Source organism: Enterococcus sp., assembly GCF_032555305.1.
GTDB lineage: Bacteria > Bacillota > Bacilli > Lactobacillales > Enterococcaceae > Enterococcus_A.
Map to the genome: position 1 here is coordinate 1 of NZ_JAWGOQ010000026.1, position 57,671 is coordinate 57,671.

The window sequence follows — 57,671 nt, forward strand, 5'->3', positions numbered from 1 at the left end:
CCGATCCGAGGAGGCTCATTGTCAAGGGCAATCGGAGCAATAACACCAAGAGATTCACAACACCTTATAATTTTTGTCAAAAAAAGTGTTGCCATTCCACCTTGTCCATTTTGATCTAATACTGCATAATTGAATGAGGGGTGATGAACTTGAAGACACGTCAAAGCTTTCCTATCGCAGCAATTATGTGTATTGCGATATCTGCTTGCGGCATGATTACTGGAATCACCATTATGAATAACTTGAAGAACAATCAGAAATGCTGTAAAGAATCTAAATAAGGAGTCTTTTTTTTTGTTTTTTCCAAAAGCGAAGCAGATTCCGATGCAAGTTGATATATATAAACCTTCATAATTAACGTATAATTTTCTTAAAGGAGAGGATTCTATGAGTTACTTCATTGGATGTTTTTTTCTATTGTTAAGTGTCTGGCAGTTTATCATGTTTAAGCGCGCATTTACCAATCTGAAGCAAAAGGGCAACAAGGGGACTTCGCCGTTTATTATGTTTAGTCTGTGGAGTGGTCTCGTTCTTGCGATCATATTTCTGGGTGTCGCCATCTCTTGTTTCTTTTGATTATTCGAGCTTTTAAAAGGAGATTACCTATGGCTTTAGTGCATGAATTTGGAATCATCGATACGTTCAGTGCTGCTTCTTTCGAGGACTATTCACCTGAAAAGTATCAGTGTATTTCCGTCAACGATACTCATATTCAAGCGTTACTTCGATCGTTGTCGCTAGTAAAAACCTATTTCCATTCGTTGGATCGTCCCGAGTTTGGTTTGGCTTATTATGGCACGACCATCATTTCTCCTGAATCATTCGCTGCCTTATTAGAGGTTGTTTTATCTGCGAAAAAGATAAATCAGCAGGAGGATATCATCGAGCTAAGCCAGCTGATCCTTCAAGCCAAAAGAGAAAATTAATTCATGATCCATTATGGTGTATAAGCAGAGCGTCTGTTTTTTCCGTGCTTCATTCAGTATTCCTTCTAACACTTTTGTCACACTTACTATTTCTTAATACTATTTCTCTATAATTTGAGAAAATTAGGAGGTAACATGTATGGAGAAGTATACGATTTCCGCTCTGTTTTTCATTGCCAGTATTTTTCTATTTGCGGCTTCAACGTTGATTGGTTCCTATATTGACCCTAATGGAATATTAGTCGAACCTGCATTCTTTTGCATTCCACTTGGCTACTTGTCACTCTTTATTTCCTTCATTACTGCTGTTTACAGCTTTACCAAAGGGAAGGTCTTAAAAAAATATTCGAAATAAGCAGCCGCAGGGCTGTTTTTTTTGTCTCTGCTTCACTATTTTCCCCACTCCTTGATCCAAATGATCAGCCGTTAAATTCCCCAAAACCACACTACGATTCAGACGATTCTTAAGAACAGATTATGCAAATATTTAAAAAAAAATAAAAAGATTGACCAACAAAAATAGCCAAAAAAGCGCTATCATGAATTTGTAAATTTAGAACAGCTATTAAATAAGAATTCAAATGAAGACACTTGCAAAAGGAGAGAAACTTATGACAGTCAAACCGATTTCTACAAGACAAATCTTTTTTATGCGCAAAGAATCCCTTGAAAAAAGAATGACCCTCTTTTTCGAAGAGAGTCAGAATGCCGATTATTTGATTGAGTGCGCCGTAGCGATCCTTGTTCGCCACGCGTTGACGATTGATTCCTTTGCGGAAATATGCAAATCACTGATTCGTACGATTTACCTAACTGCGAAGCCAAGCGAGACCTTGCGCCGCTTTAGTCCTTATTTTGAACATTATTTTGAAAATCATGAATGGCATAAGACCGTCGTCCCTAGATTGTTCATGAATCGAAAAGAGTATTTTCGTTTAAGCAAATCTCTTTCCTTCAATACGAAATGCCTATTATCCCCCACCATCTCTACCGATCCCTACAACGCGATCAAGACGATCTTTCGTGACGGCAGCGGAAAAAAATACACATGGACGCTTAAAAATGTTGATATTAAGAGATCCGATGAAGAGATTCGCACACTGCTGAAAATATTAACGACCTTGACCATCTTCAAAAAGGGCGAAGTCCGTGCTTTTGCCAAGTTCGTGAAATTTAATTCCTTCGACATCACTCCAAAATCAGAATTTATTGAACCAGATGAAATAGTAGAGAAGAAGCCGGCTAAAAAAGCGGCGCAAAAGAAGAAAAATACGCAAGCAACTAATGCTAAGACGAACGCTGCCGCTAAGACGAAACAGGTGAAGTCAGTCAAAAACACCAATCAAAAAGCCATGATGCAAGATACTCTCAATCAAAATTTTATCCCGTATGATAACAGACAACCGTCCACTAAAGCTCGAGAAAACGCAGACAGCACTCTGGCACCCGCACCAGATATACTGTCGGAAAAATCTAGTGGACAACAGGTGGGAAAAACGACGAAAAAAACAGAACCAACTTCTCCCCCACCTGAATCAAGCAACACCAAAAATCCAAACGCTGCTGATTCAACGCCAAACCAGTCACTGCTGCAAAGATTCAGGGAGATGATAAGGCAATGATCTTTCGCTTAGATTATCGCCAAAAGGTTCATTGATCGCGTGTTTCTTTCGACAAGTAAAAGGACATTTCCTGATAAGTTGAATTCTCAAAAAAGGCACTGCTGCACTGCTTATTTGGCATGCCTGCAGATACGGCAGAGTATCTAGTACGAAATTGATGGCACAAAGGAGAGATACTAATCATGGCAAAAACAACCATCACAAAAGAATTCCTGATAAATAAGCTACATGCATTCGTCGAAGAACATGGTCGAACACCGTCATGTACAGAGTTTGGTCATTATTATTATGTAAGAAAATACTTCGGATCTTACATCACATTCGTCGTTGATCAAGGATTTCCTGCTGTACCACATGGAAATGTGGGACTTTCTGCAAAGGAGTTAGAGGAAAAACTCAAAGCATTTGTCGAGACAAACAAACGGATACCATTTGGAAAAGAGTTTGGACATTATGTTCAAATCAGAAAATTGTATGGGACCTTTGGCAAATTTCTTGAATCATGTGGGTATGAGCCTATTAATCATAACCATAGAGGTCCAAGTTTGATTGGAAAAAGATTTAGCCGTTTAGTCGTGATCTCGGAAGGCAAGAAGGTTCGCCGAGCAACTTCATGGAATTGTCAGTGTGATTGCGGGAATCTGAAAAACAATGTGCCTCGTGCTCGTTTGATTACTAATCGTACGTCTAGCTGTGGTTGTCTTAAAAAAGAGAATGGCCATCTTGCTGACTATCATGTTGACGATACTTATCTGAAGGTACTGAACCATACACTCAAAAATACGAATAAATCAGGCGTTCGTGGTGTCTATTATAATAAAAAAAAACATAAATATATCGCTCAAATCGGGTTTAAAAGAGAGACCGTTTATCTCGGCAGCTTTGACACCCTTTCAGAAGCTGCAGCTGCACGCAAAGTCGCTGAAGAAAAGTATTTCGATCCGATTCTGGAAAAATATAAGGATAGACTTTCAAAAGACTAGTTGAGCTGGTCTTTTTGTTGTGGATTAGCCTCATCATGAGAGACTCACTGGCTTTTGATTGGTGAAGTCAACTTAAAATCTACTACTCATTCTATTTGATAGCCTCGGTTACCGAATCTTTTGAACAGATTCTTCACTCTCTTTCCCCCAGCTTTGTCATGCCTTCAATGTCGATAAATTTTCTTGACCTTACTCTCTCCTACAGCGTTGTTATGGACTAGCGGTTCTGCTATACTGCTAATAATTTCTTGATTCGACTATTGCCAATAAGGTGAAGCGATAACATAGGGTTCTTTCGGAGGATAAAACATGAATTCAACAGTTACTTTCTATGTTGCTTGACATGGGGAAACATTACTTAACCATTTACATAAAGCACAAGGTTGGGTAGATTCTCCATTAACTGAAAGAGGAATCCAAACAGCCTCACAATTAGGACTGCAACTGAAAAATGTCCACTTTTCGTCTGCATTTTCCAGTGATGCATCCAGAGCTTTACAGACTGGGCAAACCATATTAACTGCACAGGGGCAAAATGAACTGCAAGTTGTTCCTGATAAAAGGCTCCGTGAGTGGTGTTTGGGCTGCTGGGAAGCAGAAAATAATGATACGTTTATTTCCAGTATGATGAATGAATTACAAATACAAAATGATTTTTCAGAGCTTAATTTCCGACTGCCAGAAGTTCATGAGATTATTTATAAATCCGACACAACAGGTATGGTTGACCCGTTTCAGATGATTATGGATAGACTGGAAAGTTTTCTCAAAGAGACAGTTAATACTGTTAGTCACTTGAATAATCCAAACGTCCTGATCGTCACTCATGCGTTTACTATTAAAACATTGCTGTATTTGATTTCAAAAGAAATGTTGCGAATACAACCTAAAATCAAAAATGTCGATATTATTCGTATTAAATGGGATGGTAAACGCTTTTCAATCCATACATGATAAACGAATGAAGATAAGATCTGGAAACGTGAACTATATCGAAAAGGAGATTACATAGAAACAGAAATGCCGTTATGCTCGTTTTCGATTATCCGCTCTTATATAGATTGAAATTATCTCCACTACTAGGAGTTTCCATCTGTTTGAAAGCCGTAACTATCTTTGATTTTTTTGTATTACCATAATGTTTAGCAACTTTTTCAACTGTTGTTGACAGATACTTTTCAACTATTGGCTGAGTTAAGTGACTTTTTTCATTCATTTATAAACTATCCAGTCAAATCTGTTATTCTATTAAAGAGACGCCAAATTCTAATGTCTAAGTTTCCATTTAGTAATTTTGTTCCATTTTTATATTCATTCTTTCTAAGCGGACTCGCAAAACGATCAATGAGAGAGAAAAATATTGATTTTAAATAGACAATTTTTACGATGCAAGTTTCTTGCTTCTTTTTTAGGAGTGGCTATATTATTTTTTAATCATCATTTGTTTTAAAACCACTTTCTTTATTTTCAATATTATTTATGAATTTTATGAACTTTATATTCATTTTATTCTTATTAAATGATAAAATATATTTATTAAAAAGAAGGAGTTGTCTCTTATGAAAAGAATGTTTAGTTTTTTGTTTATTAGTTCTCTATTTCTTATTTTTCTAACACCGAATGAAGTTTCTGCTTCAACAGATGGCGCTGGACAAATCAATAATACTAGTTTGTACAGTTATATTGCAGGCGTCAGACCTTTCGCTATCCCTCTTAATGAGGAGTTCACGTTAAAAAATGGAGAATCTCATTATACAGAATTGCAATATGTCATTCATCCTAGAAAATATACTAAAGTTAAAAGAGAAGTGACAACTGTATCAGATGTTACAAATATCCGCTTCGGCTACGAAGAATTTCATACTGCTACTCTGGATGGTTATCGAGTCCCTGATACTCTAACATCTTGGGGTCAATTCTATTCCTCAGGCTTTTTAAAAGGATCTTCTAATATGAGAATTGTCGGAGATAAAACCGAAGTGCATACTTATGGTTTAAAGATTACTAACTATGAAGCCGGTCCTGTTACTTACAAGCAAATGATAGATTTTGAAGAACAAAAATAATAATTATTTTTGTTCTTATCCGATATTTATCTACAAAAATCTAGTCTTGAAGAGCAACTCAAAGTTGCTCTTTTTTACATAATTGCAGTCCTTGATGGGCTGAGTTAGCTTATTATATTTTTTTGATTAGTGACTTGATTTTTACTCCAACATCTTTATCATTAATGCAAATAAAAGTAAGGAGTGAATCATCTTAATGCCTTAATTGCCGATGTAAACAACTTGGTAAGTGCCTAATCATTCGGTACCTACAACTTAAAACCACCTCCACGTATACTTGATCTTTCAAAAGATTGGAGGTGGTTCTTTGAAAGCCACAAATGACATCGTTCCTATTCAAATCCACGATCAATCTAGAGCAGCTCGTGATCAGAAAAAGAATAGTACCGCAAAATCGGCCCTGCGTATACGGCGAAAGGACGGTTCTGAAGTCCTGATCTATAATGGCGTGAACAGCTACATCCTTTCGTCTATTCTCAAGAAGTTGATGTGAAGTGCTTCTTGATTTTACTAAAGTAGAAAAAATTTTTATCGTGACAGGAAAGACCGATCTGCGGAAAGGAATTGACGGCCTCGCAAGGATCATCCAACAAGACTATGCGTTGGATGTCTACGAGGATGCCCTTTTCCTTTTTTGCAGCAATCGATGTGATCGGTTTAAACTGCTCTACTGGAATAAAGATGTTTTTTTCCTGGGCTATAAGCGCATTGAAAACGGGCGACTTCAATGGCCAAGAAAAAAGGAGGAAGTTCGCCAACTTTCCGTCCAGTAGATCCATTGGCTGCTTGAAGGACTAAGTATTCACCAACCAAAAGCAATCAAGGCTGGAACAAAAGGGTTCTTTTAAACAGAGAAAAACGGTGAAATCATTGATTTCATGCGGTTTTACTCTGTTTTCCAGTGTGCTTAAATGGTATAATAATAACAGTAGTTGCAATAAAAATGGCGGTGAAATTCTTGTCCTTACAAACCAATTCTACTTCTAACAATAACGTTGAGGTTGATGTAAATAATATTCTGCTTCAACTCCTTGAATCTCAAACAGAAACGATTAAGGAGCTTCAGCGAGCGAATCAAGCATTGAACCAAGAGGTTCACCTGCTCAATGAGAAATTGGGTTATTTTACGGACCGCTTTTTTGGTCATTCTAAAGAAACCATCGATTCGCAAGTGACGGGGCAACTCAACCTCTTTTCTTAGGAAGGTGAAGAAAGAGAGGCACCTTCAACAACGGAACGTGTACAAGAAACCTCGGTTAAAGGACACAAAAGAAAAATCGGTCAAAAAGCAGAGAAGATCGCCCATCTTCCTTTAAAAGAGGTACATCATGAATTGCCTATGGATTAACGGATTTGTGAGCAATACGGTACTCAGATGACAGACATTGGCTCAACGAAAATTCACGAGGAGGTTCTTTTTTATCAAGCCATGTTAGATCGACTTGTTCATTTACAACATACGTATTGTTGTAAATAATGCGAAGAAGCAGATGTTTCTTCTTACAAGAAATCACCTGTTCCAAAACCAGTCATCTCCAATAGCTTAGGATCAAACAGTGTGATTGCGGAAACGATCCGATTGAATTTTGGTCAAAAATCTCCTGCCAATTGGCAGGAAAGCTATTGGCAAGAAACATTGGGCCTGGATATCTCTCGTGACAACATCACCAACTGGCATATCAAAATCTGTCATAACGCGTTGGATAGTTTAGCTCAACGATGCAGCTAAAACAAGAAGAGATCCTTCACGCCGATGAAACACGTTATCGCGTCATTGAAAAAGATAAAAAGGAAACGTATTATTGGTTATTCAGCACAGGAAAACACAGCCCACATCTCATCGTGTATTATCATCACGCAGAAACGAGTGCAGGAGAAGTACCAAAACAATTTCTATCGGATTTCAAAGGCTATCTGCATTGTGATGGCTACGCAGGCTATCATGCGGTTGAAGAAGTCACACTTGTCAATTGTTTGGGTCATGCGCGCCGAAATTTCTTTGAAGCCATTCCAAAAAAATAATAAAAGTGAGACGCTTCCTGCATGGGTCGCCGTGAAAATGATGGATATCTGGTTCCAATGGGAACAAGAATGGGCCTCCCTATCCGCTGAAGAGCGGTTGAAAAAAGCGGACCTATTTAAAACCACTGTTCATCAACTTTTACAAATGGCTGGGGTCATTTACGGCCGTACCGAAATCCAAGCTAGATACGGCGGTCAATTATGTCTTAAAACGACGTGCTGGATTTGAAAAGGTCTTCGAAGATGGCTGCTTGGAGCTTAGTAATAACTTAGCCTTATCCTCAACTTTTTATTATCCTTAACCATAAAGCAAATCACTGATATGATAAAGTTTTTTGAATAAAAGTTGAGGATAATGCACGCTATCCTTAATTTCGGATAACGTGCAGAACGAGCCATTAAAGAATTGGTAATCGGTCGAAAAAACTGGTTGTTCTCAAAAAGTGAAAAAGGTGCGCAAGCAACGGGGATCATTCTGAGTATTTTACGCACAGCCATAGAAAATGGCTTAGACCCAAGAAAATACCTGATCTACTTATTTGAACACATCCCCAATCTGCCAAGTTTAACAAAACCTGCGCTAGCAGCTTATTTGCCTTGGAATCAGGAAGTTCAAAGAAATTGTCAGACCAACTATTAATAGAAAAAGGAAGCCCACCCATCATCCTCAAGTATACAGGATGATGGGTAGGCTTTTAATACGCCTTACTATCTGACGTTTACGGAAGTTCAAAGAAAGTGCCAAACCAACTATTAATAGAACAAGCAGGCCCATCAATCATCCTCAAGTATATAGGATGATTGATGAGCTTTTAAATACGCCTTACTATTTGACGCTTACTGATAAGCAAACTTCAACTAAGTTTTCTATACCTTGAAAAACCTATCGTCTTCGTTAAGTAGACGATAGGTTTAAAAATTAATTCTTTATCAAATTGATGTTTCTTCGTGTCTTGAAGATTACATTCAATTAAACTTCAAAGCGTACACGACGGTAGCGAACGATTGCTGCTCCCATCAAGCCAAGACCAACTACGATAAAGGCAATGATACCCATACCACCTGTTGATGGTAATGTGCCGCCTTTAGATTTGTTCATGATTTGTAGCGGTTGTGCATTTTCGTAAGAGCCATTAGAGATTGTGAAATCAACGTCATCTGTTAATTTTGAGAATCCGTTTGGTGCTTTTGTTTCTCGTAACATGTAGTCGCCGTATTCCAAACCAGTTACTTCAAAGTTACCATCATCATCAGAGATGAACTTAGTAGCATTTGCGTAATCTTCATTTGGTCCAACTGCAGTCCAAGTTTTGCTATCTGGACCTTCAACTAAGTAGTATTCAACACCGTTCACTTCTCTGATAACTACGAATTCAGCTCCTTTTAATCCGTTTGTTTCGCCATCTTCGTGTTTGAAGAATTTCTTACCACCAGTTTTGACTGGATTCGGTGGTGTAACTTCCTTCGTATCTGAATCGCCATCATGGTCGATTGTTACAGTGAGTTTGTTATTGATGTCTCTATCTACTGGTGTTTCATCTGTGAATGATACCGAGTAGAAGATTTCAATTGTTTGACCAGCATATTGACTCAAGTATTGTGCTGTTGCAGGACCAGCTGCACCAGTCAAATTCATCGAAACATCGAATCCAGCATAGCCAGAGAATGGTGCTGCTGTATTTGTGTAAGTGTCTGTTGCATTAGCTAAGAAAGTTGCTGGAGTAACATCTGTGCCACCAATTGCAATCCGATCAATTCCTTCGAATTTCACGCCGACTTGGTCAACCGCATCGGAGAAGTCTAATCTGCTGTAACGAGGAACGCCGTTTACAACATCACCGATTTGACTAGGAATTTGGAATGCTGCACGGTAATAAATTTTTTGTCCAACTTCAAAGTCGTAAGCTCCTTGTGATGGTTGTGGCAATGGATTACCATCTTCATCAACTAATTCTTTCTCAGGATCTTCGCCTTCTACTTTGTTCTTAGGATACAAATGAATGTGTGATAGATCTTGTCCGTTGCTGTTCTTCAATGGAAGCATCAAGATCAAATTGTATGAACCAATCTCTACGCCTGGTGAAGCATGTTCTTCAAAGAAGTATACTTTGTATGTTCCGTCTGCATTCTTGGTAGGTAGGTTGCTAAAGTCTGCATTCCCGTCTTGATCTGTTGTTTGATCAGCACCTTCTCTAACTGCATTTGGCGCATCAGTCGGAAACTCAAAATCTTCCATCAATTGTTTAGCAATTGCATTGAATTGAGCATCTGTTTCGTTACCAGTTAAACGTGAATTTAATTCTGCATAGAAGTCTTCTGAAATATCCCAAGCAGTAAAGGTAATGCCTGGCAAGCCTTCATAGCGATCAAATGCGCTCATTTCTTCCCCGGTATTTTCTAAACTGCTATTTGGAAATTCATCCATTTTCTTCTTGTGGATCGTTACATCAACTGCATCAATTGCGTGCGCTTTTTCTCCTCCACCTAGCACCCCTGCTAGTAATGGAATCAAGCAAAGCAATGTCGTCAGCAATGCTACCCATTTCTTCTTATTTTTCATAATTTTTTTCCCCCTTGTTTTTGTGCAATCCAACTAAACCAACAATCATCAGCAACAACCCTAGAAAACAATAATTACGTATCAACTCATTTGTCGAAGGAAGCTCCTTTCCTGAGTAACTTGGTCCCTCCCCTCCACTTGGCGTTCCAATTGTCTTCGGTAAGTCTTTCCTTGGTCCTGAGCTATCTGTTATCGGCGGTTCTGTCGATTTAGTTGTAGTAGTAGTTGTCGTCGTGTCTGTTGTATCCGTCGTCGATGACGTTGTATCAGTCGGTGGCGGCGGCTTCGGAATTGTGTCGTATTTGCAATTGAAAAGGAAACTAGTATATTCCCTTGTCGAATCGCTTTCTAACATTTGTGGTAAATAGACGACGATTGGCAACATATAATGTTCCTTTGTTTCCCCCGAAGAAAGGATCAAATAGGCTGCGTCACGCTCATTTTGATAACGAGGCAGAGTGAAGGAAGCTTTCCCCGTGGCATCCAATGAAATTGGTGTTGGGTTAATCTTCGTCAAGTTTTCATCCTGAACGAATTTCGCCGAGTTTTCTTTGGTACCATAGGTGTTCAAGATAAATTCCTTGTCTTCTTTCTCGTTACCCGACCGTTTCAATCGCCATTCTGTCAAATCATAGACATCCAATGTGATGTTCTCGGTTCCTTCATAAATCTTATCTCCCGGCCGTGTGTCAATCATTACTTCCACTAGACTTTCCTCTGCAAAAGCAGTAACCCCCATGTTACAAATCCCCAGAATGAGTCCCAAGAGAAGAATCATTTTTTTCATTACGATCCCCTCCTCTTCGTGTGAAGCCAGTAGAGGCTGCCTAGCAGACCTCCTGCTGTGGAGATAACACCAATAGCTACTTTGAAGAACATTGCTGTACCCGATCCGCCCGTACTAGGCATCGGACCTGCTCCGCGCTTCCTGTTTGTGACAGTTAATTGAATAAGATTCGGATTTCCCAGACTCCAAGAACTGCTGACACTTGAATTCGACTGAATCGTGACTTGGCCATCTCGTAAGATCGTGATTCTTAACGTCCCGCTCATTCCTTGATACCCGTTTGGAACGACCGTTTCAGATAGGCTGTATTCCCCCGGACGTAAGCCCGTGAATTCAAAGTTTGGTCCTCCAGCCCTCGTTTGGTCATAGCTAGTACCTACTAATCTGAAGCTCGCTCCCCGAAGCTCATTGCCATCTTGATCGACCTTCTTGATCTTCAGAACGAAATCCCTCAGCTTATTGGTCACTTTGTATGGCGAAGATTTTCCATCCAGTGTAATAGTCAAGGCTGTCCCCGCCGAGTTCTCCACTGCTCGAAGCTCGATATCTGCCATCTTTTCATACCCTTCTGGCACATAAGACTCTTCAACGATGAAGTCTCCCATCGGAATATCCTCAATTATTACTTGACCATTCGTATCTGGTTCAAGGTCTGTCGCCAGTACCTTGCCATCCGATTTACGTGTCACAGTAAATTTCGGTTTGTCTTTGCTAAATGGTGTCTTGCCATCATCTTTGTACTTGCAAATTATCGCCTTGCCGGTCAATAACTTGTTCGTAAGCTTGATGCCTTCTTTAGGCTTCGTTGCAGCCGTGAAGCTCGTTCCGTAGTTGTAGGTCGGCTTGGCATACCCTGTAGTACGTAATTCCTCAACCACACGATAGACCGTATTTCCACCTTCGACATTTTGGAATACCCCTTTCCAATTATCGATCGGTGTTAAGGTTAAGGTCTCGACATTCTCCCAAGTCGTTCCTACTCTCTTCTGCAACGTCACTCTCACATAGCTCGTTCGAAGTCCCCAATAATTCTCTGTTCCTTTATAGCTGTCCGACCAGACCTTCTCGACTGGAATCTCTAAGTCTTTCGCTAACTTGTTGATTACTTGATAAGGTGACTTCTGCCCATTCAGTGTGATGTCCAAGCTCGTTCCTGATCCGTTATCCACCGCTTTAAGATCGATGTCGGTCATCTTGGCATAGCCAGCTGGTACATATGACTCTTCCACGATGAAATCACCCAGCGGAATATCAGGAATCGTGACTTGACCGCTTGAATTCGGTTCAAGGTCTGTCGCCAGCACCTTGCCATCCGATTTGCGTCTCACTGAGAACTTCGGTTTATCCCCACTAAATGGCGTCTTGCCATCTTCTTTGTACTTACAAATAATCGCTTTCCCCGTCAGCAATTTATTTGTGATTTGAACTCCTTTGCTCGGTACTGTCTTCGCGGTAAATTCATCTACATTCATCTCAGGCTTCGCGTACCCTGTCGTCCTCGAAACCTCAGCGACCCTGTATATCGTACTGCCGCCTTCTGCTGTGAATGTATTTTTCCAATTATTCGCCGCACTTAACGTTTTCGTTTCAACATCTACCCATGAATTCCCACTTTTTCTTTGTAAAACTACTTTGACACTGTTTGCTCGAAGTCCCCAATAGTCTTCCGTATTCTTAAACGAATCCGACCATTTCTTCTCTACTGGAATCTCGAACTTGTTCGCTTTTCCCTTAACGGACGGCACACCAAATTCAATTAAGTCAGTCGTTCGTTCGGGCGTCGGCGCTAGTGTCGTTTTCCCATTTGTTTGATACCAAGTATTCCCTTCGTAATCCTTGTGATCCGTTTTTAAGCGAACCTTGTAATCTACTTGAATTTCTTGATTGCCATACAAATTAATATTGTTGACTTTTACTTTTCTCGAATCCGAATTATCAACGACTGCCATCTTGCCCGATTCAATCGCTGGTACACCAGATTTCTTGATTTCCTTCACAGTTGGCGTTCCAACCAGATCAAACATCTCTCCGATTGGATCATCGATTTCTCCTTTATCGACAGTTTGAATAACTGACGTAAACCAATCATCAAAGGAAATATCAAACTCACCAGTCGTAGAGGCATTAAAGAATTGATAATCCTTCTCTCCATCGCCAGTCGCATTCGTCTTTTTCGACGCTGCTTTATAAAGCCCGCGAACCAATTCGTCGGTCGTGTGACCTTCCATGTTTCGGGTCTTTTTCACGTTGATCGCGATGGTATTGATCTCTGTCCCTTTTTCCTTAATATAAGCCGCCGATGAATTAAGTGGCGTCAGGTGACTGTATAGACAGTGACCACTTACCGGTAACCTATGACCCTTTGGAATCTTAGTCGTTAAGTAGCTTCCACCAATCGATGGGTCAGATATAGGATCTTGTAGAGGGTTCCCCTTATCCATGTTCGTGGCATAATAAGAGATAATACGAACACCATCATAGTAAATACTCGATTCGGTGACCCCTTCTGCCGGATCAAGACTCATGTTAGGTGCGCCATCGGTCAACAGGAAAATAACCTTTCGCCGATTCGCTCCAGTGGAATTCTCCAGCATGGTCTGTGCATCTCTGATGGCTTTTTGGGTATACGTGTTTCCATCTGGTGTGAGCTTATTGTAGGTATTGACCAAATTTTGCCAATTTGCCTCATTGCTAGACATTCCTACAGTCGCATTTGGATAGCTACTCTCTTCTCCTGATGAATACACAATCCCGCCGATCCGTAAGCTATCGGTTTCCGGTCCAGCAGCTTTAAACTTATCAATCAGTCTTTGTAACGACTTCACTGATAACGCTTTTCTTGACATGCCGCCAATGTTTCCGTTTGCGTCCTTCATCGAAGCAGAATTATCCAGCACAAAGCAGACATCCACTCCAGGCTTCGCAATCGTGCTACCGCGAACATTCAACCGAATGTTAAACTCATTTTCATTCGATGTTTCGCTCGCGTATTTACGTAACGAGATGTTCGGTTTCGTCTTTTCAACCCCATAATTGATATAGGATTTCGTATAATTATCGGATGATACATCCCATTGAGTGACGCCATCCCAACCGCTTTCTCTCTCATAGCCACCTTGATGATTTCGAACATTCGATTGTCCAGTCGGTGTCCAATAGCACGTAGGATACTTCCCGTTGTTCGTCGTATACACGGGAGCTTTATTGGTATATTTCGCTGGATCCATCTTCAGCAGCTGTTTTCTTGAAGCTGTTTCTTTGATAATGGACGTATTCTTTTCTGATCCAAAATTCGCATCGGCAACCGTATAAACCACATCAGTGCCGGGTGGTTTCTTTGACTCATCAAAGCTTGTACTCTTTTTTGTGTCCTTCACTTTAAGAACGAAGGGTTCCTTGACATCTAAAATGTTTTCTTGTGTCTTGGGATCTCCTTTATCAGAAAGTGTCTGCTCGTCTAACTGAACATCCAAATTAAGTTTTTTAACTGAATCCGGTAATTCAAAAACGAGCTGCCCTTCCATGGATGACGAAAAGTTCTTCTCGATCAGCCATCCATCTTTTTTGACCATGTTCTCAACAGAAGGATAAGTAATCACTTTTCCTTTCTCATCTGTTACTTTCAACTTGAGACGGTGCTCTTTATCACTCTCTTCGCTTTGCCTGCTAAACGTTATTCGCCAACGGATGGCGTCATCTTGTGCTTCATAATCATAGGAAACTTGTAGATACTTCTCATCGATCAATTCCGTACCCGTTGTTGCAGCATGCGCGGTTCTTAGTGATGGCAGTGTTTCCGTAATAAAAGAAAATAATAGAACAACCAACATGAGTAAGTGTTTCTTTTTCATCTCATGATTTCCTCCTTTCACTCTTTTTTTCACCCACTCTCCCTTCCGCGTAACAATATGATAGCTTATATTATTTTTCTACGCCTAATGTGTTTTTTTGCAATATTCCGTTATTCAACTTGGACATTTTTACGTTGTTTTCTACATTTTTATATCATTCAATGTTATTCCATCCATTTTTTTAAAATCAAATAAAGAATAATAAAGTTTGAATGTCGCAAAAATTATTTGCCTTTTGAATTTTTCATCAAAAGTACACAAAAAAGACCCCAGAAACAGATATTTCTGGGGTCACTATGAATTTAATGAGGTAAAAATGAGCATTATCTATTTTTTCTGTCTTATTAATCTGGAGTTTATTACTTATTTATTCAATGAAAAAGCAAATGTGAAGATTTAGAATGAAGTGGCTTCGAGAAATGAAATTTGATCAATTTGTAGAGTGGAGGTTCGGTGTTTGATCCGAGTTTCTACTATACTATTATGATAGCTTTTGATCAGGAGGTTTACGATGGGATTTCAACTATCGGTCTATCGTTAGTCAGCTCATTATTATAGAAGCTATTTTCGTGAAAAGCCTTTTTTAAGTTCTTCGCAATCTCGAAACAACTATACGAATTTTTCATCCGCTTATTTGAAGAAACATGTTCCACCAATCATATTTATCAAGAAACATAACATTTAAGATCGTTCGTTTCATCTCACTACTTAAAAACAATTGATTCCATAAACTTCTGAACCTTTAAACTTTTATGCTCTCCACACGAAAAAAAGATGAGGCAAATTTCTCGCCTCACCTTCCTTTTAATTCTGAGTGACCTGTCAGTTTGAATTATGCTGCGTGTTGTTGTTTGCGATAGCGACTAACTGCAAATCCCATCAATGATCCACCGATAATTAGGAAGATCGCGATACCGATACCACCAGTAGATGGTAGGAAGCCGCCTCTAGAAACGTTCTCAATTCCTTGGCGTAATCCCACTTCTACATCATATCCATTCTGTTCAACAACGAAGTCAACAGGATCGCCTTTCACATATCCATTAGGCGCTTTAGTTTCCACCAACTTATATTCGTCAAACTTAAGACCCTTAATTTCAAAAGAGCCATCGTCGGAAGATGTAATTCTGATTGCATTTTTATACTTGTCATCTACATAGTTTTCCCAAGTATAATCATCTGCAGTTCCTGCTAAATACTTAGTACCAGTTTTATTTGTAATAACAAATTCTGCACCTTTTAAGACTTGTGATCTCTCACCAGCTTCGTGTTTTATGAATTTCTTACCTCCAGTAATAATTTTTGGTGGTAATACTTCAGGTACTTCAGGTTTTATTTCATCTACACCGTTTTGTTGCAAGTCTACATAAAAGCTATTTCCTATTTCTGCATCAATTGGCGTATCTTTTGTAAATTGTACAGTATAGATAATCTCAACAGTTTTCCCTGCATAGTCTGACAAATATTGAGCCGTAAGTTTAGAATTTGCTGAAGCCCCACCTTGTTTATTATCTAACTTATACGCAATCTCAAAACCAGCTTTACCTGCTGCTGTATAGCCATTTCCAAAGTTAAACTTTTGTGTATCAACGTAAATACTATTAGTCTTTTCAATCTCTGTTTTTAGATCTACATCTTGTGCAGGAGTTTCTCCGAGAGCTTTAATAGAGTCAAAGCCTACAAAACGCACACCAGCATGGCTCACTTCATCTTTAAAGGTTAATTTACTATAACGAGTTTGTTCGGTAGCTCCTTCGCCAATAAGATCACCGATGTGGAGTGGAATTTGATACGTTACTCTATATTTGATTTGTTTACCGATATCATAAGAATAAGGTCCTTTCGTCGGATCTTCCTCATCTCCATTTTCATCTAAGAGTTCCTTAACAGGCTTGTTTGGCAATTTATTTTTTGGATATAAATGGATATCGCCACTTTGTTCGGTTGTACTTCCAACTTTCATTACTGGTAATGCCAAAATAACAAGTTGGCTAAATTCTTCTGCACCAGCTGGCAATGTTTCTTCAAACCAGTAGACTCTGTATACGCCCTCAGCATCTCGATCAGGCAGAGTGAAGTCAACAGTTCCATCCGTTCCAGTCGCTTTAGCATCCGCTCCAGCTACTGGCTGTTTCTTAGGATTTCCCTTTGATGTATTTCCTTCAAAATGTGCTGCTTCAAATCCTTCCATGACTTCTTTGACTTTTGCTTCATACGTATCTTTATCTTCAGAGCCCGTAATGCCTTCAGCTGCTAGCTTTTCATAAAATGCCTCGGTAATATCCCAAGGTTTGAAAGTAACACCGGCTAACCCTTCATATTTATCTTCAATCTCCTGATTGATTGCACCGTCGTTTTTTATTCCCTTTGGAAAGTCATCCATCTTTTTCTTATGCAACGTTACTTTAACATTCTGCGGTGTAGCCGCCGAAGCGCTATCCCCAAATCCTAGTAAACCCATGCCGATTGGCAGCAAACATACAAGTGCCATCAACAAACTGACTAGTTTCCCTCTTGCTTTCATTATTTTTCCCCCTATTTCTTCTTTTGTATTTTTTTGATTCCTAAAAGCCCAATTAAAATGAGTAACAACCCTAAGACCGTGAAGTTTCGAACCAAATCATTGGTTGACGGAAAGTTCTTCCCCGTGCTTGATCGACTTGATCCACCTATCGTCGAAGGGACCAGACTATTGCTGGAGTCTTCTCCGGGTTCGATTGTCTCGCTCGTTGGCGGTGTCGAAGAAGTGGTCGTTGGCGGTGTTGGTGGTTTACTCGTGTCTAGGTATTTACCATTAATCAAAAAGCGGGTCGCCTCATCCTGTGTTTCTGGATGGTTCTTTGGTAAATAAAGCACGATCGGCAGCATGATATGATTTCCTGTCTCTCCACTGGCTAGAATCAAATATGCTGCTTTTTCACTTAGCCTGGGAACCTCAAATGAGACGTTCCCGCTGCCATCCACCTTGTAAGACTCCTGATTGATTTTCCTTAATTTTTCGTCCTGTACGAATTCCAATCTCGACTCTTTCGTTGGATATGTATCCATCAAATATTCTTGATCTTCTTTTTCATCCCCTCCACGTTTCTCTCGCCATTGCGTCAGATCATAGACATCGAACTGTAGATTTTCCGTCCCCTCCACTTTCTTTTCATCAACCCATGTATGAATCCACATTTCAATCGATTCATTCACCTGATCATTACTTAACTCACTGCTTTTCTCATCACTTTGCCCATCTGCTGCAAAACCCGTCATACCAAAACAACAAATTCCTAGAAGCAGACATACTATGAAGGAAATCCTTTTTCCCATTTCCAGCCCCCCTTCTATCGCGGAATAAGTGACTGCTGGTTCATTTTTTGAAGCGATAAACCTTTACAACCCACACTTACCAGCATTGATATGTTTGTATTTTTCAATACATTCACATTTCAAGTATTCCTCCTTCCAATGTATTTATTATAAGTTCTTCGTCCATAACAATAGTAACTGATATTATTTTTCCGCGCTTTTTGGCTTTTTTTAATTTTTTAGTTATTATATTTCAGTTAGAATGGCGTTATTTTCACCTTTCTAATCTTTCTATTAGTTATTCTACTCATTTATTTAATATTTTTTTGCAAATAGTAGGACTCATTTGCTTAAAATAAAAAAATTCATTTGGATTCTTTTTTTATGAGAAAAATGGGTATATGTTTTTTTTGTGAATTTTATCAATCACTGACACCATTCGAGAACTAAAAAAGCACCATAGGAAGAAATCATGACTTATTGGAGCAATAGAAACAAACCAATAAAATAGATTTTTTCCCTATGATGCTTGACCATTCGAGTAACTAGTCTTCTGATGTTTCCTGACGATGCAGAAATGCTCGTACTTTCATCCCTACGATTATTACCAGTGACGAGTTAGGTTTACTTACCCTGACAGATCACTGATCAATTGCTGCAGCTGTACGATATTCTGACTGGTCAAGAAAGGATCGATGATGACTGTTGGGAAGTCATATGGAACCTCCTCGACACTGCTGGAAGTAATCAACGCGTCGTACTTTTTCAATTCATGCATATAGATTCGGGTGTCACGAGACCGTTCTTCGACAAAATAAATCTTGAAGTTTCCGTAAATACGTTCTTCGATTTGTTCTGCCAAAAACGTTTCCTCTGTCGGTGACAGCTCAGAGAGCAGCAGAATCTTTAGCTGCTGATCATTATTCGCCAAAAGATTCAGACTTTGGGGCACCATGGTAATTAACAGGTACGCGTAGTTCCAAACAAAGTCATTCTCCTGATAGATCCGGTATTTCTTCACAAAATTCTCGGCGATCCTCAAGACCTTCTTCACTGCTTGATAGTGGGTCTCCATCATTTTCTCTAGGAAGATTCCTCGTTGTCGATACAGGATGTCGATGTATTTTCCTTTTGGCGCATACATCCGCTGATCATTGACTAAAACGATGGTCAATTCACTGCAATCCAGATTATCAAGTGAACGACCGATCAAACGATTGAAGTCTTCGACCAATTCAAAATGTTTTTGGTAGAGGTCGCGATAGGTACGGCTCTGCTTCATGGCTGATTTCCATTGATCCTCGCTGAAGATCAGCATGTCGGCATAAGATAACCACAGACAATCCTTGATCTCCTTCTCCGTCAGACGCACACGGAAAACTTCTAATGCCATTCGTTCAAAGGAATCTAAGGTTTCTTCATCTGGCAAAGCCAATGGACTGATCAATTCATTTTCAGGATAGTGACGACCATTCTTGATCCGCCATAGGCTAATGTAGATATTGTAACTGAGTCGTTTTCTAAAGATATGACGGTTTTCCAGATGATTGACTTGGATAAATTGATCCACCAAATCGGTGATCGCTTTGATATGGTAATCCTTCAGATCAACAAACAAAGACTCCAAACGATCGGATTTCTCCAAAAAGTACCGATAGTAGAAATGCCGGATGACACTTTCCTTTCCTTCGATTCGTAATGGTCGATAGTCTAACTTGATTCCTGCCTTTTTCAGCGCAGTCTCGATTTTCTTTAAGTAGCGTTGCGTATTCGAAGCACTCAGATACAGCTTTTCAGCCAAATCACTGATACTTGAGCATTTTTCATATAATAGTTCCTCAATAATCTGAAACTCTGGTGATGTTTGTAGAACATCTGCGTATAATCGGTTAATACTTACATGTGGTTTGATTTGAATCTGATAAAGCCCTTTGAATTTTTCAATATGAAAGTCATCCTGATCATCATTGATCATCTTGACGTCCTTCAATAGGATAGGCAATGAACACTCTAGTTCTTCAAGCAGCTGATCGCTTGGCAAGCCGACTTGACTTGCATAGAGTAGTTCAACAAAGCGCAGACGTCGCAAACTGCTTGTTCCCAAAACCTCTCTAAAATCCATCTCCTCATCCCCTTTTCTTCCATACTCCTTGTAGCGCGTTGTATTTGTTCTCTCTCAAAAAGCTAAAAAAGGCATTAGCTTCAACAAATAAAAACATGTACCGAACTAAATTTTTCCTACTAACTGTGTCCTCTCATCTATCCCTTGCCTGAGATGCCCCCACATCCCATGACAAATTCACAAGAGGTATCTTTTTTAAAATTACCTCTATAGAATTTCAGAATTTTTTAATTTTTTTGCGTAGGTTTCCCTCCATTTTTTTATTTCGAATCATTTTTTCTTCCATTAACCTATGTAGTTAATCTTTTTTAAAAAGATTGGTAAAAACTTTCGCTTGTTAAGCTTTTACTGCTCCTTTTTTATAAGAATAACCCAATTTTTTTCACTATATTTCTTTATATATACATGATAACGAATCTTATTTTTCGGTGCTTTTTTGTTATTAATCCATTTATAGTTATTATAAACACTTAAAATCCTTTTAGATAATAATTGAAAAATAAGTACGCGTTATTTAAATCATTTTTTTTAAAGGTATTTAAATTTTTAAATACTCAATTTAGAGAAACTTATTAAACGATTTGAATAAATTGTTTTTTAGTTTTATTAAAAACAAAGAGCCTAAAAGCATTTTCATAACTTTTAGACTCAATATATTTATTATTATTCTTTATTTGGCAAAACTTTACTTTTTCCTTCTGTTAAGCTATAGAAAACTGCACACAAAACTTTCGGATACGGTAACTAGCTTCGTTACTCTCCATTTCGTACAAAAAAATGCCTGAAAGCAGAGAATCGCTTTCAGACATTCATCAAACATGCTTTACCGTCTTCCATTCATTTTTTCGGTATTTCTCACAATTTCTTTTCTCATTGAATAGATGCAGAAGGAGCCAATGGCGATTCCAAGTACGGACAAGACACCAGCGATCAGGAAGAAGCCTTTGATTCCATAATCACCGGTACTTGGTAATGTCCCTGGTCGTACCTTCTCATTCGTTACCTTTAGATTAATCGTATTCGTCCCCCCATTGATTCCTCCAGAGCCGCTGACATTCGGATGACTGTTGACGGTCACCTTCCCACCTACCCCAATGATGAAACCAATCGGATCCTGAATTCGCTTATAGCCTTCTGGATTATCTATCTCAGTCAATGTATACACGCCCGGACGCAGATTCGCAAAAGTGAAGACTGAGCCGGTGTTTATCGTCCGATCGTAGTTTGGTCCGGTTAATTTGAAGACCGCACCAGTTAACGGATTATCTCCAGAATCCACCTTTTCTACCCTTAACGTGAAATCCTTCAGCTCGTTCAGTGCATGATGCTCCTCAGTACGATTATTCACCTTAAAGACAAGCGAAGTTGGCGGATTGTTCTCCGTCACATTCACCACGAACTCAGGCATTTCTTTATAGCCTGCGGGTACATAGGTTTCCTTAATAATATAGTTTCCCTTTGGTACATCTGGGACGGTTACTTTCCCGCTGGCATTCGGTTCAAGATTCGTCGCTACGGTTTTCCCATCGGATTCACGCTTCATGGAGAATTTCGGCTTGTCCTGTCCAAACGCGGTAGTACCGTCCTCCATGAATTTCGAGAATTGGAACGTTTCCTTGAGCAGCTCATTGGTAATTTTTATGCCGCCACTGATTATGTTCTCTGAGGTGAAGCTGGCTTGGTTAATGACAGGAGCCTTGTAGCCACTGACTCGTGTAGTCTCTACCACCCGATAAGTATTATCCGCCCCGCCTTCCACAGCAGAAAAATCAGTTTTCCATTGGTTGCTTTCGTTCAGCTCCTTTGTTTCAACATCTGACCAATTCGATCCATTTGCTCGTTGCAGAGTAACGTTAATCTTATTCGGTCTTAATCCCCAGTAGTTATCTGTTCCTTGATATTTATCTGACCAAATCTTTTCTACTGGAATGACAAAATCCTCTTTTTGATACCTCACAGAAGGCACCCCAAAATCTAAAACATCATTCGTACGTTCCGGAGTTGGCTCTAACGTTGTTCGCCCATTCGCCGGATACCAGCGCCCAGACACGAAGGCATCATCCGTTGTTTTCAAGCGGACCGTGTATTCCACCTCGATTTCCTGATTACGAGACAGATTAATATTACTCACTTTGATCACACGATCGTTACTTTCCGGTGAAATACTAGGTTTGGTTTCATTAGTAAAACGTGGTTTCCCATTCAGCACTTGTCGCACTTGTGGTTCCGGGTCATCCACCAACTCCACCATATCTCCTAATGGATCAGTGATCACCCCTTTATCAACCGTTCGGATGATTGTTTCATACCAGCTATCAAAATAGGAGGTTAGATCATCGCCATTCTCTACATCGTAGAAATGATAGTCATCTGCGGTGTCTACCGTAGGACCATTGGTTGCATTGGCCTTTTTCGTTGACATCTTATACAGCCCACGAATTTGATTTTGTCGTGCCGTTCCATTTGAGTAACCTGGTTCATTGTAGTTAACCATTAACTTCAAGGCAATCGTATGAATCTCTATCCCTGAATTTTTCAAATCCATCGCTGTAGAATTCGTTGTTGTTATGTGGCTAGTAATCTTCCTATTATTATAAGGTGGGTTAATCGTTGTAGTAAACACTTCTTGACTGCTATGCAAAGAGCTGCCTTCATTATAATTTGGTTTCGTTCCCTTATTAAAAACTCTGAAATATCGTGGATCAGGGAAGATATCCAAATTCGATGTTCCGCTATCACTAGTCGTCCAGCTGCGGTTCGGTGCCCCATCTGTTAGAACAAACAATAATTTGTGACGATCCGAGCTTGGTGACGCATCAAAGATATCCTTTGCTTCTTGTAGCCCTCGTTGCGTGAACGTTACGCCAGTAGCCATATCCTTAGTGCTATACTCAGCCACAATCTTATCCCAATCTGCTGGATTTTTAGAAAGTTGAAATTTTCGTTTCTCTTTACTGGCATTCGGACGTAATCTACCCCCCCACGAATTACGATCAGAATAATCAGAAAATATCTCCGCACCTATGCGAATGTTCTCTGCTTCGGGTACATTTATACTTTTCAAATTATCTACGATATGCTTAAAAGCAATCTCTGCATTTTCTTTTCTCTTCTTTTGATTGGTACCAGCTATTCCTGAATCAGAATCCATTGACTGTGAGTTATCTAATAGAAAGACGATATCCACCCCAGGCTTATAGGTCGTATTCCCGCGGACATTTAGTTTGATCTTGAACTTCTCTGGATCGTCAGTCTGCTGCGCATATTTACGTATTTGAATATTCTCGTTATTTGACTCCCCATATTTGATATAAGACTTTGAGAAGTCATCCCAGCCGACATTCCAATTCGCTTCGTTATCCCAACCTGTCTGACCTGCCCGTCCACCTTGATGGTTGATGACATTAGTCTGTCCCGTTGGTTGCCAAGAGAACTCAGGATATTTCCCTGTTGCATCTGTTTTATAATCCGGTACTTTATTTTCATAGGAATTCGCATACATCGAGTTCATTCCAGCAGTTGTTGCCACAGATGGTGATTCAGCCTTCAGCTGCTCTTTTGTTTTTGGTCCGACGAATTTCTCTGAACTGGTCGTGACTGCTTTAGATTCTTCTGTTTTTTCTTTTGATGAAGAAGTTTTTGTTGCTTGTTTTGTGGCCTCAAGAAGATACGGCTCTTCCCGCTCCAAAATATCTTTTTCAATCTCACTGTCTTTATCGTCTGGATCATTGGCTTCCTTTTGCTGATCCATTTGGACATATAGATTCAGTTGCTTAATTGATTGAGACAGTTTTAGTGAGAGCTTTCCTTCTTCTTTCGCTGAAAATTCTTTCTCAATCAGCCAGCCATCCTTTTCTTCGAGATGCTCTAGCTTCGGATAATCGATGGTCTGATCCTTTTCATCGGTAATTTTGAATTTTAAGCGTTGTTGCTCTTCTTTCTCTTCACTCTGGCGTTGATACTTTATTTGCCAGTGATAATTCTCTTCCTCTTCTTCATATATGTATGATAATTTTAATCGCTTTTCATCGGCGAGTTCGATCTCCTTACTCTCAGCATGAGTAGTCACAATCGCTAGACTCGCATCGAAAATAATCGAAAAAAGCAACAGTATTAGTATAAAAATATTCGACTTTTTCATGTAATGCATCTCCCTTTGTATTCCTATAAGTATTGCTTTGACTACATCAAAAAAAGAAGATCAATTATTCGTCCTTTTGTAATAAAAAACTTCCCCCTTATACCGAATAAAACAACCTACCCACATAGAAAATCTTTCAAAAATTCAATATTATTAGAAATTAACTCCAATTCCTTCTATCTGCAACTACATTCTAGCAGATATTATTTTTTGACTATTTTTATATTTTTCATCTATTCAAAGTTATTAAATTTCACCTAAATGGATGAAGCCTACCCTCTATTTTGACAAAAGCGTTATTTTAACCCTTTTTATTTATATCATCTAAAAAATATTGACATTCATTTTCTATAAATTGAATTAATCTTTCGATTTTTTATTCCATGCAAAAAAGAGCTTGAAAGAAATACTCTCAAACTCTTTTTTTGAATGCAATCATACTAGTTAAGGCAGTTTGTGATTGAAATAGGCATACGCCCCACTTAGTAGAACGCCGAAACTGACACAAGCACCAGCTATTAAGTAAAATAGCCGGATTCCTGAGGCACCGGTATTTGGCAAAGCACCTGGTCGAACTTTTTTATTCGTTACCTTCAGTTCGATTTTATTGCCATCTACTGTTCCAGTGGCAGCAGGATGCGGTGTGATCGTCACTTTTCCATCGATCCCAATGTCAAAGAGGATTGGTTCGTTGATTTTCTGATAGCCTTCAGGACTCTCAATCTCTGTCAGACGATAGCTGCCTGGTCGCAGCCCGATGAAGCTAAACTCAGGTCCATCCACTTGGATCACTTCATAATTTGGTCCCGTCAGTTTGAAGCTCGCGCCGGCTAGCAGATTATCAGCAGGATCGATTTTTTCGACCTTCAATGTAAAATCCTTTAGTTTATTAATCGCCGTGTAGGCATCCGTGCTATTATTGACCGTAAAGATGAGTCCTTCAGCTGCGTCATTTTCAGTGACTTTGATCTCAAAATCAGCCATCTTCTGGAAACCAGCGGGTACATAGGTTTCTTCCACAACATAATCGCCGATAGCAAGATCAGTGAAGGTTACCTTCCCCTCATTATTTGGCCTGACGTTCTGTGCCACTATTTTTCCATCACTGCGTGTGAGCTGGAATTGCGGCAAGTCGGTCGTGAAGGGGGTTTTTCCATCCTCCATGTATTTATTGAAGGAATAGCTTCCCGTTAACAGCTCATTGGTAATCTCTATCCCCGCTGCTGCGATCGTCTCGGAGGTAAATTCCCTCTGATTGATCGCGGGTTGCTTATAGCCGGTTGTACGTGAACCTTCCACCACACGGTAAAGATTGTCGTCCCCGCCTTTTACTGCTGAAAATTTCGTTTCCCAGTCATTATCAGCATTTAATTGAACAGATTGCACCTCTTGCCATTCGTTTCCGTCCCATTTCTGCAAAGTCGCTGTTACTTCTTTCGCTCTCAGCGCCCAATAGTTCGCCGTTTCCTGGGAGGTGTCTGACCAGATTTTTTTGACAGGAATGACAAAATCAGCCGTCTGCAATTTTACCGAAGGGATACCGAACTCGATCAGATCGGTCGTTCGTTCCGGTGTGGGATCTAGGGTTGTCGTCTTATTCGTCTGATACCAGTGATTCGACACAAAGTTGGGATCATCGGTTTTCAAACGAACCGTGTACTCTACTTCGATCTCCTGATTACCAGTCAAGTTGATATTCTCCACTTTTATCTGATCTCCAACAATAGTGGCAGTAGGCATATCTTCTGCTCTAATCTGTTCTGCTCCGTTATCAACTTGAGAGACTATCGGCTGCTTCTCTGGATCGGTCACGAACTCCACCATATCCCCCAGTGGATCGGTGATTTTACCTTTATTGACTGTGCGAATAATCGTCTCATACCAGTTTTTGAAGTACTCTGTTAATTCGGATCCCTTATCTACATTATAGAAGAAGAAATCTTCGGCGGTATCTTTATCAGGGTCCTGTTCGCCATTGGCTTTTTTCGTAGACATTTTGTAGAGTCCCCGCAGCAGCTCATCTCGTTTGTTTTGTTCGTTTACATTGACGCTTATTTGCAGGGCAATTGTATGAATTTGAACGCCCGCATTTTTCATATCCATCGCGGTTGAATTCGTTGTCGTGATATGGCTGTTGAGCACTCCATTATAGGCAGGAACGATGGTTGTTTTATTTCCCAATGTCCCTAACGTGCTGCCTTCTTTATAGCTTCCTTTTGATCCTTTATCAAAATTTGCAAAGTGCAGCTTATCGACAAACATCTCGTTATTAGCCGTTCCTTTATCCTTTGGCACCCAACTACGATTCGGCGCACCATCAGTCAATACGAAGAGCAGCTTGTGCCTTCCCTCAGAATTCGCCGCATCATTGAAAATATCATTGGCTTCCGTTAGTCCACGCTGGGTGAATGTCACACCTTGTGGATTGGCCCTTTTATACTCACTATTCAACTTATCCCAATCAGACGTATTCTCAGACAATTGAAAGGTCCGCTTCTCACCAGGACGATAGCCGCTGCCCCATGTTTGGTAATAATTATATTCAGAAAAAATTTCTCCGCCTATGCGAATATTTTTCTCAGAGGGGACATAGACCTTTTTCAACTCAGTAATAATCTTGTCTAATGCTTCATTCGCGTAGGTCTTACGATTTTTTGTATCCCCGCTCTCTGCATTAATCATCGATTCTGAGTTATCTAATAGGAAGACAATGTCCACTCCAGGCTTATATGTCGTATTTCCGCGGACATTCAGTTTAATCTTAAATTCATCCTCGACGGCTGTTTGCTGGGCATATTTTCTTAATTGAACATTGGGATTGGCTGCATCTTCTCCATATTTGATATAGGATTGATCATGATTGTCAGCCGTTACATCCCAGCTCTTCACATTGTCCCAGCCTGCTTGGTTTTCATCACCGCCCTGATGATTCAGAACATTTGCTTGCCCCTGAGGCTGCCAGGCAAACTCAGGATACGTTCCACTGCTGTCCGTCGTATACTGGGTGACCTTATTTGTATATAAGGGGCTGTATACCTCCTTTGTTGTCTCCGCAGTGGCCTTTGCTGTAGGCTGTGTCTGATTTTTCTTAGGTCCTACAAATTCAGTCGTGCTAACTGTCGCAATGTCCGAACTCGTTTGTGTTTTCTGCGTTTGAGAAGTCGTCGTAGCTTGCTTCTCCCCATCCAGCTCAAGAATATAAGGTGCTTCTTGTCCTAAAAGTTCCTTTACTCCTTCTTCTGACTGCTGATTCAGCTGTACGTATAAATGGATCTTTGGGATCGTCTTCGGTAAGTCAAACGCCACCTGACCTTCAGACTGGTGAGAAAATTCTTTTTCGATCAGCCATCCGTCTTTTTCGGTCATCCCATCAAGCTCAGGGTAATCGATTGGTTGCTCCTCTTCATCAGTGATCCTAATTCTTACCTGCTGTTCAAGAGAATCTTTTTGACCCTGATGTGCAAAATCCAACGACCAATGGGCCATCTCCTTGCCGACCTCGCCTCGGTAGGATAACGTCAGCCCTTTCTCATCGAGGAGCTTTGTTCGTTCTTGTTTCGTTTCCTCAGCGTGAACCAATTTTATTGAGGAGAATAAGCCAGTAACGAGCGAAAAAACAATGACTGCCACCAATAATATAGTTATCCTTTTCATACAATAATCCTCTATACATTTCTAAAAAAGTGATCTTCACAGAAACATTCTGATAATTTGAATTTTCCTTATGTTTCACTCTTATATTTTTATGTATCTATCATAACAGACTTTTATTTTCCTTATTTTTATTAACATTCTATTATTATAGTTATTATTAACTGAGTAAATATCGTTGAGCCGAAGACTATATAGGGCCTGGCGTTATCATTCTCTTTTTCTTTAATTTTTCAACGTTTTTTGAGTATTCAATCTTATTCGTAAAATGAATAGAAAAGAGTAATTCGATGAAAAAAGGTCTATTTTCGAGGAATTTCTTAATAAATTTAAATAACCGATGTTTCCTTTAACGGAGGACGGATCTAAAAAAGGCAAGGACATGCTCGAACATATCCTTGCCTTTTTACTATAATTTTATTGGTTTTCAACTACCAAAGCCTGACTTTTTTGTTCGGACAGCTGACTGATCATTGCTTGAATCCAACGGGTACTTTGTTCAGTCAAGAACGGGTCAATCACGATCACGGGATAATCCTCTGGTAAGCCCTCAGATGAGCCTGTTGTTATTAAGCAATCATACTTTTTCAGTTCCTCAATCAGCTGAGAGGTCTTGGCTATCAGATGTTCAAAGTGCAGAATGGTGAAATTCCCATAGACCGCATTTTGAATCTGATGCCCCAAGAAGGTCTCTTCCGTCATGGCTAATTCTGATATCAGTAGCACTCTTAATGGCGGATCTTGACTCGCCAACCATTCCAAGCTTTTCACCTCAGTAGTAATCAATAGGTACACATAGTTCAAAACAAAATCGGCTTCCTGATACATTTGATGCTTGGCCACGAAGTTTTCGACTAGCGCCTGAACCTTCTTGACTCCCTGACCATAGAACTTGGAAACCTCCTCCATGAAGACCCTTCGATTCTGCCGCAGGACACCCAGATACTTGCTTTCTGGTTCATAAAGATAAAAATCATTGGACAAAACAGTCGCCAAATCCAATAACTCCGCTTCATCCAAATGATTCCCCAGCAATTGGTTAAACTTCTCGGACAGCTCATAATGCTTATCGAACAACTGAATGTATCGCGGATTTTCCTCCAGTGAAATATTTCGATGCGGGAGGCTAAAGATGATCGCGTCTGAAAAGATTGACCAAAAGCAATCTCTCAGAATGTCTGGCGTCAGCTCGATTCCAATGAACTCATGGACGACCTCTCGCAAGGCCTTGTGAGAATCACCGAATGGCAACTTCAAACAATTCGTCCGCAGCTTCTCTGGCGGAAAGGGATGTTTATTTTTGATGCGCCACAAACTAATAAAAAAATTGTAGACTAAATATTTATCGAAGGTGTATTTCCGATACATCTCATTGATTTTGGTAAAGTCCTGTATATACTTTTCAACCACGTCGTACTGCTTGATCGTCAGCATAGGAAGGGTTCCTTCAAACTCATTCTTTTGCTCATTGAAAAAGCGATAATACAGCCAACGAATTTCTCCTTCATTCCCCTCAATCCGTAATGGCCGGTAGCATAATTCCATACCAGCCTCCTGCAATGACTTTTCAACCTTTTTTAAACAGCGTTGCGTATTGGACGTGCTCAGAAACAGCTTTCTCGAAATCGACGAAATACTGTCGCAGCGTTCATAGAGCAGCTCTTCTAGGATTTGGAATTCAGAACTCAAATTCAAAATATCCGCATACAGATTTCCAAGATTAATCGAATTGTCCATCTCCAAACGATACAAGCCTTTGACTTTTGTAATGTGGTAGTCCGGATGCATTTGATTGATCACTTCAATGTCATTCAGCAGAATGGGCAGTGAGCAATCCAACTCAAGCAACAGCTCATCACTGGACCAGCCATCGCGCCGATAATACAACTTTTCCATCAATGTCAATTGCCGTTTGTAACTCGTTCCTAAGACAGATCTAAAATCCATTCTCCTCTCCCTCCCATACCAACAGCTATTACCCGCTACACATTTGAAAACGCTCCTACTATAAAATCATAAGACTATTTGTTATTAATAACAAGGAAAAATTGTGATTTTGACTAATTTTGACTAATATATGCCTGTTTTTGCGATTTATGATAAAATGCCTAGCTGATTCTATTGATAAAAATCCTACGAATATCATCAAATGAACCGACTTCCCTTTTTTTGGTCTATTCAATTGAAAAAAATTAAATATAAGGTAATAGAAAAAATGACTAATCACTACCTGTTATATATAAAAAGAATTTTTCGGAATCTGCAAAAAATGAAATTGATTGTCTGAATGTATACCATTTTCTAATTATAAAGAAGGAACTTTTCAAAAAGCGAAAAAGTTCCTTTAATTCTCATTGCGCATATCATCAAACTAAACAGTTTGTCAATTTTTAGTCTAATCAGTTTAAAACGTTTCATATACGATAAACTGCGAAAAGCAGAACTGACAGCTATCTCCTACTAATGTAATCATTTTTCGAAAACCGTGAAAAATGAGTTTGATTATCGTTTCGCATACCATTTTTCTAACCCGCTAAAGCGGGAAGAAAAACTGGCAAAAAAGACTTGCCGGACGGATGGCAAGTCTCTCTCTAAGGTGATTAATTACTTAAGTCTTCGCCGTTGCTTGCGATGACTTTTTTATACCAGTCAAATGATTTTTTCTTGCTGCGTTTCAGAGTACCGTTGCCTTCGTTGTCGCGGTCAACGTAAATGAAGCCATAGCGTTTCTTCATTTCGCCTGTTCCGGCAGATACTAGGTCGATACAGCCCCAAGTGGTGTAGCCTAATAGGTCTACGCCATCTTGATCTACAGCATCTCTCATAGCTTCGATGTGCTGCGCGAGATAGTCGATCCGATAGTCATCTTCCACATAGCCATTTTCATCTGGTGTATCAACCGCACCTAAGCCGTTTTCTACGATAAACAATGGTTTTTGGTAACGATCGTATAGATCATTCATCGTGATACGCAAGCCAAGTGGATCAATTTGCCAGCCCCATTCACTTGATTCCAAGTAAGGGTTCTTCACAGATGCGAAGATATTGCCGCTTGTTTGTTCCAATAATTCAGGGTCAGTCGTCGCTACACGAGATGAATAGTAAGAGAATGAGATGAAGTCAACTGTATGAGCCTTCAACAGCTCCACATCGCCTTCTTCCATCTTCACGTTGATTCCTTTACGTTCCATTTCCTTCAAGGCATACGCTGGATATTCTCCACGAGATTGCACATCAATGAAGAAGTAGTTTTGACGTTCTTCTTGACGACCAGCCCAAACATCATCTGGTTTTGGTGAATATGGATAGTAAGAACCTGCCGCTAACATACAGCCGACTTGGTTTTCTGGATCAACTTCATGAGCGATCTTCGTTGCAATCGCAGAAGCCACTAACTCGTGATGCGCTGCTTGATACTTGATTTGTTCTTCGTTTTCGCCCTCTTCAAAGTACAATCCAGCCCCCATGAATGGTGCATGTAAGATCATGTTAATCTCATTGAAGGTCAACCAGTATTTCACTAACCCTTTGTAGCGATTGAAGATGACGTTACACAAGTTTTCATAGAAGCCGACTAATTCGCGGCTACGCCATGCGCCATATTTCTCAACTAAGTGCATCGGGCAGTCAAAGTGGGTGATCGTAACTAATGGCTCAATGCCATACTTTTTACATTCTTTGAAAATATCTTCGTAGAACTTCAAGCCTTCTTCATTCGGCTCTTTTTCATCACCTTTAGGGAAGATACGGCTCCATGCCAATGACAAACGGTAAGTCTTAAAGCCCATTTCAGCAAATAGTGCAATGTCTTCTTTCCAATGGTGGTACATATCAATCGCTTCTTTTGCTGGATAAAAATGCTCATCATCAAAATCGAACATTTTTGTTTTTCCAGCAATAACACCAAAACGATCCTTACCAACTGGTGCTAGGTCAACGTTCGCTAGACCTCGTCCGCCTTCGTTATAGCCGCCTTCACATTGGTTGGCAGCAGTTGCGCCGCCCCATAAAAAGTCTTTTCTAAATCCCATTAATCAATTCCTACTTTCTATACTTTTTCCATATCTAATTCACGTGCGACTTCATCTTGAACCTCGATGCCTTCTTTTTCTAAGCGTTCGATGGTTTCTTTGAAGTTTGGCAAGTGATCTTTGTGTGCGATAAATAATTCATCCATGATGCGTTGCGCTGTTTTACCAGAGCGAACCATTGGGTTGATCGTAAATGCTTGTAATGCTGTGTTGTAGTCTCCAGTTACTGCTGCCTCGATCGTCAATAATTCCATGGCTTTCATAACTTGCAGCCAGCCGCGTTCTGCTGTTGGTAACTCACCAAACGCCACGTTACGTGCGCCTTGTCCGCCAATGTAAGCAGAAACTTCCACTACGCAGTCTGCTGGAAGATCAGGCACTGCACCATCATTCTTCGTAGAGACCACTAATTGTGTGTTCTTGTTCGCATAAATAGATGCGATTGATTCACACGCTGCGTCAGAGTAGTAAGCCCCACCGCGTTTGCTTAATTGTTCTGGTTTGTAATCCAAGTTAGGATCTTTATATAATTCGAATAATTCAGTTTCTGTTTGCTTCACTTGCTGCGCACGGGTGCCAATTGTCTTATATTCCTCTAATGCATGAGAAAGTGTTTCTTCTTCTTGATAATAGTAATGATGGTAGCCACAAGGGATCATTTGCATTTGTTCCAGAATCTCTCTTGGGAACGGAATATCATGGATATTTTTAGGCATTCCAGTTTCGTCGCCTTCATACATCTTGTTAATGATATCTTGTGTCACATCTTTCCCATGAACATCCGTTACTTTATGCCAATGGAAATGATTCAAGCCTGCAAATTTGTAGATCAATTCATCCGGTTGTTTGCCCATCATTTCAGGTTCAACCATTTGCGCCATTACTGGTACATTACATAAGCCGATAACTTTATCCCATTTACCATAACGAACAACCGCTTCTGTCACCATGCCGCTTGGGTTGGCAAAGTTGATTAGCCAAGCATCTGGACATAGACGTTTCATGTCTTCCACGATTTCTAAAATGATCGGAACAGTCCGGAACGCTTTGAACATTCCGCCGGCGCCATTCGTTTCTTGACCTAACATGCCATAATAAGCTGGAATACGTTCGTCTTTGATCCGCGCTTCTAATAATCCAACACGGAATTGAGTCGTCACAAAATCTGCATCCTTCAAGGCTTCTTCACGATCCAAGGTGATATGGACTTTCACATCATAAGGCGATGCATCCCACATCCGTTGTGCCATCGCACCAACAATCTCAACCTTTTCACGACCTGCTTCAATATCAACTAACCAGATTTCACTTACTGGTAATTCGTCATAACGTTTGATAAAACCTTCCATTAATTCAGGGGTGTAGCTGCTGCCTCCGCCAATTGTCGCGATTTTAATTCCTTTTGCCATTTGATCGACTCCTTCTGTTTTATTTACAATTCAATTATCATTGATGTAAAATTGAAATACAATCTATTTACAAGTCATTCCATTCATATTTACAAAAAGACGATTGAAAACGGTTTATTTTGTAAATATCGTTGGATTTTTTTCGCAAATCCATTTCTATACGCACATATAAGTTTACAAATGATCTATAATATATGTAAACAAAAGGAGGCCCCGCTATGTTATTATCAGAAAAAATGAAGCAAACCGATTTTTCGAACGCGGAAAGTGCCTTGGTAGAATTCATCTTAGCTAAGGGAACGGCGATTGAACCGCTGACGATCAAAGAGATCGCTGAGGCCAACTTTGTACACCCTTCTACCTTGATTCGCGTCGCTAAAAAGCTGGGTTATAAAGGCTGGTTGGAGCTGCGTAATGAATTTCTGGACGAGCAAACCTATTTACAAACGTACTTTGAAGATGTCGACGCCAACTTTCCTTTCCAAAGCAACGACGGTCTAATGACGATTGCCAATAAAATGGCTTCATTGGAACGGACGACGATTGATGACACCTTAAGCTTGCTGAATCACGATGACCTGCAAAAAGCCAAACAGCTTCTATTGAATGCCAAACAAATCAAGATCTTTGGCAGCAACGCCAATCTATTGATCTCCCAGGATTTCGCCTTAAAAATGCGGCGAATCCAAAAAAATGTGGTGACTAGTCAAACAATGGGTGAAGATGCCTATGAGGCCTTTAACAGCCAAGAGGAAACCTGCGCCATCTTAATTTCTTATACTGGCGAGAACGGCTTTATTATGCAAATCGCTAAAATCCTGCGACAGCAAAATATCCCGATTATCGCACTGACCAGTATCGGTGAAAACACCTTGGCTTCTGTCAGTCAAGCAGTTTTACGCATGACCACACGTGAACGTCTGTATTCCAAAATCGGAAACTTTACGATCAACTCATCGATCTGTTATTTGTTGGATGTGTTGTACAGCTGCGTCTTTGCTGAAGACTATCAAAAGAATCTGAATCATTTGATCACTATCAGCGAGTTAGTCGACAAACGCAAGACTAGTTCAGCTATCATGGCAGAATCTCCAGAGTCGATGGTTCAGTTCAGTGAGTCTTTTAGACCAAACTAACATTCATACTAAAGGCTTCACGAAGGAACTATAAAGCTCGCTCGTGAAGCCAAGTGTCAATCAAATGGATCAATCATTACTATGCTAAAACCGTCAGCAGTTCATCATTATTGCAAATATCATCCTGTTTATCAGATTCGATGATATCTAGGTAGTCAGCAGTATTGGTAACGATGACTGGCGTTTCCACACTGTAGCCTGCTGCTTCGATCGCTTTAATATCGAAGGTCACCAATTTGTCTCCGCGTTTCACTTTCGCACCTTGTTCCACAAATGACTCGAAATATTTGCCGTCTAATTGAACTGTATCTAAACCAATGTGGATCAATAATTCTAGACCATTATCTGATACTAAACCGATCGCATGCTTGGTTGGGAACATTGTCATAACAGTACCGTCAAATGGTGCTACTACTTCGCCAACTGTTGGATGGATCACTACGCCTTTTCCTAATGCGCCTTGTGCAAATGCTTGATCTTTCGCTGTTGATAATGGCATCATCTTCCCTGTAACAGGTGCCATCACGATTTCTTTGCGAACTTCTACCGCTTTTTGCCCTTCTTTAACTTCGGCTACTACTGTGTCATCTTTCCAGAAGAAGAATGTCAACGCAAATCCGATTACTGAAGCGATCACAATCGCAATAACTGAATAAATTGCGCCGGAAGTATCTCCATTTTGTTGATTGATATAACTTGGAATACCGAAGACACCTAACCCGCCCATTACATAAGAACGAACACTCATCGCGGTCATAAAGGCTCCGGATACTGCTCCACCGACCATTGAATAAATGAAAGGTTTTTTCTTAGGAAGAGATAACCCGTAAATTGCTGGTTCGGTTACACCACAGATTCCTGAAATAACAGCCGGAACAACTAATGCTTTTTCCTTTGGATCCTTCAAGCGGAAGTACATCGCAGCAACTGCTGCAGTTTGCGCAAAGCTGGCACCAAACATCCCTGTTAATGCTGTTGAATAGCCCATTGTGCCCAACTGTAAAATGGCGATTGGGATTAAGCTCCAATGCAGACCGAACATAACCAATACTTGCCAGAAGAAACCAACGATTAAACCAAACAGAATTGGAGAGAAGGCCAATAAACTATCAAAACCAGTTGCCAACATATTAGTCAAAATTGTGATAATCGGACCAATTACTAAGAAACCGACTGGTAAAGCAATCAACAATAAGAAAAATGGTACGAAAAAGTTCTGAATCACTTCTGGAATAACCTTACGTAACGGACGTTGTAATTTACTAGCTAGCCAGACAATTAAAATCGATGGAATAACGCTGCTGGTGTAGTTATTTGCGACAAATGGAAGTCCCATAAACGTCATATAAACTGGACTTTCAAATAAGCTACCTGCAAACAACGTATACAATGGTTTCGCACCTTCAACAGCTATCGCGGACAATTGAATCGCCGGATAACATAGTGCCCCACCAATAACTAGCCCAACATACTGATTGACTTTGAATTTTTTGGCTGCGGCTACTGCTACTGCAATTGGCAAGAACTGGAAGATCGCGTCCCCGATCGCATTCAAGACAATATAAGTCCCGCTCTGATCGGTCAACACACCTGCTGCAACTAGTAACGCATTCAGACCTTTGATCATCCCACCGGCACTTAAAGCGCCCAAGAATGGTTGGAAAATCCCACTAATCACGTCGATCAATCGGTTAAAAAGATTTCCTGAAACTTCTTCTGGCTCACTGCTTTCACCGCCAAGTCCAGTCATATCCACTACATCTTCATAAACTTGCCCCACATGGTTCCCAATAACGACTTGGTACTGGCCGGCACTATGCATGATTGTTACGACACCATCCATATTTTTCAACACATCGTCATTTGCTTTGCTTTCATCCTTCAATTTAAAACGCAGACGCGTGATACAATGCGTCAAGCTATTGATATTTTCTTTGCCACCGACATTCTCGACAATTTTTTCAGCTAAATCATGATATTTACCCACTGTTTTTCCTCCTAATTTTAATCATGTATGCCCTTCCACTAATCAACAACCCGGGATAAACGTGAAAAGCGGGCGGGTCCAAATTTCTATTGGTTGACCTTTTGCACTAAACGCGCGATATGAATCGTTAAGTATAATTTCTCATCATTTGACATTTCATAAACATATTTCTTCCGAATAAAATCAGCAATTCGTTCCACACATTGATACGCATTTTGATATTTCTTTTGAATGATCAAAAGCAGCTCATCATCTGTCTCATCAGTCAATTGGCGTCGGTTCATGATTCGTGAAGCAAAGAAACGTAAGTGCGTCGTAAAGCGATAGAAGTAGACAGATTCTTCATCCAGTTGAACTTTAAAATAATAGCTGGTAATTTGGATGATCTCCTGCATCATCTCCGCGATCATATACGCATCTTCATTCTCGCTGTCTGATTGCGCATTTACTAAATGCAGCGCGATGTTTCCAGCCTCGTCTTCACCGAGGTCGATCTTGAATTTTTCCTTGATCTTCTTTACGGCACTGACACCCACCGAAAATTCATCGGGAAACAACCGTTTGACATCCCACAATAATAAATTACGAACACGGACACCTTCTTTGACTCGTTGAATCGCCGCATACAAGTGATCAGTGATCGATATATAGAGCGAGTCATTCAACGGATTCTTCAATGTAACCTTCGCCTCATCAATAATGTCATTGGCGATCTCTACATAAGTAATTGGAACATCCACTAGTAATTCTTGAAACTTCTGAAACAAATCACTGTTCGCAAGGTGATAGGTTTTGTCGATCGCCTCCTCGGCTATCTCATCCCCTATTTTTTTCTGAAAGGCTAGACCACGCCCCATCGCGACAATCTCGTTATTTTTTTGATCGGTCGTGATGACTACATTGTTATTCAAAATCTTTTGAATCTGCATCCAATGCTCCTCCGTTCTGTGACATTCGCTACTAGAAATCTTCTCCACCGACTTCGTTCACTTAAAATGATAGATAGGTTCGTAATCATTGTCAAACCCAAGATTGTTCTTTTTTATTAAACACCTCCTATTTTAGAGCAACAAAAAAACCCAATGAGGGTACGACAAATAATCGTACACATCTCATCAGGTTTAGCTTGTATTTAAACAATCACTATCCATCAATTGGTCTATTTAATTCAAAGTTAGCTTATCAAATCCAGAAAGCGCTGTCAACAGGTTTTACAAAAATATTTTTCTGACGATTCAATTTTGTAAATGGATACTCTCAAAAAAATCAGCAATAAACAACACAGCCTTTTCGCTTCAAATCAACGATCCAATCAGGTATTTCCAGCTGGTGGTTCCAGCGCAAATCCAGTCGTTGTAAATTTTCTAATTTTCGCAAGTTTTTCAACAATGATCTCAGAAAAATCCTTTAACTTGATTACATACCTTCGAACAGATAATTTGAATTTCCTAGAATTATCCTTTAGGCTGAAAGTGTACTTAAAAGAAAGGATGGACATTCAATGACCAAGAAAATTGCAGCAATCGTTACGGATTTAGTAGAGGATGTTGAACTATCCTCTCCAAAAGAAGCACTCGAAAAGGACGGCAACGAAGTCACAATCATCAGCTTTGAAGCCAATCAAGAAATCACAGGCAAAAAAGGCGCTACGTTCAAAAGCGACAAAGGAATCGATGAGGTAAAACCGGAAGACTTTGACGCATTATTGATACCTGGCGGTTTTTCACCAGATCAATTACGCGGAGACTCACGCTTTGTTTCTTTCGTATCTTACTTCTTAGATAAAGATCAACCGCTATTCGCTATTTGCCACGGCCCGCAGCTATTTATCCAAACAGGGCTAACTAAAGGGCGCACCATGACTGCCTATACGACTGTTCGACCAGATGTTGGTTATGCTGGCGCGATCGTCAAAGACGAGGCTGTTGTAGTCGATAATAAACTAGTAACTAGCCGGACTCCTGATGATCTTCCTGCGTTCAATGAGAAAATCGTTGAAATTTTACACGCTTAATTTAAAGAGGACTAGACAAATCTAGTCCTCTTTTTGTTTTATCAATGTTTTTTTCTATTCCAGCCAACTTGTAATAGAATCTCCATCACTATGAAAAAAGCAACATAACTAAAACTTACGAAATAGAGCGATAGATTAAGTTTAACAACTGCACTCACCAATAAAAATACCAACGAGCTCACTCCGATCGCCAGATAAACTTTCCCGTGAAATCGATTCGAATACTTTAGATATGCTTTTTTATCTTTCCGAAAGAAATACGTAAGATCATTCCAAAGTGTATTAGGTGTAAACAACGAGAGACTGCCAAAGAAACCAACCGCACAAAAACCAATCAATAGAAACTGCAATGAACTCATCACAAGCCCCCTCCGTTTTCAGCATAATCCTAACTATAGAAGATAAGAAAGCACAAATATCATTACAAAACCAATGAAAAAGGGCGACACGTATTTAAATACGAACTGACTATAGGCTTTTCCGGCTCTGCGCTCCGCATCAAACCTTGGATCTTCTCTGTGCCTAACGAAATCCCACGGAAATCTAGAGAAAAAGAGGCCATTCGTCAAGCGAGTAATCAAAGCAATACATAATAAAAGCCCTGTACAGCTAATACCGGCAAATGCAATTTCCTTAATCAAGTAGCTATCCATTTAATCTCCCCACTTTCAAACGATCATGCTTAAAAGAACTCCAACGAACACCAAATAGAAAAGCAGACCAAACCAATTTCTAGGATTGACTGAACAGCCATACCCCAGTGCCTTAGGAAGAAAGAAGCTTTTTTCTCCTTTAGGAACAACAATCAGACTAACGATGAGCGTCATAAAAACCAGCGCCAAACAGATGACAGCTGGATAGTTGATATCGAAGCTGGCAAGCAACGTATTTTTAAGGATCAGCAATGCAAGTATAAAAACGCCAACTATAAATATTCCTACATAATTTGGATTCATTTTATTCGTTTTCATGACTTATCCACCTCTTACAGATAGTCTACCACCAGCTATGAAATTGTTGAAGACAGTAAATAATTACAGTAAAAAACAGCCCATAACAGGCTGTTCACTGATTATGGCTAGCGATCGTAGCCTACCGCTACACAGTTTACGCCGTTTGAACCTACAAAGGCATTGATGACAGTGCCATTTTGCGGCAGATAACCATCTCTCTCTTTGTTCTTATTGTAATCCTTCACTGAAAAAACGACGATACATTTGAATTTCATGGACAACCTTCCTTTCTCTTCACCATTTTAATCAATTTATCATTAATTTTTATGATACATGAAAACTTTTTCTGTGACTACTAGTAGTCAAAAAAGACTCACAGAGAACTCCTGTGAGCCAGACTATATAACTTAATAACTTAACTATATAAATTACTATTTATATTCCCGTTCTTGTTTCACTCCTCGATTCAAACCGCCTCATCACCGACATGGCTTTGGTTTAAGCGATAACCTTTCCCCCAGATCGTCTCAACTAATTCTTCCTCGATCCCCATCTCTTTGAGCTTCCATCTGATTCGCTTCGCTAGGATAGACATTTGAGCCAGCTGCGAGCTGTTTGGGTCAGTTCCCCAGATCGCGTGAGACATTTCCGCTCTAGAAACCATTTCACCATTTGACTGAATCAACTTTTCGAAAAAGGCCATTTCTTTTTTGGAGAGTATACGTAAGATCGCACGTAATTCTTCTTGTTTTAATTCTCCATTTTGATTGAAGATCAGCTTCGGCTGCTTCTCTTTTTTATTCGCGCTAGCCAAATGGGTCTCTAAGTATTCTCTTAAGCGATCAATTGACTGACTATCGCTGATCCAACCGCAAAAGCCGATTTCCTTGATCATTTCCTGCGCCTCTTCATCTGGTTCAAAGGATGTTTTCCGGAAGAAATAGTCTGTTTTGTTCAGCTTTAGGAATAATTGTTGGGCTTCCTTATCACTGATCGTTTCACTAATAATGACTGCAATAAACTTTTCATCAATCTGATCTACATCCAGTTTATAAAGCAGTTTCTCGAAAACAACTTTTGAACAATACACCTCATAACCTAGGCATTGCAATTGATTTTGCAGTTTTTGTTCAAATAGTATGTTTTTCGTTAAAATCAAAAATGGTTTCATCCCTATCACTTCTTTCTTTTTAATACTTTGCGGCTAATCTGCGGTATTCTTGACAACGTGCTCATCTTCTCTTAAAAAAATAACGAAAATATTTAAAAGACTTTCGAAATCCCCCTTTAATCTCATTCTTTATTTCTATCAAGACCGCATTCATTTTTATTGTTTTTTTTTAAATCTTCACTATAATAACTAACTTAGACGGTTTTATTTCCTATTAGATTAACTAATAAGAAGAAATCTTGGCTATGCTTGAGAATCCAGTATCAACGATTGAACGTGACGCTGCTACTGACGGCTTATAACTCCAAATAAAAAAGCTCGTCGTGAGCTTTTTTAGCTTGCCGCGTAGTTGTTTTCGAAAAGGTAATCCAGCTTATGAACCGCTTCTCGCCGTTTCTCCATCATGGAATCGGTATATGTATCCAAGGTCATCTTGATTGATGAGTGACCTAATAAGCGGCTGACACTGGCAATATCGACACCATTTTCAACACATCTTGTAGCGAATGTGTGGCGCAAGGCATGGAAATGATAGTCTTCTAGCCCTGTACCAGCAAGGACCTTTTTATAGCGATAATTGACGGTTCTTGGTTCAACGCGTCTGCCATGGTAGTTGACCACATACGCAGATTTGCTGGTCGAACTTAGCTGATACAAATAGTCGTATAGTTTCGCTGCCATTGGGATCATTCGATTCGACTCTTCTGTTTTTGGTCGTTCTTCAATGAGCTGGGTTCTATGTGTATGGGAGTTTTCGTCTGGAATCCGCACGATCGTCCGTCGAACATAGATGATTCGCTCGGCAAAATCTACATCTGTCCATTTCAGCCCGCAAATTTCGCCGATCCGCATACCCGTATAAAGTGCGAGAATGATCGGAACCCCTGTCGATGACTCCATAAAGAGTTTTTCCATCTCTTTTTGCTGCTGAATCGTTAAAGCATGGACTCGCCGCTTTGTTTTTTTCGGTAATGATACGTTTTCTGCGGGATTTTTCAACAGACAGCCTTCTTCGACAGCCAGCTTTAACTGACAGTTTAAAACCGTATAGATCAGATGGATTGTTCCAACAGACAGGCCCTTAAAACTAAGCATATCGATGAACATCTGAACATTCTCATTAGTCAATTTTCCGATCTGGATGGTTCCTAATGCTGGAAAAACGTGATTAACCAATAAGCGAGAATAGTTGGCGTAGGTAGAGGGCTTAACCTCTTTTTTAGTTTTTGTGGTCATGCATTCCCGAATCCATTTTTCTAACGTTTCGTTACTTTTGGGACTACGAATCAATGCTGTTTCAAGATGCTTCGCTTTTATAATTAATAAACGTTCCTTTACTTCTCGATAATTTTTTCCATAGATATAACCATAAGAAATCTTATTGTTCAAATCCCGAGATTTAATATAACGTCCCTCCCAGCGTCCATCTTTTCGTTTGTATATATTTTCTCCTTTGCGGGACAATTTTTTCTTCCTTTCTGACGGTGATTTTGACGGCTTATTTATTTAGGGAAGAAACACCTTGATATCAAGGTTTCTGCCAATACTCCAAAATAGTTTCTTAAGAATTATAGCGATTTTCCCGCCGGATATTCTTTTTCTTAATATTATAAAAGTTTTTTGCGTTTGACCTTCACCTTTTTTGTTAATATAATTAACTTGAAAATAAATAATATATTTAAAATATAATCTAAACCTCATTTTTTCTCGTTAGTTAATCTAATCAGAAAAAAGAGGTTTTTTTCATTGGCAAAAGTATAGCAAATAAATCCGATCAAATATTTCAGGTTTGGCGGGTTGATTCGGTAAAGATTGAAACACTGAAGACGTAAAAATCAGGGGTTGACTCTCTAGATGTTATAATTAAGTTATGGAGATTAAAGACAGGGGGGAAGTCTTTTGGATTATGAATTATTTGAAGTAACGATTAAAAACAAGCTCTCCTTATTGGATATTGTCTATCAGGCAGGGGATTGGGTAAAACTACCGACACTGTGTTTCAAAACGGAGATAGGTGAGAAGAATGTCGTTAAATATATGGAAGAGTTGAAAGAAGATCTTGTTCAAATGGCGCTTTTAAATGAAGCTTCTGCAACGATCAAATCCGTCAAAGGAAAGGGATTCCTTTTCAAGGGAGAAGAACTTGAGTATAAAAAACTCTCGCTCTATATTTTGAAGCAATCCTTGATTTTCAATCTGCTGCAGGAATTATTTCTTAACAGTCAAGTGAACACTTCTGATATTCTCAATAATTACTTTGTCAGCGAAAGTACACTGAGACGCAAGGTTTTACAAATTAATGACGCTATCACACCCTATCATTTATCCTTGAAATACAGTACGAAGCTGCTGAAAATCACTGGGAAGGAAATCAATATCCGCTACTTAGGTTATCAATTCTTCTGGATCTTCTATACAGGTGTCACTTGGCCGTTTACGAAGGTGGATCAAAAGAAAATTGGTGACTACGTCAAATACGCGCTAAAAAATTATGACCTGGCCAAGAAAAATACCTTGTCTCTGGAATTTTCTTACATGTTTGCTCTGAATGTCTCTCGTTTCCACTCGAAACACCCTATCAGCACTGAAGATATCCCTGCTTATGTTCGTGAGATCAATCAACGTCAGTTATTTCCACGTTCAGCCTTTTATCAGGACTTTCAAAAAGAGTTTTTCCTATCGGATCACGAGATCGATTACATTGGACTACTGTTCCAATGCCGGGCACAGTTCTATATTAGAAAAGACAATCTGCAGGAAGTGATTCAATTGCATCGCCAATTGGATACACCAATCTATCAGCTTTACACGCTCTTTACAGATGAGACCAATATCATGTACACACCCGTAAAGGAAGAACTGAATTTAAAACTCTGTCACGCGATCATTTTATCGACGTTTTTACACGCGACCTTCTTTAAAAGTTTCATTTCTGTCGCATCTGGTTACGATCTTTTGGTTTTCTATCAGACAAAATACCCTCATTTATACAGTTACATGGAAGATATCCTTAAAAAAATGCGGGAACAATCTGATTCATCGGTATTACAGAACGAAGAATTTCTCTTGCCGCGATATTGCGAAGCTTTCTCCGCGATCAATATTTTTACCAAATTTGAACCGGAGATCATTGTTAAGATCGATACCAATCTGACGATGGCATTGGAATATATCCTAGCCCAAAAGCTGGAACAGATTTTCCAAAATTTCTTCAATGTCCGTTTTCTTTCTTTTATCGAAGTCGATCGAGTCGAGGATCAGAAATTCGATATGGTCTTCTCTTCAATCATTCAAAATAGTGAAGATAGTCCCTATCGAGGAATTCCCGTTTACACGTTTCAACCCCAAATTGGTCTTTCGGATATCACAAAGATCAATGAAATTTTGACGAAGTATATCGAAAAGCTGGAGTTAAGAGAACTGCTGAAATAAAAAGGTGTCGTATCACTCATCGATACGACACCTTTTTTCGTTTTAAACTGCTTGTTCTCTAACGTTGCGGTATTTAGTGATTGCGATCAGCATCAATCCCAATCCAACTACTAGGAAGGCGATAATCCCCTTTCCACCAGTTGACGGCAAGAAACCACCTTGTGAAGCATTAGGAACCTTCAGCGTTGTTGAATCTGCATACGATCCATTCTTGATTTCAAACGGTACATCATCTTTTAGCTTCACGAAGCCATTTGGCGCTTTGGTTTCTCTCAAGAAATAGCTGCCTTTTTCTAAACCTGTTACTTCGATTTTTCCATCGGCTAAAGTAGTGAATTTCTTAGCATCAGATAAATCAGTTACCCAGATAGGCGTGCCGCCTTTCATAGTTTGTTTCAGATATTCTTCTGTTCCTTTATTATCACGAACTACGATGAATTCCGCTCCTGCTAAGGTTTGATTTTCTTTGTTGACCTCATGCTTCAAGAATTTGTGACCCCCGGTTCCAAAACCTGGAGGAGGCGTAACAATACTCCGATTATCTTCAGTATTCCCATCACGAGTCATCTCAACAACTAAGTTATTGTTGATTTCTTGATCGACGGCTGTGAATTCTGTCATTCGGACGCCGTAAGTTACTTCTAATTTCTTACCAGCAAATTGCTTCAAGTACTCAGCCGTTGCTTTAGATTTTGCATATTCCGTGGCATTGGTGACACTTGTTTCAGCATTCAAGTTCGCGGCCAAGGTAAAACCAGCGTAATCTGAATAAGGGCTGTCAGTGTTTTTAGGCGTCATAGTCATGTAATTATAAAATGTGGTTAACTCAGCCCCAGTCAATTCAACACCGCCGACAACGATTTTTGAAATACCTTCAAATTTTACACCTGTTTTCGATAGCTGATCGACAAATGCGAATTTGCTGTAGCGTGTTTGTTCTGCGCCATTATCCGTTAAAATTTCCCCGATTTGACTTGGGAAGGTGAATGAAGCTTTATAGTTGATCAGTTGCCCAACTTCAAACATATAGAAGGTTTCTCCTGTTGGAACATCAGGTAACTTATTTCCTTCATCATCCACTAAGATTTTTTCAGGTTTTTCTTTGTCATCGATTTTGTTCTTTGGATATAGATGAATCGTGTCTAATTCTGTTGTGCCATCCATCGCAGGCAGTACTAGAATTGTTGGATTTGAATATTCCGTATAGCCTGTAGGAAGTGTTTCTTCAAAATAGTACACCGTATAAACTCCGCCAGCTGCTCGTTTAGCTAATGCACTGAATGTTGCATCGCCGCTGCTATTAGTGGTTGCAGTTCCTTTGCTGGTCGCTTTTGTCGTATTCAACACAAATGTTTTCATCAAATTCTCGGTTTTTGTTTTTACTTCAGCATCTGATTCGTTACCTGTAAGCGCCAACTGACTATAAAAGTCTTCGGTGATATCCCACGCTGTAAAAGTAACACCTGGCAGACCTTCATAATGACTAAACTCGTTCATTTCCTTACCGGTATTCGCAATCTCTTTGTTTGGAAATTCATCCATTTTCTTTTTATGCAATGTTACTGCTACCGTATCTTCCGCTGCCGCAGCATTCTCGCTCAACCCTAACAACCCTGTTAATAGTGGTACGAGACAAATAATTGCTGTAATCAACCCTGTCCATTTCACTTTGTTTTTCATAATTTTTCCCCCCTATATTTTTGAGTCCTTTTCAGACCCATTATTGCCAGAATAAAAATTAGCCCACCAAGCACAGAATAACGATTTAGAAGGTCATTCGTTTGCGGCAATGACTTTTGGGAAGTGTTCATTGGAATATTTGGAACCGCTGGCCGCTCAACTGTTCCAGTTGTCGGTGTGGATACTGACGGTTCCTTCTCTTCAGCATACTTTCCGTAAATCATCACCTTGAACGCCTCCATCTTTGAATCCACATAGTACTGTGGGAAGAATAGAACGATTGGTAAAAAGCGGAATTTTCCAGTTTCTCCATTAGCTAAAATCAGATAAGCCGCATCTTTACTGTCTTGGTAGCGTGGAAGTATGGTTCTAGCTTCTCCTTCACTATTTACCGGCAGCATTTCTTCACTTAGCGGCTCTAATCCTTCCGTTCGAATAAAGTTCTGCATTTCCTCTTTGGTGGCATTTTTATCCAGCAAGAATTCCTTTGCTTCTTTTTCAGACATCACGTTTGAGTGACGCCAATTCGTTAAATTATAAATCGTAAAATTCAAATTATCGGTTCCTTGAACTTTTTGTCCCTCTTTTTGCCTTGTATTTATTACTACTTCAACTTTTTCATTAGATAACTCAGCTAAAACAGAGCATGGTAACACAATAACTCCAATAAAGATGACGAGAAGGGACGAGAAAAGAAGTTGCATTTTTTTCATACTTATCCCCTCCTTCTATTAACATATAAATAGACTGCACCTAATCCACTGCCTACGATTAAGCAAATAATAGACAATAGAATAAAGTATCGATTTCCAAAGCTCCCGGTTTTTGGCAATACGCCAAATTGTCTGCGATTTTTTACCTTCACAGTGATAAGATTTTCTGTTTCACCCAGTTCAACCGTACTTGATACTAAAGGATGGCTTTCGACCGCTGCGTGACCACTATCAAAAATATCAATAGCAATCTCTTTTTCTAACCCAACATAACTGTCTGGTGCAGATACTTCCTTTAAGAAATAGAGGTCTGACTTCAAACCAGTAAAAGTAAAGGTCGATCCTGATGATAATGTTTCATTGTAAGTACTGGTTGAACTCCTCAAGCGGAAGGTTGCCCCTTCGATTTCAGCCCCTTGCTCATTCGTCTTTATGACTTTCAGCTTGAACTCATTCAGCTTATTGACGACTGTTTTACCCAATGAATCAGCGATGACTGCTGTACCATCGTCCTTTTCTGTCACCGAAAACTCAAAATCGTCCATCTTTTTATAGCCTTCCGGAACAAACGTTTCACTTACTCGATACGTACCAATTGGCAGATCCTTAAATTCAACGATCCCACTTGCATTGGGCGCAACATTATCAACAACTTCAATGTTTTTGTTTTTTTCTGTAAGCTTGAATTTTGGCAAATTATCACCCAAAAATGGTTGATTATTCTCCATTACTTTCTTAAATGAATAGTCAGTGGTCAGCAATTTATTGGTAATGAACACTCCTTTTGCATCCAACGTTGTTGATTGAAAAGGAGTCTGGCTATAACTTGGTTTTTCAAACCCTGACACTTTTTCATTATTTCCAACTCTCTCAATCACCCGATAAGTAATAGCCGAATCTCTATCCACCGCCGGAAAAGAATTTTTCCAACTGTTCCCCGCGTTCAATGGAACTTGATGGAGATCGGTCCAATTTTCACCATCCTTTTTCTGTAGAACAGCGGTTATTTCTTGCCGCAATTTCCAAAAATCTGTCGTTCCATTTCGTTCATCCACCCATTTTTTCTCAACTGGAATAACGATTTCTTTAAGTTCGTTGATAACAGTGATGCTTTCCTCTTTGCCATTAACCTTGGCGACAACACCCGTTCCATCCGCCTTTTCCGTGACAACGATCGTAAAATCAGCCATCTTCTTATAGCCGGTTGGAACAACAGATTCACTGACTTTATATTCTCCTATCGGTAATCCCTCAATCTTTACTGTTCCAGCATCGCTGGGTTTAATACCTGTGATTTGGTTCCCATTAGCATCTTCAATCGTAAACTCTGGTTTGTTGTTTCCGTTAAATGCTGTACCATCTTCTTTCAACTTGGTAAACGTATAGTCCGTCGTCATCAATCGATTCGTGATGACGATACCATTCGTTCCTAAATTGCTGGAGGTGAAGCTTGTCTTGCTATAATCTGGTGCAGCATATCCCAGTACTTTATCTTTAGTACCAACCTTCTCAATCACGCGATAAGCAATATCTGCACTCCCATCAACTGCCGGAAAATCCGCAGCCCAGTTGTTTACTAAATTCAAATTAACTTGATGGACATCCACCCATTGATTTCCATCTTTCCTTTGTAATACGGCAGTGACTTCTTGTCGTTTCTGCCAATAATCTTCAGAATCATTTGACCAGACTTTTTTTACTGGAATGACAAAATCTTCATTCACCGCTCGAACCGAAGGAACACCAAAATCCAACTTATCTGTTGTCCGGTCAGGTGAAACGTGTAACGTTGTTTTTCCATTGGCTGGATACCATTTACCTGAAACAAAACTAGAATCTTCTGTTTTCAGGCGTACTTTATAGTTTATTTCAATTTCCTGATTCCCATAAAGATTGATATTGGTTACTTTTACTTTTCTTGAGTCTGAATGATCAACTACAGCCATCCTATCAGTGCTGATAGACTCTGTGCCCAACCCATTCCTCAGAGAGACATCTGTAACAACTGGTGTTCCGACTAACTCCACCATATCCCCTAATGGGTCTTCAATTACACCATGTTCAACAGTCGTAAGGGTCGATTGAAACCAATCTTGGAAAGAGTCCTCAAACCCTTGCAAATCTTGTGCTTGGTAGAAATAGTAATCATTTTCTGAATCACCTGTGGTGTTTGCTCTTTGAGTGGTCATCCTATATAGACCTTTTATCAGCTCTTCAGGAGTATGATATTCCAAAGTCCCACTATGGTATCCCATGGCGATTGCTTGAATTTCTGTACCAGTCTCTCTAATATCTGCCGCTTGTGAGTTTGCCATATCTAAATGGGATTCAATTTTCAGAGCCGCTCCGCCTTCGATATTAGGAATGGTAAACCTTCTATCCACATCACTCCATGGAGGATTATTCAACACATAAAGGGAGGTAGAACCATTTGACTGCAAGGAGTCTCCCAGTTCACTGGCAACATACTCCGTAATTCTCACTTGCGAAGGAAAGATCGATGGATCCTTTTTTCCTTTTACCGGTTTCCTACTTCTATTTGGAAAACCATCTGTTAAAAGAAAGATCACTTTTCGTCGTCCGTTATTATCGGCTAACAATCTTTTTTGTGCTTCAATCAATCCTCCTTGGGTGTAAGTCTGGTGTCCCTGTGTACTAGCCGCTTGGTAATTAGTCACCATTTGATCCCAATCGCTGTATTGCGCAGATAAATTAGAAGTGCTGATTACGTCCGAACCAAAAATAACACTCCCAAGCCTCAGATAGCCCAAGTTATCTGGAATATTTTTTTTGAATTGATCAATTAGTTTGCCTAGCGATTCTACTGAAACATCCTTTCGCAATCTGCCGTTAACAAGTGACTCCGGGTTGCTATATATCATTGATGCAGAGTTGTCCAACACGAACATGACATCAACACCTGGTTTGGTAAGAGAATCTCCTCGAACATTTAATCGAACATTAAACTCATCTTTCTTAGCTGTTTCCGTGGCATATTTACGTAACCCAATATCCCCTAGCTCCTTCTCACCAACTCCGTAATAGATATATGAACTTGTATAGTTATCTGCAGAAGCATCCCAACTCTGCAGACCATCCCAAACATTAGCCGCGACATTATCTTTTCCACCTTGGTGATTGATCACATTTTTTTGATCGGTCGGCTGCCAAGAATATTCTGGATATTTTCCGTTATCTGTTTTGTATTTTGGTTCCTTATTATTATATGAACTTCCCTGAGGCAACATTCTTGCACTTATTCCAGCTAATGGTGATTGGCTATTCTGTTCAGAATAGAGCGAAAAGCTATTGACGGTAGCTGAAGCTTTCTTATCAACTGAACTACTAGAAGACGCTTTTTCAAAACTTTTTGTACTTTCTGTTTTTTCTATTTCCAGCCAAAAAGGTTCTGTTTGTCCAAGAACATCAACATCTGATTGGTCAGCACTCTTTTCCTGCTTTTTATCGCCTTGTTCGTTCAGTTCGATGAACATTTGAAGTTTTCTTACTTTCTTAGGAAGCTCAATGTGTAATTCGTAGTTTGCTGATGAGGTAAATTCTTTTTCACACAACCAAGCATTTTGCTTTTCTATCCCCTTGATCACAGGATAGTCAATTGCTTCACCGCTTTCAGTTAGCAGTTTTAATCTTAAGCGACTTTGTTTTTGCTCGCTGTCAGCTTCCCGTTTTACTTTGATTTGAAAGATATTCCCATCTTCTGTCAGCTCTGTTTCATAGGAAATCTTCAGAAATGGCTCATTAACCAGAACTTTTGTATTTGTTTCCGCAAATGTCTGTGTTCTCACACCCAGCAACCCTACCAGGCTTGAAAAGATGACTCCTAACACAATCAGAAACTGCAGTTTTTCCCTAACCATTTTTTTACCTCCTCTCACCCAAAATACCTCTGTCAGCGTTATTATTTTATAAAATAAAACAAACATTTACAAATTTTATTTTAATTTAATTCTCGTTATTTATTAACATAGAAAAGATAACTTTTTACCTGTTATCACATCTTAAAACATCTGTCTATCGTTATTAGACTCTTTTGTTTTATGATTCATTAAAAAAATGAATATTCATTTAATTAATATTAAGTTAATTATACGGGTTTTATCGAAAAAGCCTCCCCTCCACTTTGCTGACAAACACTTACCCAAAGCCTTTTTGTGGCATTCTCACAAAAACAACTTCTTAATTATTTTGCCTCTTCATTCAGAAATATAGTTGTTTTATAGCTTAAAAATAGGAAGTAATTTATATTCAATATCCAAAATATATTTTTTAAGCGTTATCCAACCAAATGTAGTTTACATCCCTACAATTTTTCAACACCGTTATTTATATGCGCCTGAACAGCAAGTTTAGATCATAGATAAATCATTTTATAATTGTTTTTTTACTTGTTAGAAAATCTTAAATAGAAAAAACTGTTTTTGATCTTTGCTTCCCAAAAGAACGAAAAAATCTCAAGCAGAAAGTAGCTTGAGATCCTTTAGTCACCAGGGGAGGATACAAATATTATATAAGCACAAAAAAACTTTCTGAGTCTAAAGTAAATTGGGGGATTTTCTTTAGATTCAGAAAGTTTGGGGAGAGAGGATGGAAATTAATCCTTACTATTCGGCAGGTTAAACTAAGGAAATTAATTGGAAAAGGAGATTCCCGCACCACTTTGATCAACTACTTCTTTTTCTCCGATTACGGATAGCCAGTATGACTGCAAGAATAATCAATAAGAATCCACCGATAATCATCAGCAAATAGTTTTTTAAGTCATTCGTTTTCGGCAAAATATTTAGTAGCCCTACTGCAGGCTGCTGCTTTTTTGTTTCCATTGTCATTGGCCTTGGTTCGTCTAGTTTTTTACTAATTGCAGCGCTTTTCTGATTTGTCACCTGCAAGATTCCTTCCGAAAATGCATAGCTATTCTCAGAGACCTCAAATTTGATGGCCTTTTCACTCAAGACATAACCCACTGGTGGTTCGATTTCTTCCAAAAAATAGTCACCATATCTCAATCCCTTGATCTCGAAAAAGCCATCTTTATTTGAGCTCAATTTAACTAAATCCGAACCTTCCTTTTTATTGCTCCAATAATACCCTTTGTCTTTCTTCTGTAGGTATTTTCCTTGTGAATTTTTAACGACGAATGCTGCATCGAATAACGTTTTGTCTCTCACTGCCTCATCAACCTTGATGAACTTTTTACCGCCGGTTTTAAGTTTCTTTTCTTGTGATATCGTGTCAAAATCCGTTTCTAATTCAGCTCTGTTGAGAATCTCAAGATCCACCTTGCTCTTGTCTGTTAGGATCATGGCATAGGAGATACTAAGATCTTTGCCAGCATAAGGTTTTAATTTTTCTAGATCAAATACTAGCTTGAATTCGTGATCTGAAATTTCAGCTTGATAGCCTGTAAAATTCTCGTTCGCTATTTGTACCACTAAGGATCGTACGTCAAATGTCAGACTTTTATCGGCTTGATCAGAAATCCAATACTTGCTGTACATTGATAAGCTGGATGGTAGTTTAGTGGTCAACTCATAGTTGATTTCATCACCCATTTGGTAACTTTGTTGTTGATCTACAATCACTTTTTCGAAGGGCTGCTGAATGATTTCATTTTTTGGATATAAGTTAATTGGTTCCTCTACGGGTTCTCCAGACAGATTAAGCACTGGTAAAGCAACGACCATATCAGCTGCCTTGCTTTTTACATCACTGGGTGCAGCACTCTCGCGGAAAAGATAAACCGCATCTCTTCCTTCCGATTTTCTAGGTAAATTGAAGTTCGCAATTCCTTCTTCCTCATTGATCGTCGCTGTCATCTGCTGCTCAATAAATTTTCGATTTGAAAGATCCATCCCTTGCAGCTCAGCTTGAGCATCTCTGACCGATTTATCGTCTGACCTCTCGAGTAATTGATAAAAATCGTCTGTCACATCATAAACATCGAAGGTTACCCCATTCAATCCAGAATTTTCATTCGCCTCATCCTGACTAGCCCCTGGTATTCCATGCTCCGGAAAAACAATTTTATGCAGGTTGAAGGTAATCATATCTGCCTCTCCTGCCTCCACACGATCAGCCCCGCAAGAAAAAAATGGAAGGGTAATCGCTAGCATCATTATCAGCTTAACAAGCTTTTTCATGATATGTGCTCCTTTTCCCTTGTTCACTTCAAACAATTGAGATAACGATAAAAATAACAGACAACTTCTTAAATTAATCCTAACAATAATCCTCCACTCCATCAATCAAGCCAAACAACAACGCCCTGCAACCGTCGCTGTCATTTTTCTATTATTTAATGATCTGAAGAGCGCAGTTAGTCCAGCAGTTGCTATTGTTCTGTGTTATATGAAACAGCTTTTTTAATCAAAAATTTCATTACGATTAAAGGAAGCTGAAAGAGTTGATTTAACTTTCGCTGAAATAAAAAAATTTGGCTTTAAATCAACCTTTCTAGCAGAAGAAAGCCGTAACGTTATTTTCCCGATTTTTTTCAAAATAGTCATTAAAAATGGTCTCACACAAAAAAAGTTGAAAAATGACTACCTTCATTGGATTCTTCTGCGATAGCGTGAGTCCATATGAGTAAAAAAAGCTATCTGACTCCAAACGAAATAGAGTCAGATAGCCAAATCATTTATTTAGATTTATCAGAAAGAGACTTTCCCTTTTTCCTATTTCTGACTCGTTTGAAGGCTATACCACTTACTCCAACGGTCAACAAAAGACTAAAAAGTGTCACTCCTAGATACTTTTTCTGGCGGGCTTGATCTGCTTCAGCAATGCTTTTTTTCATTTCATCATCGAAAGGAACACGTACCCCTCGAACCAACAATCGATGACTATTTACCCCATACGGCGTACAGGTCATCAAGGTGACATAATCTTTCCCCTCAACGATATTCAATGTTTCGACTTCAGTTGGTTCTATGGTTTGAATTTTATCAATCCTGTAAGCAAGCGTTTGCTTGTTATGCTCTAGGTAAAAATGATTCCCCTTTTTTAATTTTGGCAGATCACTAAACAATCGGGCCTCTTTCAGTCCTCGATGCGACGTAATCACTGTATGCGTGTCTTTTCCCCCACTAGGATAAGAGGTTCCTTCTAGCAATGCAGCTCCACGTTTCAAAAACAGGCCATCTGTTTGATCAAATACCGGCAACGAAACACCAATCTTGGGAATTCGAATGACCGCAATCGTATGCTTTTGATAGTAGCTTTTTTCAATTTCAGTGGCTTGTTGCTTCTTTTTCTCAAAAGGATCATTGCCGGGAACACCTGCTTTGGCAACTTTTTTATTTTCTTCTTTGATCCGTTCTTGTTCCTTTTGGATGGCCTGCTGGTTTTCGGCGTTGGATTTCTCTTGATAATAGTTAATGACCTGCTGGTTCCAATAATGGTTCAACGTATCTCCCACAAGAGGATAGAGTAACGCGCCTAACCCGCCGAGCATCACGATAAACATTAGAATATCTAAGATTCTTTTTTTCTTCATCGAACCACCAATTTTCTTAGTTTCTAGTCAATCGATGTCTTTGCTTAAAATAGGTGATCCCGCTGACTAATGCAATGAGTCCAACCGCAATCAGCCCAGCGATCCCCATTCCACCGGTCATTGGCAGAATGCCTTTAGTCTTGTTACCCACTCGTAGAATTTGATCTTCTAATCCACCATCTGCTGTAAAGATCATATCCTTTATTTTCACGTACCCTTCCGGTGCTTTGGTTTCAATTAGGGTATAGTAATCGGCTTCATTAGAGCCCAGACCATAGACGCCAAACTTTCCATCATCGTCTGAAATAAGCTTGGTTGCGCCTTTTTCAGCAGATACCCAGTTCACAACATAGGTTTCAGCGTAGCCCGTTACTGATTCGACAACATCCCCACTAGTTCCATCGGTTAGCTGCATGAACTCACCAGCTTTATTTTTTATCGCAAATTCTGCTCCTTTTAGCTTTTTGTCTGTTTGGCTATCGACTTTGACAAAGCGTTTTGCGTAGGTCTGCACCCGTTGCTTGTCTTTTGAATCCCGGAAGCAGTTATCAAAGAGGACATCATTATCGATTTCTTTTAGGTCTGTCCCTGCTTTGACCTTCATCGTCGCTTCAAAGGATAATGTTTTTGTCGCATGTTTCGCTAAATTAGTGGGAGTAAAGGTTATCGTAAACTCATTGGAGCCGGGAATCATAGAAAATTGTGGGTTTAATCCAGTTGGTTCCCCACCATCTATCTTGATGCTCTTCAGAATTTTCTCTTCATTGCAAAGAAGCTCTAAACGCTTATCAAACGTATCGATCAGTTTATATGTGAGATAATTTCCAACATCTTCAGGAATTTTTTTCGAGATTGTATAGGTGATTTCCTGACCATTTCGAACCTCTTCGTCATCAACCTCTTTTTTTACATTCGGCACCTTGAAATTATAGGCTTCGGCAATCTCATTTTCTTTAAAAGGAGCCGTGAGATCTTTTGGTGTTAAATCTTTATCATAATAGTCATACCTCGTCACTTCCCACTCATCGGATACCGTGACTGTTACTTTTGGATTGGTTCTAAAGTGGTATTTGTAATCGCCCTCTGGGTTTTCGATCTGTTCTTCTGATGTGGCAACATCACTTTCGATTTCATGAAACTCATAGATGCCGGGTGCTAAGATTATTCCATTTAGCTCTACGATTCCCTTATCATCTGAAGTAAATTCTGTTGCATTCTCTTCATCAGCTATGTCAAAATCATTTGAACTAGAATTATAGTAATTGCCATCTTTTTTCTTAAAAATAAATTTTGCGCCTTTTAGGATGTCTCTTTTTCCATCTGAATCAATACCATACTTAATAAATTTCACATCGTTTGTCGGCATTTCATTCTTGGGATAGACATGGACTTTCTCTCTAAGATTTCCATCTGCATCATGAGAAGGTAGACCGATGACAAAAGGTTCTGACTTGGCCGGTACGACACCTGACGGGAAGGTGGTTTGTTTGATCAGATAAATCGCATTATCTGCCCCTGATTTTATTGGCAGATCCAGCTCGGCTAAACCGTCATTGTCAGTCTTAGGGAACTCCGTACCACTTATCTTTGTAGTATCAACTTTTTTAGCCGCTGCGATCCCCGCCGCTTCTTTTACCTCATGATCGCCAGATGCACTATTATAGGCAGTCCAATAGGCGGTCGTGACATCATACGCAGTGAAAATTGAGCCTGCCAAAGGAGTGCCAGTAAAATCAATCATTTCATCGCCGGTATTTTGAATTTCATTTGGCAACTTTTCATATTTCAGGTTGTGGATCACAATTTTCTGCGTATCAATTTTATTTGCCCCTGCTGCACCAGCAAAGCCGAACGCTCCCTGAAATACGATTGTCGCTAATAAACTAAGTAAGAGAACCAAATTGCTTTTTCTTTTCATTTTCTTATTCACTCCTTCTAGCTTTACGCTGAAAAACAAGTACGAGGACTACAACGACTATGATTCCACCGACTACGATTAACCACAGATTTTGTCTATCATTTGCTTTAGGATATTGAGCAGTTGAACCTGCAGCAGCCTTTTTTGTAGATGTCGGGGTTCCAGGCTTACTTGTTGATGGCTCCTTCTGATTAACAACCTGCAGGATTCCTTTAGAGAAGGTGTAGCTGTTTTCTGAAACCTCGAAAGGGACATCCTTAGTACTTAATTGATAACCATCAGGCGCCTTCGTTTCTTCCAGTAAATAACTACCGTAACGTAATCCTTTGACTTCAAAGAAACCTTCCTTATTGGATGTTAATTTGACTATCCCGTCATCTTCTTTGCTCTTACTCCAGCGATATCCTCCATTCTCTTGCAAGTATTCTCCTTGCGAATTTTTAACAACAAAAGCTGCTCCCGTTAAGGTCTGTTCTTTCGCTAACGCATCAACCTTCATAAATTTCTTGCCGCCTGTTTTTATCCCTCTTTCACGAGTAATTTTATCGAAATCCGTTTCTAGCTCCGCATGGTTAATAATGTCCTGATCAATCTTGCTAGCATCAGCTAAAATCATCGTGTAGGTTATCGTGACTTTTTTTCCTGCATGTGGTTTCAATTTTGTCAGATCAAAATTTAGCTTAAAGCCATGCTCAGAGGTTTCCAGCTGATAATCAGTGAAGGAATCTGTTTCTATTTGAACCTTGATAGAGGTATCCTCCAGCTTCAAACTTTCATCCGCTTGATCTGAAATCAAATACTTGCTATACATCGATAAGCTAGATGGCAGGATGGTGGTCAACTCGTACTTGATCTGATCTCCAACCTGATAACTGGGCTGTTGATCAACAATCATTTTTTCAAAACTCGGCTGATTGATCTCATTTTTTGGATACAGATGGATCGGCCCTTGATGAAGATTACCGGTAGAGTCCACTACAGGTAAAGCTACGATCATATCTTCTGCTTTGCTTTTCACATCGTTAGGGGCGGCACTCTCTCTAAAAAGATAAACCGCATCTTTCCCACCAGACAGTTGAGGCAAACTAAAGTTGGCTATTCCATCTTTGTCTCCGATTGTCGCTGTGATCTGTTGCCCAACAGCTTGTCGACCGGAGAGATCCATATTCTGTAATTCTGATTGAACTTCTTCTGCTTCTTTATCTTGCAGCAAACGATAGAAATCTGTCGTCACATCATACACATCGTAAGTCACACCATTCAGACCATCGTAGTCCTTCAAGCGCTCATCGCCATCATTCTGACTCTCATCTGGCATTCCGTTTTCTGGAAAAACCAACTTGTGTAACGTAAATGTTAGCGTATCTGCCTCTGCCGCAACGGCTTGCTGCCCCACCCCGCAAATAGTTGGAAGGAGAAGCATGAGAATCATTGTGAATCTAACCAGCCTCTTCATGACAAACCCTCCTTTTTTTTCAACGGGAAGTGGTACCATAGTCCCACAATTAAACCAACAAGACCTAACGTGATAAGCAATGCTCCGCCAGCCCCACCCGTTTTCGGTAATGGTGTCCGTGGATTATTTCTAGCTGTAAATTGGATTTGAGAATTTTTATCGTCTGTACTCTTTTTGACGATCACATCAGCATCCTTAAGATCGTCACCATCGTATTTGACGGTAACGTCTCC

At 39.7% G+C, this 57,671-nt stretch carries 41 protein-coding genes and 2 pseudogenes (1 of these 43 running past the window's edge); 17 read left to right on the plus strand and 26 right to left on the minus strand.

The window, feature by feature from the left end; all coding sequences use genetic code 11:
- The first annotated feature begins 143 nt into the window (after positions 1-143).
- The 14 genes and pseudogenes from E6139_RS16830 to E6139_RS16895 all read left to right on the plus strand — a co-directional run.
- Positions 144-281 carry a hypothetical protein gene (locus tag E6139_RS16830; protein ID WP_316404512.1) on the plus strand — a complete coding sequence of 46 codons (138 nt, stop codon included), beginning with the start codon at positions 144-146 and terminating at the stop codon, positions 279-281.
- Positions 282-387: 106 nt separating this feature from the next.
- Positions 388-576, plus strand: coding sequence for a hypothetical protein (locus E6139_RS16835; RefSeq protein WP_316404514.1), 189 nt, complete (start codon positions 388-390; stop codon positions 574-576).
- A 29-nt stretch (positions 577-605) separates the two neighbouring features.
- On the plus strand, positions 606-926 hold the full coding sequence (locus E6139_RS16840; protein ID WP_316404516.1) for a hypothetical protein: 321 nt from the start codon (positions 606-608) through the stop codon (positions 924-926).
- 139 nt (positions 927-1,065) lie between these two features.
- Positions 1,066-1,281 (plus strand): DUF3955 domain-containing protein, encoded by a 216-nt coding sequence (locus E6139_RS16845; RefSeq protein ID WP_316404518.1) that lies wholly within the window; start codon positions 1,066-1,068, stop codon positions 1,279-1,281.
- A 256-nt stretch (positions 1,282-1,537) separates the two neighbouring features.
- Positions 1,538-2,548, plus strand: coding sequence for a hypothetical protein (locus tag E6139_RS16850; RefSeq protein WP_316404519.1), 1,011 nt, complete (start codon positions 1,538-1,540; stop codon positions 2,546-2,548).
- 182 nt (positions 2,549-2,730) lie between these two features.
- Positions 2,731-3,531, plus strand: a complete 801-nt coding sequence (locus E6139_RS16855; protein ID WP_316404520.1) for a homing endonuclease associated repeat-containing protein — start codon at positions 2,731-2,733, stop codon at positions 3,529-3,531.
- 354 nt (positions 3,532-3,885) lie between these two features.
- Positions 3,886-4,485, plus strand: a pseudogene (locus E6139_RS16860) (histidine phosphatase family protein); the annotation flags it as partial.
- Between the two features lie 605 nt (positions 4,486-5,090).
- Entirely contained in the window at positions 5,091-5,597 is a 507-nt protein-coding gene (locus E6139_RS16865) for a hypothetical protein (protein WP_316404522.1), read from the plus strand.
- Between the two features lie 494 nt (positions 5,598-6,091).
- On the plus strand, positions 6,092-6,370 hold the full coding sequence (gene tnpB / locus E6139_RS16870) for an IS66 family insertion sequence element accessory protein TnpB (RefSeq protein ID WP_316404523.1): 279 nt from the start codon (positions 6,092-6,094) through the stop codon (positions 6,368-6,370).
- Positions 6,371-6,540: 170 nt separating this feature from the next.
- Positions 6,541-6,798, plus strand: coding sequence for a hypothetical protein (locus E6139_RS16875; protein ID WP_316404524.1), 258 nt, complete (start codon positions 6,541-6,543; stop codon positions 6,796-6,798).
- Between the two features lie 357 nt (positions 6,799-7,155).
- Positions 7,156-7,326, plus strand: coding sequence for a transposase (locus E6139_RS16880; RefSeq protein ID WP_316404525.1), 171 nt, complete (start codon positions 7,156-7,158; stop codon positions 7,324-7,326).
- Positions 7,317-7,619 carry an IS66 family transposase gene (locus E6139_RS16885; RefSeq protein WP_316404527.1) on the plus strand — a complete coding sequence of 101 codons (303 nt, stop codon included), beginning with the start codon at positions 7,317-7,319 and terminating at the stop codon, positions 7,617-7,619. Before E6139_RS16880 ends, E6139_RS16885 begins: the two co-directional genes overlap by 10 nt.
- Before the next feature lie 149 nt (positions 7,620-7,768).
- Entirely contained in the window at positions 7,769-7,921 is a 153-nt protein-coding gene (locus E6139_RS22885) for an IS66 family transposase (protein WP_410470548.1), read from the plus strand.
- An 80-nt stretch (positions 7,922-8,001) separates the two neighbouring features.
- Positions 8,002-8,259: pseudogene (locus tag E6139_RS16895) on the plus strand (IS66 family transposase); the annotation flags it as partial.
- Between the two features lie 330 nt (positions 8,260-8,589).
- On the opposite strand, the gene E6139_RS16900 reads toward E6139_RS16895, so the two are convergent.
- The 11 genes from E6139_RS16900 to E6139_RS16950 all read right to left on the minus strand — a co-directional run bounded on the left by E6139_RS16900 (position 8,590) and on the right by E6139_RS16950 (position 33,465).
- Positions 8,590-10,179, minus strand: coding sequence for a SpaH/EbpB family LPXTG-anchored major pilin (locus E6139_RS16900; RefSeq protein ID WP_316404531.1), 1,590 nt, complete (start codon positions 10,177-10,179; stop codon positions 8,590-8,592).
- The gene (locus tag E6139_RS16905) at positions 10,169-10,966 is read right to left on the minus strand and encodes a pilin N-terminal domain-containing protein (RefSeq protein ID WP_316404533.1); all 798 of its coding nucleotides are present in this window, start codon (positions 10,964-10,966) and stop codon (positions 10,169-10,171) included. The genes E6139_RS16900 and E6139_RS16905 overlap by 11 nt, the downstream gene beginning before the upstream one ends.
- A complete protein-coding gene (locus tag E6139_RS16910; RefSeq protein ID WP_316404534.1) occupies positions 10,966-14,817 on the minus strand; it encodes a SpaA isopeptide-forming pilin-related protein in 3,852 nt (1,283 codons plus the stop codon). Before E6139_RS16910 ends, E6139_RS16905 begins: the two co-directional genes overlap by 1 nt.
- A gap of 832 nt (positions 14,818-15,649) precedes the next feature.
- Positions 15,650-17,341, minus strand: a complete 1,692-nt coding sequence (locus tag E6139_RS16915; protein ID WP_316404536.1) for a SpaH/EbpB family LPXTG-anchored major pilin — start codon at positions 17,339-17,341, stop codon at positions 15,650-15,652.
- Positions 17,342-17,352: 11 nt separating this feature from the next.
- Positions 17,353-18,132, minus strand: coding sequence for a hypothetical protein (locus E6139_RS16920; RefSeq protein ID WP_316404538.1), 780 nt, complete (start codon positions 18,130-18,132; stop codon positions 17,353-17,355).
- A gap of 607 nt (positions 18,133-18,739) precedes the next feature.
- Complete coding sequence (locus tag E6139_RS16925; protein ID WP_316404539.1) at positions 18,740-20,233, minus strand: helix-turn-helix domain-containing protein; 1,494 nt, start codon at positions 20,231-20,233, stop codon at positions 18,740-18,742.
- An 823-nt stretch (positions 20,234-21,056) separates the two neighbouring features.
- Positions 21,057-24,374, minus strand: coding sequence for a SpaA isopeptide-forming pilin-related protein (locus E6139_RS16930; protein WP_316404542.1), 3,318 nt, complete (start codon positions 24,372-24,374; stop codon positions 21,057-21,059).
- A gap of 444 nt (positions 24,375-24,818) precedes the next feature.
- A complete protein-coding gene (locus E6139_RS16935; protein ID WP_316404543.1) occupies positions 24,819-28,028 on the minus strand; it encodes a vWA domain-containing protein in 3,210 nt (1,069 codons plus the stop codon).
- Positions 28,029-28,442: 414 nt separating this feature from the next.
- Positions 28,443-29,972 (minus strand): helix-turn-helix domain-containing protein, encoded by a 1,530-nt coding sequence (locus E6139_RS16940; RefSeq protein WP_316404545.1) that lies wholly within the window; start codon positions 29,970-29,972, stop codon positions 28,443-28,445.
- Between the two features lie 653 nt (positions 29,973-30,625).
- Positions 30,626-32,056: a 6-phospho-beta-glucosidase gene (locus tag E6139_RS16945; protein WP_316404547.1), complete on the minus strand. Its 1,431-nt coding sequence runs from the start codon at positions 32,054-32,056 to the stop codon at positions 30,626-30,628.
- Between the two features lie 17 nt (positions 32,057-32,073).
- Positions 32,074-33,465: a 6-phospho-beta-glucosidase gene (locus E6139_RS16950; RefSeq protein ID WP_316404548.1), complete on the minus strand. Its 1,392-nt coding sequence runs from the start codon at positions 33,463-33,465 to the stop codon at positions 32,074-32,076.
- 218 nt (positions 33,466-33,683) lie between these two features.
- Between E6139_RS16950 and E6139_RS16955 the strand changes: the two genes are divergently transcribed.
- Positions 33,684-34,601: a MurR/RpiR family transcriptional regulator gene (locus tag E6139_RS16955; RefSeq protein WP_316404550.1), complete on the plus strand. Its 918-nt coding sequence runs from the start codon at positions 33,684-33,686 to the stop codon at positions 34,599-34,601.
- A gap of 79 nt (positions 34,602-34,680) precedes the next feature.
- On the opposite strand, the gene E6139_RS16960 is transcribed toward E6139_RS16955, so the two are convergent.
- Both E6139_RS16960 and licT read right to left on the minus strand, forming a co-directional pair.
- Complete coding sequence (locus E6139_RS16960; protein ID WP_316404552.1) at positions 34,681-36,588, minus strand: beta-glucoside-specific PTS transporter subunit IIABC; 1,908 nt, start codon at positions 36,586-36,588, stop codon at positions 34,681-34,683.
- Between the two features lie 86 nt (positions 36,589-36,674).
- The gene (gene licT / locus E6139_RS16965; protein ID WP_316404553.1) at positions 36,675-37,517 is read right to left on the minus strand and encodes a BglG family transcription antiterminator LicT; all 843 of its coding nucleotides are present in this window, start codon (positions 37,515-37,517) and stop codon (positions 36,675-36,677) included.
- Between the two features lie 572 nt (positions 37,518-38,089).
- On the opposite strand from licT, the gene E6139_RS16970 reads away from it, so the two are divergent.
- Positions 38,090-38,602 (plus strand): type 1 glutamine amidotransferase domain-containing protein, encoded by a 513-nt coding sequence (locus E6139_RS16970; protein WP_316404554.1) that lies wholly within the window; start codon positions 38,090-38,092, stop codon positions 38,600-38,602.
- 41 nt (positions 38,603-38,643) lie between these two features.
- On the opposite strand, the gene E6139_RS16975 is transcribed toward E6139_RS16970, so the two are convergent.
- From E6139_RS16975 to E6139_RS16995, 5 genes are all read right to left on the minus strand, one after another.
- Positions 38,644-38,961 carry a hypothetical protein gene (locus tag E6139_RS16975; protein WP_316404555.1) on the minus strand — a complete coding sequence of 106 codons (318 nt, stop codon included), beginning with the start codon at positions 38,959-38,961 and terminating at the stop codon, positions 38,644-38,646.
- A 309-nt stretch (positions 38,962-39,270) separates the two neighbouring features.
- Positions 39,271-39,573: a hypothetical protein gene (locus tag E6139_RS16980; RefSeq protein WP_316404556.1), complete on the minus strand. Its 303-nt coding sequence runs from the start codon at positions 39,571-39,573 to the stop codon at positions 39,271-39,273.
- A 107-nt stretch (positions 39,574-39,680) separates the two neighbouring features.
- Positions 39,681-39,830, minus strand: a complete 150-nt coding sequence (locus E6139_RS16985; protein WP_316404558.1) for a hypothetical protein — start codon at positions 39,828-39,830, stop codon at positions 39,681-39,683.
- A 191-nt stretch (positions 39,831-40,021) separates the two neighbouring features.
- A complete protein-coding gene (locus E6139_RS16990; protein ID WP_316404560.1) occupies positions 40,022-40,726 on the minus strand; it encodes a helix-turn-helix domain-containing protein in 705 nt (234 codons plus the stop codon).
- 333 nt (positions 40,727-41,059) lie between these two features.
- The gene (locus E6139_RS16995; RefSeq protein WP_316404562.1) at positions 41,060-42,190 is read right to left on the minus strand and encodes a tyrosine-type recombinase/integrase; all 1,131 of its coding nucleotides are present in this window, start codon (positions 42,188-42,190) and stop codon (positions 41,060-41,062) included.
- A 435-nt stretch (positions 42,191-42,625) separates the two neighbouring features.
- On the opposite strand from E6139_RS16995, the gene E6139_RS17000 reads away from it, so the two are divergent.
- Complete coding sequence (locus tag E6139_RS17000) at positions 42,626-44,158, plus strand: helix-turn-helix domain-containing protein (protein ID WP_316404564.1); 1,533 nt, start codon at positions 42,626-42,628, stop codon at positions 44,156-44,158.
- A 42-nt stretch (positions 44,159-44,200) separates the two neighbouring features.
- On the opposite strand, the gene E6139_RS17005 is transcribed toward E6139_RS17000, so the two are convergent.
- From E6139_RS17005 to E6139_RS17040, 8 genes are all read right to left on the minus strand, one after another.
- On the minus strand, positions 44,201-45,838 hold the full coding sequence (locus tag E6139_RS17005) for a SpaH/EbpB family LPXTG-anchored major pilin (RefSeq protein WP_316404565.1): 1,638 nt from the start codon (positions 45,836-45,838) through the stop codon (positions 44,201-44,203).
- Positions 45,835-46,551, minus strand: coding sequence for a pilin N-terminal domain-containing protein (locus tag E6139_RS17010; RefSeq protein WP_316404566.1), 717 nt, complete (start codon positions 46,549-46,551; stop codon positions 45,835-45,837). The genes E6139_RS17005 and E6139_RS17010 overlap by 4 nt, the downstream gene beginning before the upstream one ends.
- Positions 46,552-46,553: 2 nt before the next feature.
- Entirely contained in the window at positions 46,554-50,429 is a 3,876-nt protein-coding gene (locus E6139_RS17015) for a vWA domain-containing protein (RefSeq protein ID WP_316404567.1), read from the minus strand.
- Between the two features lie 804 nt (positions 50,430-51,233).
- Positions 51,234-52,709, minus strand: coding sequence for a SpaH/EbpB family LPXTG-anchored major pilin (locus E6139_RS17020; RefSeq protein ID WP_316404569.1), 1,476 nt, complete (start codon positions 52,707-52,709; stop codon positions 51,234-51,236).
- 497 nt (positions 52,710-53,206) lie between these two features.
- The gene (locus E6139_RS17025; protein ID WP_316404571.1) at positions 53,207-54,064 is read right to left on the minus strand and encodes a class C sortase; all 858 of its coding nucleotides are present in this window, start codon (positions 54,062-54,064) and stop codon (positions 53,207-53,209) included.
- Between the two features lie 16 nt (positions 54,065-54,080).
- Positions 54,081-55,982 (minus strand): pilin N-terminal domain-containing protein, encoded by a 1,902-nt coding sequence (locus tag E6139_RS17030; protein WP_316404573.1) that lies wholly within the window; start codon positions 55,980-55,982, stop codon positions 54,081-54,083.
- Between the two features lie 4 nt (positions 55,983-55,986).
- Complete coding sequence (locus tag E6139_RS17035) at positions 55,987-57,438, minus strand: SpaH/EbpB family LPXTG-anchored major pilin (protein WP_316404575.1); 1,452 nt, start codon at positions 57,436-57,438, stop codon at positions 55,987-55,989.
- Positions 57,435-57,671, minus strand: the final stretch of a protein-coding gene (locus tag E6139_RS17040) for a SpaA isopeptide-forming pilin-related protein (protein ID WP_316404576.1). The gene runs 3,927 nt beyond the window's last position; the window shows 237 of its 4,164 coding nt (coding positions 3,928-4,164); its start codon lies off the right edge, out of view; it ends in the stop codon at positions 57,435-57,437. Before E6139_RS17040 ends, E6139_RS17035 begins: the two co-directional genes overlap by 4 nt.

Bases quoted from the DNA above. Each gene is read 5' to 3' on its own strand.
- E6139_RS16830 (WP_316404512.1), top strand. From the start codon at position 144: ATGAACTTGAAGACACGTCAAAGCTTTCCTATCGCAGCAATTATGTGT.
- E6139_RS16835 (WP_316404514.1), top strand. From the start codon at position 388: ATGAGTTACTTCATTGGATGTTTTTTTCTATTGTTAAGTGTCTGGCAG.
- E6139_RS16840 (WP_316404516.1), top strand. From the start codon at position 606: ATGGCTTTAGTGCATGAATTTGGAATCATCGATACGTTCAGTGCTGCT.
- E6139_RS16845 (WP_316404518.1), top strand. From the start codon at position 1,066: ATGGAGAAGTATACGATTTCCGCTCTGTTTTTCATTGCCAGTATTTTT.
- E6139_RS16850 (WP_316404519.1), top strand. From the start codon at position 1,538: ATGACAGTCAAACCGATTTCTACAAGACAAATCTTTTTTATGCGCAAA.
- E6139_RS16855 (WP_316404520.1), top strand. From the start codon at position 2,731: ATGGCAAAAACAACCATCACAAAAGAATTCCTGATAAATAAGCTACAT.
- E6139_RS16865 (WP_316404522.1), top strand. From the start codon at position 5,091: ATGAAAAGAATGTTTAGTTTTTTGTTTATTAGTTCTCTATTTCTTATT.
- E6139_RS16875 (WP_316404524.1), top strand. From the start codon at position 6,541: ATGGCGGTGAAATTCTTGTCCTTACAAACCAATTCTACTTCTAACAAT.
- E6139_RS16885 (WP_316404527.1), top strand. From the start codon at position 7,317: ATGCAGCTAAAACAAGAAGAGATCCTTCACGCCGATGAAACACGTTAT.
- E6139_RS16900 (WP_316404531.1), bottom strand. From the start codon at position 10,179: ATGAAAAATAAGAAGAAATGGGTAGCATTGCTGACGACATTGCTTTGC.
- E6139_RS16905 (WP_316404533.1), bottom strand. From the start codon at position 10,966: ATGAAAAAAATGATTCTTCTCTTGGGACTCATTCTGGGGATTTGTAAC.
- E6139_RS16910 (WP_316404534.1), bottom strand. From the start codon at position 14,817: ATGAAAAAGAAACACTTACTCATGTTGGTTGTTCTATTATTTTCTTTT.
- E6139_RS16915 (WP_316404536.1), bottom strand. From the start codon at position 17,341: ATGAAAGCAAGAGGGAAACTAGTCAGTTTGTTGATGGCACTTGTATGT.
- E6139_RS16920 (WP_316404538.1), bottom strand. From the start codon at position 18,132: ATGGGAAAAAGGATTTCCTTCATAGTATGTCTGCTTCTAGGAATTTGT.
- E6139_RS16925 (WP_316404539.1), bottom strand. From the start codon at position 20,233: ATGGATTTTAGAGAGGTTTTGGGAACAAGCAGTTTGCGACGTCTGCGC.
- E6139_RS16930 (WP_316404542.1), bottom strand. From the start codon at position 24,374: ATGAAAAAGTCGAATATTTTTATACTAATACTGTTGCTTTTTTCGATT.
- E6139_RS16935 (WP_316404543.1), bottom strand. From the start codon at position 28,028: ATGAAAAGGATAACTATATTATTGGTGGCAGTCATTGTTTTTTCGCTC.
- E6139_RS16940 (WP_316404545.1), bottom strand. From the start codon at position 29,972: ATGGATTTTAGATCTGTCTTAGGAACGAGTTACAAACGGCAATTGACA.
- E6139_RS16945 (WP_316404547.1), bottom strand. From the start codon at position 32,056: ATGGGATTTAGAAAAGACTTTTTATGGGGCGGCGCAACTGCTGCCAAC.
- E6139_RS16950 (WP_316404548.1), bottom strand. From the start codon at position 33,465: ATGGCAAAAGGAATTAAAATCGCGACAATTGGCGGAGGCAGCAGCTAC.
- E6139_RS16955 (WP_316404550.1), top strand. From the start codon at position 33,684: ATGTTATTATCAGAAAAAATGAAGCAAACCGATTTTTCGAACGCGGAA.
- licT (WP_316404553.1), bottom strand. From the start codon at position 37,517: ATGCAGATTCAAAAGATTTTGAATAACAATGTAGTCATCACGACCGAT.
- E6139_RS16970 (WP_316404554.1), top strand. From the start codon at position 38,090: ATGACCAAGAAAATTGCAGCAATCGTTACGGATTTAGTAGAGGATGTT.
- E6139_RS16975 (WP_316404555.1), bottom strand. From the start codon at position 38,961: ATGAGTTCATTGCAGTTTCTATTGATTGGTTTTTGTGCGGTTGGTTTC.
- E6139_RS16980 (WP_316404556.1), bottom strand. From the start codon at position 39,573: ATGAAAACGAATAAAATGAATCCAAATTATGTAGGAATATTTATAGTT.
- E6139_RS16985 (WP_316404558.1), bottom strand. From the start codon at position 39,830: ATGAAATTCAAATGTATCGTCGTTTTTTCAGTGAAGGATTACAATAAG.
- E6139_RS16990 (WP_316404560.1), bottom strand. From the start codon at position 40,726: ATGAAACCATTTTTGATTTTAACGAAAAACATACTATTTGAACAAAAA.
- E6139_RS17005 (WP_316404565.1), bottom strand. From the start codon at position 45,838: ATGAAAAACAAAGTGAAATGGACAGGGTTGATTACAGCAATTATTTGT.
- E6139_RS17010 (WP_316404566.1), bottom strand. From the start codon at position 46,551: ATGAAAAAAATGCAACTTCTTTTCTCGTCCCTTCTCGTCATCTTTATT.
- E6139_RS17015 (WP_316404567.1), bottom strand. From the start codon at position 50,429: ATGGTTAGGGAAAAACTGCAGTTTCTGATTGTGTTAGGAGTCATCTTT.
- E6139_RS17020 (WP_316404569.1), bottom strand. From the start codon at position 52,709: ATGAAAAAGCTTGTTAAGCTGATAATGATGCTAGCGATTACCCTTCCA.
- E6139_RS17025 (WP_316404571.1), bottom strand. From the start codon at position 54,064: ATGAAGAAAAAAAGAATCTTAGATATTCTAATGTTTATCGTGATGCTC.
- E6139_RS17030 (WP_316404573.1), bottom strand. From the start codon at position 55,982: ATGAAAAGAAAAAGCAATTTGGTTCTCTTACTTAGTTTATTAGCGACA.
- E6139_RS17035 (WP_316404575.1), bottom strand. From the start codon at position 57,438: ATGAAGAGGCTGGTTAGATTCACAATGATTCTCATGCTTCTCCTTCCA.